The sequence below is a fragment of the Rhodococcus sp. NPDC056960 genome (genome assembly GCF_042674125.1).
Classification (GTDB): Bacteria; Actinomycetota; Actinomycetes; order Mycobacteriales; family Mycobacteriaceae; genus Rhodococcus_F.
In genome coordinates, this window is record NZ_JBHURF010000020.1 from 1 (window position 1) to 56,731 (window position 56,731).

Consider the following 56,731-nt stretch of genomic DNA (forward strand, 5'->3'; position numbering starts at 1 on the left):
GCGCTGCCCTGCGGCTTATCACGCCCTACACGGGCAATACGGCTCCTGTTCCGGGATCACGGATTCCGGAAATTAGGGATTTGCTTCTTCATCCGCGCGCGGCCGGCAACCCGGGCCTCCGCGCCTTTGAAGCTGACCGACTGACCGAGAGCCTCCCGGTCGATCGCCTGCTGAAAAGAAGACTCCGTGGACACGTTGACGAGGCTCTTCATCATCGCCAACGCCGACGTCGGCCCGTCGGCCAGAGTCTGAGCCCACTCCTCGACGAACCGGTCGAGTTCGCCGGAGGGAACCGCGCGATTGGCGATTCCCATCTCCGCGGCCTCTTTGCCCGTCAGCTGCCGGCCGAAGAACAGGATCTCCTTCGTCTTCGCCACACCGATGAGTCGAGGGAGGGACCAGGATGCACCGCCGTCGGCCGAAATTCCCAAGTTGGCGAACGTCTCCCCGAAAACGGCATCCTCGGCAGCGACCACGAGGTCGCAACACAGCGCGAAGTTGCATCCGAACCCGACGGCGGGCCCCTCGACCTTCGCGATGGTGGGCCGTGGCAGGTCGTGGAGAAGAGTGCACAACTGGCCCACTCGGCGCATGAATGTCAGCTCGTCCGGTTCCAACGGGGCGCCGAGGTCCATACCCGAGCAGAATGCGCCGCCGGCTCCGGTGATCACGACGGCACGGTCGTCGGGAGTGCGGGCGATCTCCTCCAGTGCGGAGATCGCCGCCTCCACGAGTTCACCGGTCAGCGCGTTCTTGCGGTGCGGCCGGTTGAGCGTAACCGTCACGACACCCTCCGAGCGGGTGGTCAGGACCTCAGACACGCCGTTCCCCCAACCCGGACAGTTGCGCTACCCGTTCGCGGTGCTCGCTGGCGGTTCCGAGGTACAGTTCGCCGAATTTCGCGCGGCGATAGAACAGGTGCGCGTCGTGCTCCCAGGTGAACCCGATCCCGCCGAAAACGTGCAATGTTTCCTCGGCGATGTGCATGAAGGCATCGGCGCACATCGATTTGGAAACGCTCGCGGCGATCGCCAGCGCGGTCGCGGTCCCCGGATCGGGGTTACGCAGCCACTTCTCCGCCGCCGCCGCGGCGGCGTCAGCGGCGGACCGCGCCAATTCCAGTTCGAGCAGCACGTCCACGAGGGTGTGCTTGATCGCTTGGAAGCTGCCGATCTTGCGGTCGAACTGCACCCGCTGCTTCACGTAGGCGACAGCCTCGTCGAGGCACTGTTGCCCCGCTCCGACCAACTCGGCCGAGAGCAGCGTGACGGCCAGATCGAGGCCACTGGCCACGGCCGCCGACGCGGCCTCTCCGGTCGCCAGCAGCGTGGCCGGGGTAGCCGCGAATTCGACGGTACCGAGAGGACGCACGAGGTCGAGTGAGTCGAGCATTCGTGTCTGGAGTCCCGCCGCGCCGGCTTCCACGGCAAACAGTCCCGCACCGTGGGGAGTGGACGCGGTGACGAGCACGATGTCGGCGGCAGCGGCATCGACGACGAAGCCCTTCGCCCCGTCGACATGCCATCGTCCGTCCGTCTCGGTGGCAGCAGTCGACGTCGGAGGAAGAAACCAGCCGGACTCGGCCTCGTGGAACGCCGCCGTCGCGACAACCGCGCCCTCCGCGATCTTCTGCAGCAGGCGCCGGGCCCCGGGTGCGTCACCGCACCCCAGGAGAATCGCCGAGGCCAGGCCCACCGTCGAGAAGAGCGGTACCGGCGACAATGCGCGACCGGTCTCTTCGAACACCGCGGCAGCGTCGGCCACCTGCGCGCCGGCGCCCCCGAGGTCTTCGGCGACGAGCAGTCCGGCGACACCGACCTCTTCCGCCAGTGTCCGCCACAACCTCAGGTCGCAGTCGTCACCGGTGTCGACCGTGGACTCCAGCCACGCCCGAACATCACCGTGCCGTGTGATGACGCTGCGAACCGCCGATCGCAGCTGCTCACGCTCCTCGACCATGACGTCAGACATGGGAGCGGATGCTTTCGGCTGCGCGGGCACGGATCGCCACGGGCGACTGCGGCGCCCCGCAGCTCGGCAATGCCACGACGGCGGTTCCGGGCATCACGTTGTCGCCGCGTTGGTTTCGCGCATACGTTTCGAGTTCCACGACGTGCTCGCCATCCTCGTCGACCCGCTTGCCGGTCACGGTTCCGCCGAGCTCGATGACGTCGCCGAGGTACACGAATCCCCGGTATTCCGCTGTCACGTGCTTGACCCAGGCGTTGTCCCCGCACCAGTGCGTCAACGCGAGGATCTGCCAGCACTGACGCTGGAATCCGACGTCGTACTGGTAGGCGACACCCATCGCGTTCGCCGCCGCCTGGTTGTAATGCACCGAATAGATCGGCTCACGTGCCTTCGTTACCGGATCACGGAACGCCCAGGCGGGGTGGGCGGCGTAGTCGAGCGCGGCGGACGCGTTCGCCTTGAGCCGGGGAATGGGGGCACCACCGCCGGCCACGAAGGCCACCTCGTCGGTCAGCCCGATCGGGCCCTTCGTCAGGGTCGAGGCCGCATCGCCGACGGCAACATCTTCCCACCACAGAGGATTCTCGCCGCGCGGCTTCTCGGCCAGGACCTTCCGCTCGACCTCCTCGATCTCCTCGACGGTCCACCGGTGCGGAACCTGAATTTCCCGCTTATTGCTCTTGCTCTTGCTCTTTGCGGCACCACGCTCGTAGTTGACTACCTGCCAACGGATTTCGGCGACGTCCTGGCCCAACTGGTTCACGTAGGTGTTGGTGAACGTGTCGGTGACCATCTTGCCGGCGAAGTTGCTGGGCCGCGGTCCGGTGAATCCGTCGTAGCGGCATCCCGAGGTGATCTTGTCGTTCCAATAGATCGGAGCGAGGAGATCCATCTGGGTTGCACAGTGGAAGGCACCGAGTCCGGGCCAGCCGAACTGGATTCCGGAGAAGCAGCCGATCGAGAACGAGGGCGGGGCGACGGGCGCACCGTAGTCGGAACGCCTGCCGTGGTCGGCGTCGGTCCACAGCGAGTTGATGTCACCGATTCCGCCCGCGAACTTGGCCACCGCAATTCGGGTGGCCTCTTCGTTGTTGACCGAGTGATCGATCCGCAACTGGGCGCCGACCTTCGACTCCATCGAGGCGATCATCGCGTCGTCGATGACCGCTTCGGGCATCCGAGCCTCCTCCGTTTCCGGTGCGGACTGGATGGCGCCGGCGGTCACTTCTTGCCTGCGTTCGGGTTCGCGGTCCACTTCTGGCCGGCCGGGATACCGGCGTCCTGGACTGCCTTCGCCAGGTCGGACACCGTCCAGCGTCCCTCGGTCTGCAGCTTCCACTCGGGATCCTTCTCCCACGGCTTGATCCGCTGCACCCGGCTGCCCCCGACGAGGAAGACCTCTCCGGTGAGTTCGGATTCGGGTGAGGCCAGGAAGACGACGAACGGGGACACGTTCGCCGGGTCCCACCGATCGAACTTGCCTTCGTCGGACGACAGCGCGTCACCGAAGGCACTGACGGTCAGGCGCGTACGCGCCTGCGGGAGAATGGCATTGACGCGCACGCCGTATCGTTCGAGTTCCTTCGCGCTGACCTGGGTCAGCGATGCGATCGCGGCCTTGGCCGCGGCGTAGTTCGCCTGGCCGGGGTTGCCGAAGACTCCGGATTCGCTCGAGGTGTTCACGACCGAGGCGTTGACCGGCCGTCCCGCCTTGCTCTCCTCGCGCCAGTATCGCGCCGCCGCGCGGGTGACCAGGAAGGTGCCCCGCATGTTGACGCGGACCACGAGGTCCCAATCCTCGTCCTCGATGTTGACGAGAACACGGTCGCGCAGAATGCCTGCGTTGTTGATGACGACGTCGAGGCGTCCGAACGTGTCGATGGCGGTGTCGACGATGCGCTGGGCGCCGGCCGAATCCGCGACATCGTCACCGTTGGCCACGGCCTCTCCACCGTTGGCGCGGATCTCGGCTGCGACCTCCTCCGCGGGACTCGACGCAGCGCCGGTGCCGTCCTGACCACCACCGAGGTCGTTGACGACGACCTTGGCTCCCTCCGCTGCCAGCAGCAGAGCGTGTTCACGGCCGATTCCCCGGCCTGCACCTGTCACGATTGCGACAGCGTTGTCCAAGCTTCCCATGCGAAACTCCTACTCAGGTGTGAATGCTGCGGTCCGCCAGGGCGAACCACGCGTCGATCGGGCTGTTCAGCCCTCGGTCGATGTGCGAGAAGATGAGATGACCGGGTCCTTCGGCAGACCCAGTACTCTCTCGGAAATGATGTTGCGCTGGATCTCGTCGGTCCCGCCTCCGAGCCGGAATCCCGGCACCCCGAGCACGAACTCGGACCAGGAATAGGTACCCCACTCCCCGGTGTCCGCGAGCAACTTGGGACCCAGCGTCTGACTTACCAGGTGTGCGAGGGCGGCCAGGTTTCGGGTCAGCGCCAACTTCGACAGCGACATCTCCGGTCCGGGGAGGTGTCCCGCTTTGGCAGCTGCCTCGGCGCGCGCTCGCATCGCCTTCGCCGCGGCAACGCCCGCATACACCTTGGCGTATTCCTGGCGAATCGACGGATCGAACTGCGCGCCCAGTTGGACGAGCATTCCCGCCAGCCGATTCATGTCGAACAGACCGCTTCCGCCGCCTGCCGATCCTCCGATCGCACCACGTTCGTGCATGAGCGTCGCGAGTGCGACCTGCCAGCCTTCGTCGACTTCACCGAGCCGGTATTCGTCCTCGACGCGAACATCCTCGAGGAAGACCTCGTTGAAGTCGGCGCCGCCGGTCATCTGCCGGAGGGGACGCACCTCGACGCCGGGTGCATGCATGTCGATCACGAATGCGGTGAGGTTCTTGTGGCGGGGAGAGGCAGACGTCCTGGCGAGAAGAAGTCCCACGTCGGAGTAGTGCGCACCGGAGGTCCACACCTTCTGTCCGCTGATCACCCAGTGGTCCTCGACCCGGGTCGCCTTGGTCTTGACGGCGGCCAGGTCCGAACCCGCGGCGGGTTCGCTGAAGAGCTGGCATCCCACGACGTCGCCACGGTAGAGCGCCTTGAGCCAACGCTTTTTCGCGATGTCGGATCCGAACTGGTCGAGGGTCGGCCCCACCATTCCGAGACTGACCCCGAGCGGCGAACGGGAGGGCGTCTCGTAGTTTCGCTCGATCTGAAGGTAGGCCTTCTCGTACCTCGAAGGCAGTCCGCGGCCGCCCCATTCGCGGGGACCTCGGATCCATCCGAAGCCGGCGTCGAAGACCGTCCGCCGCCAATCGCATGCGACCTTCGCGTCCTCCGCGGTTGCACCGCGGAAGAGACTGAAGGTGTCGTCGCCCTCCCCCCACGATTCCGCGGTTCGCGGTCGCCGCGGCTCAGCGGTGCGGTCGAGAAACTCTTTCGCTGCCGCACGGAACTCGTCGAGGGTCGGGATCGTGGTGTCGGCGTCCGCGGTGCCGTTCGGCTGGATCGTCTGCATCGCGCTCACATCAATTCCTCTACGCTGTGTACAATTTTCGCCACCGTCGGGTAGCCGGAGAGCGCGGACGAGAAGGGTACGGGCGAGTAGTCGCTACCCACGCGCTGCACCGGTGCGATCAGCTCGTTGAAGAGTTCCTCGTGGATGCGGGAGCTGATTTCGGCTCCCGGCCCACAGAACTGGGTGGCCTCGTGGACGATGACCGCACGTCGCGTCCGTTCGACCGACGAAAGAACGGTGTCGAAGTCGAGGGGGACGAGGGTGCGGAGGTCGATCACCTCCGCCTCTATTCCCTTCGCGGCCAGTTCCTCCGCTGCCTGCTCGACGACGGGGACCTGGGGTCCGTAGGTAATGAGTGTCACGTCTCGCCCGGGGCGCAGTACGTTCGCCTGTCCCAGCGGGATGCTGTAGTGCCCCGTCGGCACTTCTTCCTTCTTGCTGTAGGCAAGCGAGATGTGCTCGATGTACAGGCAGGGATCCTCCGACTCGAGACACGCGGCGAGGAGGCCTTTCGCGTCTGCGGGCGACGACGGCATCACCACGTTGATTCCGGGCGTGTGCATGAACCACGCCTCGAGCGACTGCGCGTGCTGAGCGCCGAATCGGCTGCTCCCCACGACGGTCCGGACGGTGATCGGTGTCGGGGTGGCGCCGCCGGTCATGTACCGGAACTTCGCGGCATGGTTGACCACCTGGTCCATGCACACCGCGATGAAGTCGAAAAACATGATCTCGGCGACGGCGCGGTAGCCGCCGAGTGCGAGTCCGACCGCGGTTCCCACGATCGCCTGCTCCGCGATGGGAGTCGAGCGCACTCGTTCGACGCCGTACTTCGTCGAGAGCCCCTTGCTGACCTTGAACACTCCGCCGGTGGGTTCGGCGATGTCCTCGCCGAGGAGGATGATCTTGTCGTCGGCGGCCATCGCCACGTCGAGGGCGGAGTTCATCGCCGCCGCCGACGTCATGACGGCGGTATCTGTTCTGCGTTCGGTGGTAGTCACTTCACACTCCGTACCCAGGTGTCGTCGGCGAATACATCGGAGAACAACTCGTCCGCGTCGGGCAGCGGGCTGTTCTCCGCGAACTGGAACGCGTCGAGGACGTAGGCTTCCGCCTCGCGGTCCAGCGCCTCCATGCGCTCGGCGGTCGTGAGCCCTCGGTCGATCAGCAGGGTTCGGAAGGTCGGCGCGGGATCGCGCTGCATGGCAGCCTCCAGTTCGTCACGGGGAACGTACGAGAAGTCGGCCGTACCACTGTGACCTGTCAGTCGGTAGGTCACGCATTCGAGGAAGGTGGGGCCCTCGTTTCGTCGGGCTCGGTCCACGGCGGTCTCGATGGCGTGCAGTGTCGCGAGTGCGTCGAATCCGTCGACGCGCTCGGCGTGGATCGAATACGCCGATGCACGTTTCGCCAGCTCGACGGACGGCGCGTACTCGGCGATCGGGGTGTGCTCGCCCCACTGGTTGTTCTGGCAGATGAACACGATCGGGAGCTTCCACAGCGCGGCGAAGTTCATGGCCTCGTGGTAGGCACCGATTGAGGTAGCGGCGTCGCCGAATGTGACGACGGTGGCCGCGCCACCTCCGTCGAGCTGGTTCGCGAGGGCCAGACCTACCGCGATCGGTAGTCCGGAACCGACGATGCCTGTGGTCGCCATGAAGCCGACCGCCGTGTCGTGGAGGTGCATCGGCCCTCCCTTGCCCTTCGATGTGCCGTCGATCCGGCCGTACAGCTCAGCCATGATCGACCGCAACGTGACGCCCTTGGCGAGTGCGTCACCGAGATTTCGGTACGTCGAGACCATGCGGTCCTGGGGAGTGAGCACTGCGCCGAGCGCCGCGCACACCGCCTCCATTCCGCGTACGGGGTAGAAGGCGGCCTGGAGCCTGCCCGCCTTCGCCTCCTGGGTCGAACGCTCATCGGCCAAGGTCGTGGTGACCATCAACCGATACATCTGTTCGAGCACATCGATGTCCGGGATCGATCCGGCGTCTGTGGTCGTCGTGTGCGACAGCGTCTGTTCTGACATGTCGACCTCTCCGTCGTGTGTGATCACGCCTACCTACCGATCCGCTTGCGGTACAGGTCGTAGAAGTGTCGGATCTTGGTTTCCTGGTACGCGCCGAACGTCACTCCCGGTTTGTTCTCCACGAGAGTGTGCAGGCCCTTCTGGACCCATCCGACGTTGTATTCGTCCTGGAAGAAGACCCTCGCCAGCGTCCCCAACTCGTCTGCGTCGACGAAGGTCTCGTCCAATCCCATCCGGCGGACCTTGGCCGGCGCCGGACGCTCTCCCTGGAAGGGCGACAGAACCAGGCACTCCATGATGCAGGTCTCGGGGTCGTCACCGTGGGGTTTGAAGCGGTAACACGTCCGGTTGTATGCACCCCACGGGTGGAAGTTCGGGAACACCGTGTAGAAGAACGTGTCGACGCATTCGGTGTCCGACAGACTCTGCGCCTGGTCGCCGAGCATGTCACCCATCGCCTTGCGGGTGGCGTCGGCGATGACGGTGCGGGCGCGGACGTCGTCGGGGAGTGTCTTGATCGGTGCGTCCTCGAGGCCGAGGCCCATCATCGAGTCGAAGATCTCCTGCTCCGTCGGTTGCACGGTGAGGTGCGGACTCGGTGTGCCTCGGGGCGTGATCGCGCGACTGACGTTGTTCCAGTAGTCGTATTGGGAGTTCGCGTCGCCGATGCCCTGCAGCAGCTGCGGGTGTGTGGTGACGACGTGAAACGACTCCATGAAGGCTTCCTGCGCCACCTTCCAGTTGCACGGGAGAACCTTCTCGACATGCGCCTGCGTGTAGCGATTCTCGAAGTCCCAGCGCTCGAACTGCGCCGGTAGCTCACCGAGGTAGTCCAAGAGCGGTTCGGCGTCCGGATCCATGTTGATGAACACGAATCCGCCCCACGTGTCCACCCGGACCTCGGGGAGTCCGAATTTCTCCGGCTCGATCTGCGGAAAATCCCACTGCGCGGGGACGTGCGCGAGCGAGCCGTCCAGTGCCCAGCAAAACCCGTGGAACTGGCAGCGGAGTTCGCGGACGGTGCCGGGCTCCTCGCGAAGTTGCCGTCCCCGATGGAGGCAGGCGTTGTAGTATCCCTTGATCTCGTGGGGACCGGTGCGCACCAGGAGAATCGAGATTCCTGCAATATCGTAGATCTCGGTGTCTCCGACGTGGGGAATGAGCTCCTCACGGCAGGCGAACTGCCACGTCTTGCGCCAGATCTTCTCCTTCTCCAGTTCGTGAATCTCCGGTGAGAAGTAGAAGTACGCCGGAATGTCCGCAGTCCCCAGATCGTGCGGGGACTCCATCTTCAGGAAGTCGGGAACACACTGGGTGTCCGCGGCGAGGAGGTCATGGTAGCTCACGCCGGGCGAGCGGTCTGTGCGGGTGCGCGGTTCGAGATCGGTCATTGTCTTTGATCACACCTTTTCTGCAGGCGGGGTCGGGGTAGATGCATGGCTTCTCCCGAAACCCGAAGCGTGTCGGGACACCACCGCCTTCTCATGGGTGCCGACCCATCGGCACATCTCCGGATCCGCGGTTCGGATCTCGCCGGAGATCCAGACGCCGTAGCGGTCGAAAACACCTGTCTTACCGCCCTTGTCCACCTCGACTCGTGCGTCGGGCAGTGCGGAGTAGACGTGACCGTTGAGCGGGTGCCGAAGTCTGAAAACCATAGTTACACCACCTTGCGGAAGATCAGCGGAAGGGCCTGCAGTCCTACGCGTGACTACTTTCGCTCGAGATTACTCTAACGATAGAACATTGACAAGACGAGTGTTTGCGATGGCGCCGGCGCTCAGCCGCTATCTTTTCCGCCGCCCGACGCCCCTAGCTGTTAACCTAGATACTCTAAGGGTCGAATTTATCTGATCTGATCATTAGTGCGCACCCTGGTCGGTTGCGAAGAATGGAGAACGACGGTGGCACAAAAAGTTGCAAGGAAGCCTGCACGCAATGCCGAACTGACGGAGGCCGAGAAGCTCGATCCCATGCAGTGGATCAAGTTCTACTGGCAGCAGCAGGTCGACGACGACCCGTATCCGTTCCTGGCGATGAGTTCAGTCCTGCGTCTCCACCAACTCATGACGTCGGTACTGGAACAGGAGCTGAAAAAGGGCTTCGAGATGAGCCTGACGGACTACCTCATGCTCAAGACTCTGCAGCTCAGCGACACCGGCACCCGCCTTCTCAGCCGGGTGGCCTGGCACCTCTTGGTTCATGCGACGACCGTGACGATCGCGACGGACCGCTTGGAGGCACGCGGGCTCCTGACCAGGCAGGCGCACCCCAAGGACCGTCGCGCCACCCTTGTGACCATCACGAACGAGGGCCGCGCCCTGGTGGATGAGGCCACCGCCGCGCTGAGCAAGGCGGATTTCGGTCTTCCCGGACTGACTTCGGACCAGGCGGAGGCACTGGTGGCGATCGTGGCTCCGATCCGGAAGGCCGCCGGTGACCTCGACCGCGCCCACTGACGCCCGCTGCTGCGACACCGGAGCAGCGGCCGAGCCGCTCCGGCCGAGCTCTGGTGGCTCGACCGGACCCGGCGGGCCCGACCTCGGGACTCAGCGCCCGATGGGGGCGGATTCGTTGTCTCGGTTCCAGTACGGTGCACGCAGCGCGCGCTTGTTGATCTTTCCCACCGCGCTGCGGTGCAGCGTCTCGACGAACTCGACAGATCGAGGGCATTTGTAGTGGGAGAGCCGCTCGCGGCAGTAGGCGAGGATGTCGGCCTCGGTGACGGAAGGATCGCGTCGGACGACAAGCGCGAGAAGTTGCTCCCCCATCTGCTCGTCCGGGATTCCGATGCACGCTACTTCGACGATCCCGGGTTGTGTTGCCAGCACTTGCTCGGATTCCGCGGGATAGATGTTCACACCGCCCGAGACCACCATGTCCGAGAAGCGGTCCGTGATGTAGACGTACCCGTCCGCGTCCTGATGGCCGATCTCTCCCAGCGTGAACAGCCCCGGCTCGAGATGCGCGTCCGCATTCGATGCGTTGTGGTAGACGACCCCGCGACCTGTGGCATCGCGAAAGTACAGCCGCCCGGTAACCCCGGCGGGCACCGGCTTTCCGTCGGCGTCGACGACAACCGCTTCGAACGGTGAGACGGGCCTTCCGACGGATCCCCGGTGCTCCAGCCATTCGCCGGCACTGATGCGGCACACGGTCCCGACCTCGCTGGCACCGTAGCTTTCCCACACGACCGGACCCCACCAGTCGATGATCGCCGCCTTGATATCAGTAGGGCATTTCGCCCCGACCTGCTGGACGAAGCGCAGTGAATCCAGGTCGTACTCGGTCCGCACGTCCTCCGGAAGCGCGAGAATTCGCTGGAAGTGCGTCGGCACCATGATCGAGGAACCGATCCGGTCCCTCTCGATCGCCTCGAGCACGCTCTCCGGGTCGAATTTGGCCAGTACCGTCACCGGCACGCCGGCCAGGAACAATCTGGTTCCGACCAAAGGGCCGCTGTGATAGAGCGGACCGACAACCAGGTGACGCCCCTGCTCTACCAGTGAGTTCTCGCGGAGACGGTCGAGGTGTTCGGTGATATCGGCCCCACCGGCGAAAGCCGTCGGCGGCAGTTCGGTCCCCTTCGGCCGGCCGGTCGTGCCCGAGGTGTACACGAGGGAGGGCAGGGGCGCCAGGTCGGTCCTCGGCTGGGTGTCCGATGCGGCGTCGAGCCAGTCGTCCCATCGATGGACCGCCGGGTCGGCCGATTCCTCGGCGTCGCCCCACACGACAATCGTCGATACTCCGGATGCCGCGGCCGCGGCACGACCACGATCGAGTGTGTTGGCGTCGACGAACGCAACGGAGGCGCCCGAGTCCTCGAAGATGTAGGCCGCTTCGTCGGCGGTCAGATGGAAATTGACCGGCACGGCGGAGGCACCGGCGAGGGTAATTCCTCCGTACGCCAGAACCGCTTCGGTGGAGTTCCCGCCGAAGACCGCCACCCGCCGCAGTGCGCCGAGATCGAGTGCGTTCAGACCGTTCGCGATCCGCCGTAGAACCGCATCGGCCTCCTCCCACGTCACCTCGGTGCCGTCGCAGCGCAGAGCCGCCTGCGCCCCACCATCCTCCGCATTGCGCGAAGCAAACGTCATCAGCGCACTCCTTTTGCAAACCGTTGGGAACGGCGCCACGCCGGGAACAGACACCGGCGCGGGGCCGACACTTACTCTAATAAACAACTATCGAGGAAGCAACGTAGTAGGCTACGATCAAGTCGCACCGAGTCCGAGTGCACACGACACGTCATCGACGTCACGGCTCGCGCAGTTCCCGCGTGAGAGGTCACCGATGACCGAATCCTCGTCGAGTCGAAAGGCTGAAATGACGGACTACAAAACTGTGAAACTGTCGAGAGACGGTCACGTGGGCGAACTGCAACTGTGCCGTCCCGACGTACTCAATCGCTTCGACGGCGCCCTGCTCGACGAACTGGGCGAGGCGCTGAGCGAACTCGGCCGGGATCGCGACGTCCGCGCCGTGGTTCTCACGTCGACCGGACGACACTTCTCCGCCGGGGGCGACACCGAGGCGATGCTCGCCGCGAACGACGACCTACGGGTTCTGATGGAGCAGGTCGACGACGGCCGCCAACTGTTCCGGACTTTCGCCGATTTCCCGAAGCCATTGGTCGTCGCCCTGCACGGGCACGTGTTCGGTGTGGCAACCAGCTTGGTCCTGACCGCCGACGCCATCGTCTCCACCCCGTCGGTTCAGCTGTCGGATCCCCACGTCCACCTCGGGCTCGTACCGGGAGACGGGGGCTGCGTGACCTGGCCGGCCAACCTGCCCATGGTCCGCGCGAAGCGGCATCTGCTCTGGGGCGAACCGCTCCTCGCCGAGGACGCGTACAAGCTGGGCATGGTCACCGAACTCGTCGACGATCCCGAGGAGGTGGCCCCGCTGGCGCGATCGCTCGCCGCAAAGGTCGCCGAACTTCCCCCGGCTGCAGTTCAACTCACGAAGCGGGCCCTCAACAAGGGTATGCACGCGCGCATCGACGAGGTTTTCGACACCGCCTTCTACCTCGAAGCCATCAGCGCGTCCACCGAAGATCTACGTGAAGCAGTGAGCGCCTTCAAGGAAAAGAGGCCAGGATCATGGCAGGGACGATGACGGGACTCGACAGCACCGAGCGCACATCGCTCGAGCAGGTGTGGGGCACCGACGTGCACCCCTCCGAGTACGCGGGCCACCCCGGACTGCTCTACGAGCCGCATCCGCGGTCGTTCGCGGAACTTCTACTCAGCACAGAGCGGTGGAACGACCGGACATACCTGGTACAGGGCGAACGCCGCATCACCTTCGAACGATTTTCCCGATCGATACCACTGGCCTGTGAATACTTTCACGACTGCGGAATCCGCGAAGGCGATCGCGTCATGCTCCTCGCCTACAACAGCCCCGACTGGGTCCTCGCATTGTGGTCGCTGTGGATGATCGGCGCTGTCCCGGTGCTCGGCAACCGGTGGTGGAGCCCCCATGAGATCGAGAACGCCGTCGATGTGGCGACCCCGAGGTGTGTCGTCACCGACATGCCGCGGCTGCCGGAATCGGTCACCATCCCCACGGTATCCGTGAACGATCTGAGTCGATTCTTCGACACCGACCTTCCCGAACCGGCTGCCCGCCGTCAGGACGATGCGCCTCCGCAGGGAGACGAGGACGCAGCGGCTCTCATCCTCTTCACGTCCGGCAGTTCGGGTATGCCCAAGGCCGTCGAACTGTCACTGCGCTCCGTCGTCGCCAACCAGCACAACCTGCTGCTGCGCTCCCGGCGCCTGCCCCAGCAGGTCCCCGCCGACGCACCGCAGGCATCAACGCTCGTCTGCACTCCCCTGTTTCACATCGGCGGGATATCCAACCTGGTCACACAGTTGATCAACGGTGGGAAGATCGTCCTCAACGAGGGCAAGTTCGACCCACAGCAGGTGCTCACACTGATCGAACAGGAGAAGGTCCAGAGCTGGGGCGGTGTTCCGACGATGGCGAGCCGCGTCCTCGAGCACCCCGACTTCGATTCGTTCGATCTGTCGAGCTTGCGGTCCTGGCCGCTGGGCGGCGCCCCGGTCACTCCCGGACTCCTCGAGCGGATGCAGCGAAAGCTCCCCCAGCTTCGCGAGCGCGGGCTCGGAAACACCTGGGGCATGACCGAATCGGGCGGATTCCTCACCGTCGCAGGGAACCGCGATCTCGAACGGTACCCCGGGACCGTCGGGCGCCCCTATTCCGTCGTGGAACTGCAGATTCTCGGGCCCGACGAGCGGGGAATCGGCGAGATTCTCGTCCGCTCGCCCACGGTGATGCTCGGCTACATCGGAATCGACGACGACACAGTCGATTCCGAGGGCTGGCTCCATACCGGCGATCTCGGGCACATCAACGAGAAGGGCTACCTCTTCCTCGACGGGCGAAGCAAGGACATCATCATCCGCGGCGGCGAGAACATCGCCTGCGCCCATGTCGAGGCCGCGCTGGCCGCCCACCCCGATGTCACCGAAGTCGCGGCGATCGGACTCCCGCACGCCGATCTCGGTGAAGAGCTGGCCGCCGTCGTCGTCTTCCGGGCGGGTAGTACCCCGCCCACCCCCGGCGAACTGCGCGAATTCCTCACGGGCACGCTGGCGTACTTCGCGATTCCGACGCGCTGGCAGTTCCGAGACGTCCCCCTTCCCACGCTGGCCGGCGAGAAAGTCGACAAGAAGACCCTCGTCGCCCAGTTCCCGACCGACAACGACGAGCGAGGCTGAATCACCGTGGTCCGTCTGACACCGCCCGACGAATACTTCAACCATCAGGTCTCCTACCCCCATGCGATGGTGGGCTCCAGCGACCCGAGCTGGCGCGAACGGTACTGGATCAGCATCCAGGATGTCGAGAACAAGGACGTCGTTCTCAGCCTCGGAATCGGGCAGTACCCGAACCAGGACGTCCAAGAGGCATTCGTGGCTCTGTCCTGCAAGGGCAAGCAGCACAATCTCCGGCTGTCGAGGGCGCTTGCCCCCGACAGTCACATCATGAAGGTGGGCCCGCTGACCATCGAGGTGGTCGAGCCGCTCGAGGAGCTGCGGCTCACGCTGGAGCCGAATCCGTCCGGCATCGAGTTCGACATCACGTGGTCCGGACGTATGGAACCCACGCTCGAAGGCCGGCACTTTCAGGTCAGCCGGTCGAAGGTCACATACGACGCCGTCCGCTACGTGCAGGTGGGCCGCGCCGCCGGCACCCTGACCGCACCGGACTACGCGGCCACCCTGACACCGGAAACATGGTGGGGTGAGCGCGACCATTCGTGGGGAACACGGCCGCTTCCCCGTGCGCAGGGTGCGCCTCCCGGAGAACGCCCCGAGTGGAAGATGCTGATGTTCTGCCCACTCCAGCTACCCGACTTCGGTCTCCACTTCTACTACTACGAGGCGGAACCAGGACGGCCCGTGCATCTTTCGGCCGCATTCTCCAAGCCGATCGGCGCGCCGGAAGGCGAGTCGGAGGACCTGATCGTCGGTGTCGACCACGATCTGCACTGGGTGGACGGAGCACCCGCTGCCACCCTCGCCGGCGGTCGCATCACCCTCACCCTGGACAGCGGTGAGAAGCTCGACTTCGATCTGACGGCACATCCCGGCCGGGCACATCTCCGCGGCGGCGGGTACGAAGGCTGGAACGGTTGGTACCAGGGCCACTGGAAGGGTGAGAACAGCCTCGAACACGACGTCTGGGACCTGAACGACAAAGACAATTTCTACCGCTACGCGAAGGCGGGCAGCGACCATCTCGTGGAGGTCCGGCACAACGGCCAGGTCGGATACGGGGTCATGGAGTACATGGTGCTCCCCGGCTATGCGCGCTATCCGGAGGCCATCCCCCCGAAGCCCGCGAACACGAAGGCACGCGATGAGTAGCGCAGTGTCCACCCGGGAGCTGACGACGGCCGAGCTCACCAACGCGTTGCGCGCGTTCCTCGGCAGAAATCTGCCTCCCGGCGCGGAACCCGAGATCGAAGCACTGTACCGGGCCGGGACCGGCAGCTCACGCGAAAACTGGCCGTTCGACGCGACGTGGCTCGAATCCGGTGAACGATCGACGCACCGGCTCCTGATGCGGCGGGATCCGCAAAGCGCGGTGGTCGACACAGCCCGAAGCGCGGAGTTCCACCTACTCCAGGCCCTCGAAGCGACATCGATTCCCGCGCCGCGGGTTCGCTGGCTCGACGACGAGGGCACCGACCTGGCGCGACCGACCATGATCGGCGACCGCTATGACGGCACCGCACACCGCGCAGTCCTGCGCGACAAGAATCCCCTGCGACTGACGTCCGAGCAGCGGCTCGCGCTCGCCCACGACATGTGCGACGTGCTGGCGCGACTCCACTCGGTGGATATCGACGCGCTGGGGTTGCGGGACATCCTGCCGGTACCGGACTGCTCACCGGCAGAGCACGAACTCGAACGATGGATCGGTGAACTCACCGGCAACGAACTCGAACCACAGCCGGGTCTGCGCCTGTGCGCCGAATGGCTGAGGGACAACATTCCCGCGTCCCCGGACCGGCTCGTTCTCGTACACGGCGACTTCCGGCCGGCGAACGTTCTGGTGGACGACGGCACGTTCGGAGTTCTACTCGACTGGGAGCTCGCCCGTCTCGGGGATCCGTTGGACGATCTCGGGTGGTACACGACGCCGTTGTACCGAGGTGAGCACTTCGTTCCCGGGCAGTGGACCCAGGAGGACTTCCTCGCTCGATATGCCGCCGCCACCGGTCGCGAGATCGCACCGGAGGCCCTCACCTTCTGGCAGGTACTGTCCACATTCCGGCTCGCGGTCATCGCCCTCAACGGAGTCCGCAATTTCTGCGAGTTGGGATCGGACCGACCGTCGGCCCCCGTCGATTCACTGATCGCGAAGGTCGTCGACCAGGTACTCGCTGCGGAGAAAGGCTGACATGATGCGCCCCACCCCACAGGAGATCATCTCCGGAATCTCACGGATCCTGAAAGAGACGATCGAACCCCAACTGACCGACGAGCACGCACTCAATCGGCTTCGAGAAATCAGATCTGTTCTTGCACAGGCCGATTGGAACGACACGGCGATCAAGCTGGGACGTGACACCGACGCAGTGGCCGCGTTGCTCCAGGACTGGAGCGCGTGGTCCGATGCCGACGAGACCCGCTCGGCCGCCTTCGCCGCGCAGCGGACACAGATCGCCGAGCTCCTCGCCTCGTCGTATGAATCGTTGCGTCACGAGCCCTTCGCCGAACTGGAGGCCCGGCACGCACAGTACGAACGATTGGTCGTCGACGTGTCGAGTGCCACGTCCCAATGGTCCCGCGACGGCAACCACGGGGACGCGTCCGCACCCATCCTGCAGCGCCTGCGCGAGCATTACTCCAGTCAGCGCGGCTGATGTCGCCGGTCGATGCAAGTCGGCACGACTATGCGGTAGAGGACGCCGCCACTCTCGCCGAGGTGTTCCGTGGCACCGTGGAGACATGCGCGCAGCAGGTCGCGTTGAAGTGCGCCGCCAGCGGGCGGACCATCACCTGGGCGGAGTACGGGCATGAGGTCGCCGCCCTCGCCGACGGGTTCACGTCGATGGGTGTCCGCGCCGGTGACCACGTCGTCTTGATGCTGAGCAACCGGGCCGAGTTCTACCTGGTCGACACCGCGCTGATGCTGATACGGGGTATCCCGGTGTCGGTATACAACTCCCCCTCGATCGATCGACTCAGCTATATCTGGAAGCACTGCGGTCCGGTAGCGGTCATCGTCGAGGACGACGTGCAGCTCGAACGTGCGCGAGCGGCCGCAGCGGAGAGTGGTCACCACCCGCGTCTGGTCGCGGTCGAGGAGGTGCCGCCCGGCGACGACCTCGTCATGCTCGCCGACCTGGCGGCGACGTCGCCCACCGACCTCGCCGAATTGGCCGGGCACGCGTGCCCGGGCGACACCGCCACCATGCTCTATACCTCTGGTACGACCGGCGACCCGAAGGGCGTACCGCTGACCCACCGGAATCTACTGTTCGCCGCTCGGACGCTGACGAAGAGGATGGGCATCAGCCTGCGCGGCCGCCGCCAGCTCTCGTACCTGCCGATGGCTCATATCGGAGAGCGGCTGGCTACGCACTACGTGCACATGCTCGAAGGGAGCGAGGTCACGTGCTGTGCACGACTCGAATCCTTCCCTGATGTGCTGGCGGAAACCGAGCCCCACATGCTGTTCGGCGCACCGCGAATGTGGGAGAAGCTCTACACCCGGGTTCAGGACCTCGTTGCCACGGCGCCCGACCGACGCCTGCACCGTCACCTCGAGACGATCGGCCTCGGACACATCGACATTGCGATCGTGGGCTCGGCGCCACTCCCCCGACACATCCAGGAGTTCTGGCGTTCCGCCGGGATACCCCTCGCCGATTGCTACGGTCAGAGCGAAACATGCGGCGTCGGAACCTGGGATCCGCACGATCTCGTTCTCGGGACCTGCGGCAAGCCATTCGACGGGGTGGAGGTCGCGATCTCCGACCTCGGCGAGATCCTGGTTCGGAGCGAGGCCGTGTTCGCCGGCTACTACCGCGATCCAGCCCGGACCCGGACGGTCCTCGACTTCGACGGCTGGTTTCACACGAGCGACCTGGGGTCGCTCGACCCGAACGACAATCTCACTGTGCGGGGCCGCGTGGACGACCTGCTGGTGCCGACCTCCGGGCACAATGTCAGTCCCGCTCCGATCGAGGCCCGGTTGCTGCAGATCCCGGTGGTGAGCCACGCGGTGCTCTGCGGCAGCGGCAAACCGTTCATCACCGCCCTGCTCGTCCTCGATTCGGAGGCGGTCGCCAAGTGGGCAGCCGACCGTGGGTGGGCGGAACGCTCTCCGGAAACCCTGGCGACGGATCCGGCATTGCGATCGGCGATCAGCTGTCATATCGACGACATCAACACCTCCCTGCCCGGGGCGGAGAGGATCAAATCCTTCGCGTTACTTCCCGGCGGGGAGACCGAATGGATGCCGGATACGGCTCTGATGACCGCGACCGGAAAAATCCGTCGCGCCCACGTCCTGCGGCGGTATGCCGAAACCATCGAATCGATGTATCCATAACGGAATTGAGCAGCTTCTCCCCTACGGCGTTCCGCACGTAGGGGAGAAGCTTTGCGCCACCCGGCCAATGGTCGAAACCGGGCCCCACCCAGAGGGCGGGTATCGTGGAGGATCGCCCCACGACTCTCAGGAGCGGCGCCGACGGCTTCCGCACGCCGGCGCCGCCATATCTAGCCGACGGGTTCAGCCGCCGCTTCGCGGCGTGCCCGCCACACCGACATGTCGCAGTAGTCGCGGACCACGGCGATGGAACCGTCGACGTCCAGTTCGACGACACCGATGCACTCGATGGGCACCTCACGTCCCGAAAACCAGAACCGGTCCACTCGCTCGAGCCACACGCGGCGACCATCGACGGTGACGGTCACGATGTCCCACTGCACCTTGTCGGAGGCACCGAGGATCTTCGCGAAAGTGTCCGCGATGGCCGCGCGACCGCGCGCGGGTTCCTGGGGAACCGCGAAGTGGTATTCACCGTCCGGCGTGAAGCACTCGGCGGCAGCGGTGGCATCTCGTTGGTGCACTGCGTCGAGGAAGGCCTGCACCGCGCCTGGCAGAGTCATGATCCGGCTCCGGACCGGGCCGCGTGCGCGGCCTCTTCGCCGGCGATTCGGCCGAATCCGCACGCGTTCGCCAGCGAATTGCCACTGCCCATATATGTTTCGCCGAGAATCCCGCCGGTGCATTCACCGGCGGCGAACAGCCCGTCGATGGCCGCACCATCGTGTCGCAGTACCCGGGCCTTCTCATCGATCCGGAGGCCGCACGAGGTCACGTTGACGGTAGCCGGACGCACCTCGACGGCGTAGAAGGGCGGCGTACTCAGTGGCAGCAGGAACTTTCCTGCCTTGCCGAAGTCGGTGTCCTCCCCGTGCGCGGCAAGGGTGTTGTACCGCTGCACTTCGCCTTCGAGGGTTTCGGCGGGCACCCCGATTGCCTCCGCGAGGGCGGGCAGGTCGCGTGCCGACTTCGCCTTACCTGTCGCGACGTTCTCTTCGACGAGGTCTGCCGTGTAGTTCTTGGGACGGAACGGCGGATGGTTCGGCCACACCTGCTTGTAGCAATCCCGGTAACGGTCTGCCGACTCTGCCGGCGGGCGCAGGGCCGCGTCATCGAAAACGACGAACGCGCGGTTGCCCCTCGCCCGAACCAAAGTGTCGAGAATTCCGTACGGCGCGGTCTCGTCGCAGAACCGGCGGCCCGACGGATCCAGAAGGACCGTCCATCCGGGCAGAAATGCCTCGTTGAGCTTGGCGAAGTGCGGGTCGAGTGTGCGGAGCCCCCGGTCGAAGCCGGTGAGCTGGGCGCCGAGTTGGTCGGCGAAGCCGATCGCATCACCACGTGACCCGTCGGCACCGATGTACCACGTCCAGTCGGCCGTCCACGAGGACGGAAAATACTTCTGCAGCAACTCCGGGTTGGCACCGAAACCGCCCGTCGCGATGACGACGGCGTCCGCGGTGATCGCCTCACCTTCGGCAATCACTCCCGTCACCTTGTCGCCGTCCGTGAGCAGTTGGTCGACCCGGTGCCCCAGCGCGATATCGACTCCCGCGCCCCGGCATGCCGCCGATAGTGCATTGACGAGCGACTGCCCTCCGCCGTCGACGCAGTGCGAGCGCGGTTTGCGTTCGTCGCCGCCGAAGATCAGGCGATCGAAGAACGTTACACCCCTCTCTGCCAGCCAGTCGATCGTCTCGCCGCTCCGCGCGGTCAGTCGCTTGACCGGGCCTGCTGCCACATCCCAGTGGTTGAGGGACATGTACTCCTTGAACAGATCCGACGGGTCGTCGTCGATGCCCGCCTTCTGCTGGAGTCGACTACCGCTTCCCATGACGACGCCGCCGGCCAGCCGCGACGAGCCACCGACTACCCCTGTCGCCTCGCTGATCAACACCCGTGTGCATCCCTGCTCGACCGCTGAAAGCGCTGCGGCGAGACCCGCCGCGCCGGCGCCGATGACGACGACGTCGAAATCCGATTCGGACACTGTCATGCTCCCTGCGCTCGAACTGCACGTATACCGAGGTCGACCCCCCGCAGGTGCGGGGTTTCGTTCAAACTGACGAGGGTGCGCCGAGTACGGCCGGCTCGAATTCGCGCGAATCCGGTGTATCCCGGTTCGTGGATCGTCAGACTGCCTGCACCGATGAGCCCACCGACAAAGGCGTTTGCGACACCGCCGTGCGACACGACGAGAACCTGCTCGCCCGGGTGGGCCTCGATGATCCGATCGAACTCCGCGGTGACCCGTTTCCTGAAACTGGGGACATCGGTTCCCCATGCGGTGAGATCGTCGCGGAGAAACGCCTCGTACCGGGGATCGTTGTTGACACGAAGATCTTCGAAATGCAGATACTCGGCGGCGTCGCGATCGAACTCGGCGAGGTCCGACCTCACAACCGGCGTCAGGCCCACCGCCCTTCCGATGACGGCCGCCGTCTCGGTCGCACGGAGGAGCGGGGATGTATAGATCGCGGCGACATCTTCTGTGGCGAGATAGTCGGCGACCCGGGTTGCCTGTTCACGCCCTCGATCGCTCAGCCCCGGGTTCGCCCGCGCCGGCCCCTCCGCCTTCCGATCCGGTTCGGCGTGGCGGACGAGTACCAACTCCACCGCATTCTCCCTCTCGACGTTGTGTAGAAGTATGACCGAGCGCTTGCCCGGCAACCTCAGGACACCGATTATCCATCTATAGATGTTCTATCATTAGAGTAATGGATCCACTCAGGGGTGTCCACCGCCCGGAAAGACTTCGCCCTCGTCACCCGGCAAGAATTCGAAGACTTCGTCGAGAACCCGGGTTCCTACACACAGACCATCCGACACCGTCGAGCACGAATGGACACGATGGTGCCCCCGCCACCAACACGTGGAACGGCGCGATTCGCGCGAGCGAGACGTCGACACCGACGGCACCGTGCTGCAGGGCGTGTCTGCCTGCGCGGACACGGCAACCGGGCCCGTCCGGGGTCATCCACGATCCAGACCAGGCCGATGAGCTGGAACCCTGCGAGATCCTCGTCGCCCCCGGCACCGATCCGTCGTGGACCCCGCTGTGCGTTTCGTCGGCAGCCGTCGTCGTGGATGTCGGCGCGCCGATGAGTCACGCCGCGATCGTCAGTCGTGAGCTGGGGATCTCGTGCGTGGTGTCCTGCACCTACGCCCTCCGGCGCATCACGAACGGAACGGTGATCACGGTGGACGGAGCGGCAGGCGCCGTCACGATCGGACACTGATCGACCCCGGGCAGACCGGTGGTTCGTACAGCAGGCCCCGCCGACGATGCACGGACCACCTCGGCTCGATCTCAGTACATGACGAGACCGACCGTCATGGTTCGGCGAGCCCAGTCACGCTCGGCGCACTGGTCGGAACAGTACAGACAGCCAACCCTTCTCGCACAGAACAAGTCTCGACCACAGTAGCCGCAGAACAGTCTGCGCACAGCGCGCCTCGCACGTACCGCGGACCGGACGTCCGTGACGAGGCGACGAACTCCGACGCAAAGCGTGAGGCGCATCTCAGCTCTCCCGGGGGTGACGAACAACCGAACCCCTCTGATGTTTCATCGTCCGATACTCGAATACAAGAGTACTTTGATGAACAATCGGTGCCGCGCACGAGGAACTTCCCGACAGACCTGTCTATCCCCCGGTTTCCCCCGCATCCAGGGAAGAGGCACTCAGCGGTGGTTGGGCAGCACCGCGCGACCCGGTGCAGACAACCGGAGCGGGCGCAGGTGCGACGTCTCGTTCATGCTGACCAGCTCGCGGCGACCGGCCGAATCTGCCATCACCCGTGCGAAACCGGTGTGGGCCGGCTTGTGAATCGATAACCGGCCGGCACCGAGGATGGTTCCCAGGTAGCAGTTCGCCACGCCGCCGTGGGCGACCACCGCGACACGTTGTCCGCGGTGGTCGCCCACTATCCGATCGAACTCTTTTGTGATCCGCTGTCGAAAGGTCTCGAGATCCGTGCCCCAGGGGCTCAGGTCACCACGAGTGAACGCCGCGTATCGCGGATCCCCGTCCGCTGCCAGTTTCGTGAAATCGAGGTACTCGGGTGCGTCACGGTCGAACTCCGCGAGGTCGTCCCGAACGACCGGGGTGCGGCCCAGAACCGAGCCGATCGTCTCCGCGGTTTGCGCCGCCCTTCGCAACGGTGACGTGTACACCGCCGCAATGTCCTCGTCCACGAGATGAGCACCGAGCAGCCTGGCTTGCTCGACCCCGAGCGAGGTCAGCTCCGGGTCGTGGAGCATCGCAGACTCCAGCTGGGGTTCGCCGTGGCGAATGAGAACGATTTCCACCGCTTTACGGCCCTTCTAGCTCGTCACCGGGACCATGAACGCAGCACGCACCGACGTGCGGTCCATCTCCGGACTGACGCCCTGCGACTGATCCTTGGTCTGCTCCAACAGTTCGGCAATCGCTTCGACGTCTTCGACGGTCCCTGCTTCGATCTCGTACACGCAGGCGTAATCCTGCCCGGGCTCCGGGATGCCTTTGCTCAGGGGAACGCCCGAGGTCTTGAACCTACGGAACGACACCGCAGCGCCGCGCTGCACGATTTCCGGTGCATGCACCTCGTTGTACCAGCGGTTGAATTCAGCCTCGTCACCGCCTTCGACGGCGTTGCTGAGGACAAGAAGAATTCCCTTGGCCATGTTCGTTCGTCCTTCGTTTCGAGTGATCGGTCAGTAGTCGACGACATCGCGGATGGCAGCGGCGACGCCGTCGGCCGTCGGGTGGAAATCCAAGCCCGAGGGCGCGTACGGCGCCGGACTGAAACCGGCGCCGAGCCGGCGCACAGGAGCTTTCAGCTCACCGAACAGCTCGTTGGCGATCTGTGCTGCAATTTCGGCACCGGGACCGAGGAATGTATGTGCGTCATGCACGATGAGCGCACGTCCCGTTCGGGAAGTCGATGCCAGAACGGTATCCATGTCGAGGGGCAGGAGGGTGCGGAGATCGAGTATCTCGACCTCGATTCCCTCGCCGGCCAGCACTTCGGCGGCCGCGACAGCGGTGTGCACGGCCGGACCGTAGGTGATCACGGTGACATCACGACCGGCGCGGGTCACGGCGGCTTCACCCAACGGGGTGAAGTATTCACCGACCGGGACTTCGTCCTTCTGGCTGTAGGCCAGGGAAATGTTCTCGATGTAGAGGCACGGGTCGTCGTCGGCGATGCACGATGCCAGCAAACCCTTCGCGTCGATCGGGTTCGACGGCATCACGACCTTGATGCCAGGTGTGTGCATGAACCAGGTTTCGAGCGACTGCGTGTGCTGAGCGCCGAAGCGTTGCTCTCCGACCGTCGTTCGGATCGTCAGCGGAACCGACGAGTGACCACCCGACATGTAGCGAAGTTTCGCGGCGTGGTTGGTGATCTGGTCCAAACAGACCGTCACGAAGTCCATGAACATGATCTCCGCGACAGGCCGCATTCCCGCGAGTGCGGCACCGACCGCGGCGCCTATGATCGCGGTCTCGGATATCGGTGTCGCGCGGACGCGACCCGTGCCGTACTTCGTCGACAGGCCCTTCGTCACCTTGAAGACTCCACCGGCAGGGTCGGCGATGTCCTCTCCCAGGAGGATGACCGAATCATCACGGTCCATCGCAAGGTCGAGCGCGGAGTTCATCGCCACCGCCATGGTCATGCGCTTGGTCGACGAGGTGTCGACCACGGGTTCCACTGTCGCGGTCATGATTTCGGTACCTGCCTTTCGTCTGCGAACACATCTGTGTACCGCTCGCTCGCGTTGGGTTGTGGGGCGCTCTGCGCGAACTCGAAGGCGTCGTCCACTTCCGCCGCCACCTGCTGATCGATGTCGTCGAGTGTCGCCTCGTCCACGATCCCCGCATCCAGCAACCATTTGCGGAAGGCGGGTGCGGGGTCGCGTTCCGTTGCCGCCGCGAGTTGGTCCTTGGGCATGTAGGAATAGTCGGACGATCCGGAATGGCCGGTCAATCGATAGGTCACGACCTCGACGAACGACGGCCCCTCTCCACCACGCGCACGCGCAGTCGCCGCCGAGAGCACCTGAGCCGTTCGCACGGGGTCGAACCCGTCGACCTTGACGGTCGTCATTCCGTAGGCCCGAGCGCGCGACTCGAGGTCGGTGACCGCGGCGTACTCACTGATGGGGGTGTGCTCCGCCCACTGATTGTTCTGGCAGACGAACACGATGGGAAGCTTCCACAGCCCGGCCAGGTTCATCGCCTCGTGCCACGCGCCGATGGACGTCGAACCATCGCCGAATGTGGCAATCACAGCACGCTTCTCCTCGCGTACGGACGCGGCGAGGGCCAATCCGACAGCGATCGGCAGACCGGCTCCGACGACACCGGTGCTGGTGATGAAACCCGCCTCCTGGTCGTGAAGGTGCATCGCACCGCCCTTACCCTTGGACGTGCCTTCGGCCTTGCCGTAGATTTCTGCGATGATTCGGCGCAGAGACGATCTCTTCGCCAGGGCGTCCCCGAGACTGCGATACGTCGAGACGATCTGATCGTCGGGCTGCATCGCTGAACCAAGTGCAGCGCAGGAGCCTTCGAGCCCGCGGACGGGGTAGAACGCCGACTTCAGCCGACCCGCCTTGACCTCGACCACCGCACGCTCTCCGGTGACGGTGATGAGCCGCATCGTCCTGTACATCTCGCGTAAGTCGTCGATCGACAGATTGCCGACGTCGACCTGCTCCGTGGTGGGAGACTGCGTCATGACTCACTTCCCTTCTTCGATCGCGAGCTCAACCGCTCGGGTGTCGCATCGGCCGCGGCACCCGACTTGATGAGGTCGAGCAATCGGAACTTCTGAATCTTGCCGCCCGGGTTGGTCGGCATTCGATCGAGCACGTACCACAGTCTCGGGACCTTGGCACTCGCCAAATGCGCGCGTGCGTAGTCGACCCATTCCTGCGCCTGAGCGGCCTCGACTCCCGGGGCGAGTCGGACGACCGCGGCGACCTGTTCACCCCAGTAGTCATCGGGGACACCGATCACCGCCACCTCGCTGATGTCGGGATGCTTGTCGAGCGTGTCCTCGATCTCGCGGGGGTAAATATTCTCCCCACCCCGAATGATCATGTCCTTCAACCGGCCGACCACCTGGACATAACCTCGATCATCCATGAACCCGAGGTCACCGGTATGCAACCATCCGTCGGAATCGAGCGTCGCATTCGTTTCCTCGGGCATGCCGAAGTATTCCCGCATCGTGGTGTACCCACGGAGACAGAACTGCCCGACTTCACCGCACGGCACGATCTCGGCGGTCACGGGATCGATCACCTTGAGGTCGACCTGTTCGAGAGCCTGCCCCGCACGTCCCGACTTGTCCTCCGCGGAGTCCGAGCGGTGCGCCTGAGCGATGACGCCACTGGCTTCGGTCTGGCCGAAACACGGTACGAACGCGCAACCGAACTCGGCTTCGACGCGGCGGACGATCTCGGGAGACACCGTCGTGGAGCCGGCCATGATGACGTCGACCGACGAGAGATCGCGGCCGGCGAAACTGGGGTGCTCCATCATTGCGAGGACCATCGTCGGAACGAGCGGGACGAATGCCGGCTCCAATTCTTCAATGAGATCCAGCATGCCCGCCGGATCGAATGTGGTGACGATGTGCGCGGCTCGACTCCACATCGAACCGATTGCACCGAACGACGAACCGCCGATGTGGAACATCGGCATGCAGTTGAGCCACACCGACTGCTCGGGCAGTGCCAGCCTGCGTCCGAACAACCGCGAGTTGTTGCACAGCGAGCGGTGCGTCAAGACGACACCCTTCGGTTTCCCGGTAGTGCCCGACGTGTACTGCATCATCAGCGGATCGTCGGGACCCACGTCCGGAAGGTCGCCACGAGTCGTCGGAAACTGCCACAGCTGCGACGACGGGTCCGTCGTCAGCACTTCGCGCAGATGCGGTAGCTGATCCCGGATACCGTCGACGACTCCGACGAGATCGACTCCCCGGTGCTCTCGCGCGACTACGATTCCGGCGGCCTCGGACTGTGCGAGCACGTACTGCAGTTCGGCGGCTGTGTAGGCAGGATTGACCGCCACGATCACCAGGCCCGCCATCGCGGCGCCGAATTGCACCATTTCCCACTCGGGCATGTTCGGGGCCCATACCGCCAACCGCTCCCCCGGCCGGTACCGGGACCCGAGAACCGCAGCGACTCCTTCGGCCACCTCGAGAAACTGACTGTAGGTCCACGTGCGCCTGTGCTCGGCGCCGAGAGTGCCGTCCACGAGTGCAATGCTGTCGGGTACTGCCGCGGCGGCGTCTCGCAGAACCTGGCCGGCGGTCACGTCGAGGATCTCGACCGACGGGTCCCTCTCCCACCAGGAATGAGTGAGACGGGGACGTGCGGGCGCGTTCATGCAGGATTCCTTGTCTCGAGGGGGGATGTCAGGACCCCGAAAGGGTCGTAGTCGTATCCCATGGCGGTGCGGAATGTTCCCCACACCTCGGCGCTGGTCGCATCGAGGACGAAGGCGTCGATCATGGCGTCCATGCAGTTCTCCCCCCGCGCCGCGGTGTCGCGGATGACGCGGAGTGCCTCGTGCAGCGCCGGAACGTTTCGTGTTTCTTTTCGGGCGGTGAACGATGCGATGTGACCGGCGATGTTCTTGGTGTCGAAGGTGAAGCGCGGTGGCCTCGAGCCGCTGTCGTTCGAGAAAGCATTGACGCCCACGACAACTCGACGATGCTCGGCCATTTCTCGCTCGATACGCTCGTTGTTCTCGTCCATCAGGGACTCGAGCCAGCCCGACTCGGCCGCTTCGAGCAGCCCCTTCTGTTCGATCTCCTCGAGCAACTGCAACGCCTCGTTCTCGACTCGGTTGGTCAGATCTTCGACGTACCAGCTACCACCGAGCGGGTCGGCGGTTCGTGCCGCACCGACCTCGTGAGCGAGTATCTGCTGTGTGCGGATCGCGAGTTCCCGCGCTTCGTGCGTCGGGATCGAGATGGGTTCGTCGTAGGTACATGTTTCGACCGACTGCACACCACCGAGGATCGCGGCCAGTGTCTGAATGGTTGCACGCGGTACGTTGTTGTAGGGCTGCTGGAAGGTCAGCGATCGCCCGGACGTGTGGCATGCGATGCGCAACCGAAGGCTGCGAGAATCTTTCGCGCCGAAACGACCAGATAGAGTTCGCGCCCAGATACGCCGCAACGCACGATATTTGGCGACCTCCTCGAAGAGGTCGATGTCGGACGTGGACACCCAGGCCAGGCATGGTGCGACATCGTCGGCAGATACACCTCGCTCGGCCAGATCCGACAGTGTCCGGTTGACGATGGCCATGCCCACCGCGATTTCACCGGCCGGCGTCAGGCCGCGCTCGCGCATGTTGTATGCCTGCGGGAATCCGCAGGCCCACCGCGGGCTGTGCCGTGACACGTATTCGAGACAGTCGACCGTCGCTCGTTGAGCGAGCCGGGCGGGCATGATGCGCTCGCCGTATCCGGTGAGATTGAGTTGCAGGTGATCCGGCATGTGCGAACCCTGCAACTTCTGCAGCGGGATACCTCGACGTCGGGCGTAAGCGGCGAGCATGGGGTACAGCAGTACCGTCATGTGCCACGCGATGTCGGTCTCGGTGACGTCGATGTCCTTCAGGAGCTCCTCGAGATCCGACACGCAGGCAATGGTGCACCCCTCCATCCCCACCTCGAAGCGAAAGGACGGGTGGTCCGGATCGATGGCTTCCTGGCTGAGTGTGTCCACGACGACGTCGATTCCCGGCGATCCCGCTGCTCGCGCCTTCTCTATCCCGTCACGGGTGTCGGCCGGAGTTCCGTAGCCGACGATGTTGCGCAATGTCCACATGCGGCTGCGATACATCGCCGGGTAGGCGCCACGCGCATACGGGAAGGTTCCCGGGTCGCCGAGATCCGATTCGTACTCGTCCGAGGGTTCCGCGGGACCGTAGCTGGCTTCTGTCTCGAGCCCTCCCCACGTCGCCGTGCGGGACAGCTTGACCGATGCTTGGTCGGCGGTGAAATCGTCGGCACCCGTGTCCGTCATGACCGGGAGCTTTCGAGAAACTGGACAATCGCGTCGATCGTCGATCCGGGTCCGAAGATCGCGGCCACACCCAACTCCTTCAGCGCGGTTTCGTCATCCGGATGGATCAACCCGCCGACCATCACCGGAACATCCGCAACATCGACTCGGTCCATCTCTGCCATCAGCGCCGTGATCTGATGAACGTAGGTACTCGTGCTGAAGCTCAGCCCGAGCACGTCGGGGTCTTCTGCGATCACCGCTTGTACGAGACCCGCCGCCGTATTGTGTTCGCCGAGGTAGATGACCTCGACGCCACGATCCCGGAGCAGACGGGCCAAAGTTCGGAGCCCCTTGGAATGCACGTCCACCCCGAGCATGGCCAGCATGCATCGAACGCCGGGGTCGTCCGTGGCTTTCGCACCCACTCGAGTCACTCGCGTGCCTTCCTACGGTTCATGAGCGTTCAAAATTAGTCGCACGATAGACATTACATCGTTCGACTATTGCCTGTCTAGGTCCACCGCTCGGTTGCGCACACCTTAGGATCGGTTCTCACTTTCTGCAGGTCAAGACCGAAAACAATCACACACGGTAGGGCGCGGTCGTCGCGAGCGCACCGCTGCGGGTTCGACGGGTGTTGCAACTTCGATGCCACAAGTACTTTATCTCTAGACAATACAGAGATAGACTTATTTGATGGTAGACGCGCATATTTCGGGGGCTTGCAGCGAGGCAGCTTCGGCCCAGGGTCATGTCGTACGAGTGCTTCCGGTCGACGACGATATAGCGGTGAGGCCCGGCGAGTCCTTGATGGCTGCGGCACAACGCAGCGGGTACAAGTGGCCGACAATCTGCGGGGGCCAGGGAACGTGCCGCACGTGCTATGTCGAGCTTCGCGAAGGCGTCGACCAGTGTGCGCCCATCGGATCCCTCGAACAGGAGGGAATACAGGCACTGAAGAAGCCTGTCGACGGGTGGACCCGGCTTGCGTGTCAGCTGCGTATATCAGGTGACGGCGTGGTCGTCGTGAAGCGCGGTGTGCGCGCGAGGAAGCTCTGATGCCGGCCAGCGAGCGTTCGCTGAGGACGTTCGAATCCGCGGAAATCGACGCAATGGTCGGACGACTCCACTACGGTGACCGACGCAACTTGGCTCGTGTTCTGTCTCTGATCGACGCAGGCTCCACCGAAGCACGTCGACGCGTTGCCGCCGGTGCCTTGCGGCCCGAGGGAGCTGCACATATTCTCGGCGTGACTGGGCCGCCCGGTGCCGGGAAATCGTCGCTCATCGGCACTCTCTGCGCGCGCTTTCGCGAGGTCGGCAAGACGGTGGCCGTACTCGCGATCGATCCGTCGTCCCCGTTCTCCGGTGGGGCGGTGCTGGGCGACAGCTTGCGGATGCAACAGCAGTTCTCCGACCCCGGGGTCTTCATCAGGTCAATGGCGGCACGTAAACAGCTGGGCGGATTGTCTGCTGTTGCGGGACAAGCGATTCACGTTCTGGACGCTGCAGGATTCGATATCGTCGTCATCGAGACCGCCGGCGTCGGCCAGAGCGAGGTCGAAATCGCGACGACGGCGGATACCACCCTGGTCGTGATGGCGCCCGGAATGGGAGACAGCGTTCAAGCGACCAAGGCCGGAATACTCGAGATCGCCGACATCTTCGTCGTCAACAAATCCGACCAGCCCGGCGCCGGGAGGCTGGTCTCCGAACTTCGCTCGATCTCGACGATGGCCGACGACCCAGACGCTTGGGTTACCGGAATCGTCACCACCAACTCGTCCAACGGTGAGGGGTCCGAACGCCTCGCCGCCGACATCGAACGCCATCGCGTTCACCTCGCGCACACCGGTGCGATCGCCGCCCGCCGCACATCGCGGATCGCCGGGACGGTGCGCGAGATAGCACTCGCCGAACTCCGTCGCCGATATTCGAGCGCCTCGACCGAGAGCCAGGCGCTGGCCGAGCTGGCTCGCGCGGTCGCCGAAGGGCGACTCGACCCGTACGCAGCCGCCGACGAGCTCGTCGGGACCAAGATTTCCCCCTACCCGCTCACCGCACTCGAACCAGGACAAGGAACCCGACCATGAAGCAGTGGATCACTGATACCCCCTCGAGCACACGCTTTCCGCTGTACACCCGGGCGAACGCCGACGAGGTGGGGCCCACCCCCTTCCCGCCGCTGACCTGGACACTGGCGTGGGAACAAGGTGCGATTCCCGGCACGGTCGATGCCTGGGTCCACCTCGGAGGGTTCCGCCGTGAAGAGTTTCGCGACCCTGTTGCCGAGGTGTACGGCTGCTGGGGCGGCTACTTCTACAACCAGGTCAGCGTCGGACGAGTGTTCGGCGTCCGAGCACCGGGCGCGCAGCCCGACGACATCGACCGTACCTACTTCGGCTCGGACCCCGATGTGCCCCGGTACGTGGCCGACCCGCGGGACACCGACGACGATCGAACCGAGGCGCTCGCTGCCACCATGAACGCAGCGCTCACCCAGGATCGAATCACGTACGCAGAGGATTTCTCGAATGAGGCACGGGGATGGCGGTCGGCGCGGCCACAGCTCCATGACCTGTCGGACCTCGAACTTCTCGCGCATGCGCGACAGGCGTGTGCCATCTATCTGCGCCGCGCGTGGGACATCTACATACAGGTCACGATCAGCGCGTCGGTCGGGCCCGGTGTCACTCACGCGATCGCTACGGCTCTGGGCCGTCCGGATGCCGCGGTCGCCGCCTTCACGTCACTAGGGGACGTAGAGTCGGCCGAGACGAATCGGCGTGTCTGGGAACTGTCACGGATGGTGTCTCGATCCCCTTCACTCACTGCAGCTTTCGATGCGGGTCCGGCGGATCTGCCCAAGCGCATGGCGACCGACTCCGATCCCGATCTCGATGCGTTCCGAATCTCGTTCGACGATTTCCTGACCGACTACGGTCATCGCAGTCCCAACGAGTACGACCTCGCTTCCCAGTCCTGGGACATGCGGCCGGAAACCGTACTCGAGATGATCGATCGCATCCGCCATCAGGACGACGCGCAATCACCGGAGTCGAGGTCCTCGGGTGGCAGCAGTACGCGTGAGCAGGCGGTTGCCGAGTTGACGCAGCTGGCGGCCTCCGATGCGGACACGGTTGCAACCCTCTCCGCAGCGATCTCGTCCGGTCAGCGCTTCTTCCGGATGCGCGAATCCATCAAGGACGCACTCGTCCGCGCTGTTCACGAAGTGCGTCTCCCGCTCGTCGAGTTGGGCGAGCGCCTGGCGACCCGGCACGCACTGTCTTCGCCTCTCGACATCTTCTACGCACTCGACACCGAGTTGGACCGAATTGTCACCGGCGAAGCGGACCTTTCCGCCGAGTTGCGCTATCGGGTCGCCCAATTCGACGACCTTCGTCGACGCGTACCACCTCCCATCGTCATGAACGGCACACCGATCCCCCCGATCGACACCTGGCCGCTACGAGCCGACGTCTCGACGTCCACCGGTTCGGCACCCGGCACGGTGCTGCCGGGGATCGGAGCGGCTCCCGGTGTCGCCGAGGGCCCAGCGCGTGTCGTCGTCGATCTGGCCGAGGTCGACGATCTCGATCCCGGGGAGATTCTGGTATGCGCGGTCACCGATCCGTCGTGGACACCGCTGTTGATGGTCGCCGGCGCGGTGGTGTGTCAGGTCGGCGCCGAGGGCAGCCACGCCGCGGTGATCAGTCGCGAACTCGGTATTCCGTGCGTCATGTCGGTGCGCAATGTGTTGCAGAAGATCGCTACCGGGCAACAGATTCGAGTCAATGGAGCGACGGGAACGGTCGAGGTTCTGACATAGCCCATCCGCCGATCTCATATTCCCGGCACTGTTCACCCGATGGTCGCTTGACTAATAGTCTAAGAAGCGAGTAATTTTGATCACACGCCCAGCAGCACAAGTACGCCCAGAGGAGAACACGTGACCGCAGTAGCCGGCGCCCCGCGCTCGGAGGGTCCCAGCGCTCAGGACTATCTGGACCGGGACAGCAAGCCCGTCCCCGCATCGTTGCGCTACAACCGCAACGATCAGCTCGATTCCACCGACCTTCCCATCGAGCGCTACATTTCCCCCGAGTTCGCTCGCGTGGAGATGGAGAAGATGTGGTACCGCGTATGGCAGATGGCATGCGTGGAAGGGGACATTCCCGAGGTCGGCGACCATATCGTCTACGAGATCGGTGACCGTTCCTACATCGTCATTCGAACGGAAACCGGCATCCGCGCATACGTCAACGCGTGCCTTCACCGGGCCCGGTTGATCCGCGAGCGCGGGGGCAACGTACCGGAACTTCGTTGCACGTTCCACGGTTTCACCTGGAATCTGGACGGCACGATGAAGACGCTGCCGTGTGCATGGGATTTTCCGCATGTCGACCCGGCAGATCTGACGCTTCCAGAAGCGAAGGTCGACACCTGGCGTGGGTTCGTGTTCATCAATCCCGACCCGGATGCCGAGTCGTTGAGCGATTTCCTGGGCAACTTCGTCGACCAGTGGATTTGGCCCATCGAAACACGATACAAGGCCGTCCACGTGGCGAAAAAGCTGCCTCTCAACTGGAAGGCCGCCCAGGAAGCATTCATGGAGACATACCATGTGATTGCTACGCATCCACAGATTCTCACCTGGACCGGCGATTCGAACTCGCAATACGACGCCACCAGCGACCAGCCGCACTGGAACCGCATGATCAACGTGCAGGGTGTACCCAGTCCGCACGTGGCCGACTTCGTCGACGAGCAGGATGTCCTCGAGTCCTTCTACGCTGCAAGGACGTTCTATTCCGCGGACACCGGCCGTGATCTTCAGTCGGACGGTGATCTACCCGAGATTCCGGAGGGCTCGACCGCCCGTGCGGTCCTCGCGGAGGAGATGCGCAAGCAGCTCACCAAGGTGTCCGGGCGTGACTATTCTCAGTACTCGGACAGCGAATTGCTCGATACCGTTCAGCACACCGTCTTTCCCAATTTTCACCCGTGGGGCGGTTTCAAGAGCAACATCGTCTACCGGTGGCGGCCGAACGGTTTCGATCCGGACTCGTGCATCTTCGAGACGCTCATCATGGCCGACCCTCCTCAGGGACAGCCGGTGCCCCCGTCTGCACCGGTTCGGTGGGTATCCGATGACGAGCAGTTCACCGATGTGGCAGAGCTGGGGCTGCTCGGGCCGGTGTTCGATCAGGATATCGACAACATGGTGTGGGTGCAGCGGGGCATGAAGGCCACGCTGAAGAAGGGGCTCACCCTTGCCCAGTACCAGGAGAGCCGCATTCGTCAGATGCATCAGACGCTGTCCACCTACATCGAGGAATGAGCGAGAGCGTGATCGAAATGAACCAACCGGAGCAGACGCCGACATCGGAACCGAAGAAGGAGAAGAAGCTCGTCGACCCGATGACTCACCAGGTATATACCGCGACCGACGACGGTCTGGTGAAGGTCCACGACCCGGAAACAGGTCGAGAGGGCATCTTCTCCGAATCTGGTGAGTGGCACTCCGGTGAACTGCGTTACGCCAATCGCCAGTTACTGGGCTGGATGGGGCGAATGTCGTCCCGACAGGCCCGCAAGGCCTGACCGATCTCTCTGTGCCAGCTGGATCCTGTGTCCATGGGACGCCGGATCGACTCCGGCGCCCATTGCCGGGAAAGTAGGAATGCCATGAACTCGAGCTCGCCATCTATTCCCGCCGGATGCCCCGCTCACGCATCGTCGGTCGATTCGGCTGTCGCCGAACTGATGACGCTGGATCCGGACCGCGTACGGTGCCCGTATCCGGTGTACGAGCAGTTGCGGCAGGAAGCTCCCGTCTACTGGTCCGAGCGCCTGCAGTCGTACGTCGTCAGCCGCTACGCCGACATCGCAGCGATCCTGACCAAACCGAAGCTGTTCTCCTCGATTCGTCAGAGTGGCCCATCGTCGGTGACCGCGCTCGCGCAGCGCCTCATCGAGGACCCGGACACGCCCGAACTACTGAAGAGACAGGCCGCCCGACGGTTGGAAGTCAGCGGAAAGCCGACGTTGATCAATGCAGACCCGCCGGTGCACGTTCGTCAGCGCAAGTTGGTCAGCCAGGGATTCAGCCCTCGGCGAGTGGCATTGATGGAACCGGAGGTGCGCCAGATCGCGAGCGATCTTTTCGACAAGTTCGAGGCTCGCGGATCGATGGACTTCGTCGCCGACTTCGCACTGCCGCTGCCGATGACGGTCATTGCGAACGTGCTCGGCGTCCCGCCCTCTCGGATGGCGGACTTCAAGCGGTGGTCGGACGCGTTCACACGGGGCGTCGGAGCGTTGGACCTGTCCATCGACCAGATCCAGCAAATCTTCGGCGCGGTGGACGAGTTCTACGACTACTTCACCGAACAGATCGAGGAGCGGCGGACCGAGCCGCGCGACGACCTCCTCACCGACATCGTGGCCGCGCGACTCGATGGCGAACAGCCACTGCTGTTGAACGAGATGCTGCACATGCTGTCGGTGTTCCTCGTCGGTGGCAACGAGACCACGACCAACCTCCTGACGGCGATCACGTTGCGTCTGCTCACGGACGACGAACTGATGACCCGAATTCGTAACGACGCATCGCTGATCCCCAAGCTCGTGGAGGAAGTGGTACGCCTCGAATCCCCGGTACAGGGTTTGTTCCGCACCGCCACCGAGGACACCGAACTGAACGGGACGCCCATTCCCGAGGGGTCGATGCTCTGGATAGTCTTCGCATCCGGCAACCGGGACCCCGAAGCGATCACCACCCCCGACGACATCGAACTCGACGGCCCCAATGGCCTGAACCACCTTGCCTTCGGCAAAGGCGAACACGTCTGCATGGGCGCTTCGGTCGCACGACTCGAAGCGCGCATCGGAATCGAGATGATGCTGGAGCGGTTCCCGAACCTACGACTGGCTTCGGACGAACTGCCTCCGGTCCACAACAGCTTCATTCTGCATGGACTACAGCGACTGGACGTCGTCAACACACCACGATGAGTAAGCGTTGGCTGATCACCGGCAGTGGGCGTGGTCTCGGCCGCGCGTTCGCGGAGGCTGCCCTCGAACGTGGAGACCGCGTGGCCGCTTCCGCGCGCCGGGCGAACGATCTGAAAATGCTGAAGGACAGCCACGGTGATCAGTTCATACCGCTCGAGTTCGATGTAACCGATCGGTGTGCGGTCGGTGCCGGCGTGCGCATCGCCCACGAGCAGCTCGGCGGCATCGACATCGTGGTCAACAACGCCGGATACGGGCATATAGGGGCATTCGAGGAGGTCACCGACGACGAACTGCGGCGTCAGCTCGACGTGAACCTGTTCGGAGCGCTCCGCGTCACCCAGGCTGTGCTTCCGATCATGCGTGACCAAGGATCGGGACACATCATCCAGATTTCGAGCATCGGCGGCGTCGTTTCATTCCCGAACCTCTCGGCCTATCACGCGTCGAAATGGGCACTGGAGGGAATGAGCGAATCGCTCGCGGTCGAGGTACGACCGTTCGGGATCTCGGTCACCCTGGTCGAACCAGGAGCATTCGATACCGACTCCGAAGGGTCCTCCTCGACACGTTCCGAGCCCATCTCCGCCTACGATTCTCTCCGTGCGGCCAGATCCGCACCCTACGGCGGGCAAACTCCGGAAGACCCGCGCCTTGCCGGGCAGGCGATGTTGCGCATCGTCGATTCCGAGAAGCCGCCATTGCGCGTACTGCTCGGGCCGATCGCAACCGATCTTGCGCTGCGCATGCACGCACGCCGATTCACGACCTGGAACGATTGGGTTTCGCTGTCCCGCTTAGAGTTCTGAATTCATTCCCACCACGGCGGCACCCCGTCGTCAGAAAGCGAGTTCCTCATGACACAGCCAGAATTGCCGGTCGCCGTTGTCACCGGCGCCGGGCGTGGGATCGGTGCAGCGATCTCACGACGCCTGGCACGAACCGGATTCGACGTCGTGGCCGTCGACCTCGACGGTGAGTCGGCCTCGCGCATCGCCGACGAGATCGGCGGCAGGTGTGCGGCTCTGGACATCACCGATGCCGAGGCTGTGCGTTCCTTCGCAGCCACGCTCCCCCGCGTCGACGCGCTCGTGAACAATGCCGGAATCTTTCCGCCGGCGGCGATTGCAACAGTCGATCCCGACCAGTTCCGCAAAGTAATGGACGTCAACGTTCTCGGTACGTTGATCATGACGCAAGCAGTGCTGCCGCAATTGACCGAATCGAACCAGGCAGCCATCGTCAACATTGCGTCGATCGCCGCCAAAGTCGTGACACCGGGCACCGCCGCCTACTCTCCGTCGAAAGCAGCGGTCGTGTCCCTGACGAAACTGCTTGCAGTCGAACTCGCAGACAGAGACATTCGCGTGAATGCGGTCGCGCCGGGCGGCGTCGCAACGGAGGCAACCGCATCGTTCAGTGCCGACGCGGACCGCGAAGCGCGATTCAACTCCTTGATTCCTGCCGGGCGCCGCGCCACGCCGGAAGACATCGCGGACACCGTTCCCTTCTTCCTGGGAAGCGATGCGCGCTACGTCACCGGCCAGGTCGTATATGTCGACGGTGGACTGACCGAATCCACCGTCAGCTTCCTGCGTGCCGCCCAAAGCAGTAACTGACACCCTCCTCGCTGATCCGCAGAACGAATTCAGGTGGCTCCCGCAATGCGGGAGCCACCTGAATTCATTCGTTCACAATGATTCTCAGGCAGAGGTAGCTTCGCGATCGGTCGCACGCTCGAGCACCTTGACCACACCTGCCCCGCCGTCGACGAGAATACGGTCTCCTTCGCGCAGGACGCGGGTGCCGTTCCCGGTTCCGATGACGAACGGGATGCCGAGTTCACGCGCGACGACCGCACCGTGGCTCGCGGACGTTCCGATATCGATCACGAGAGCGTCGGCAAGTGCCATCAGCGGCGCCCAGCCAGGATCGGTGAACCGGCAGACGAGAATGTCACCGGGATCGAGGTCGATGTCGTCATCGGCCTCCACGACGATTCGAGCTCGACCCTCCACGATGCCGCCGCCACTCGCTGAGCCGGTCACCTCCAGAATGTCGGCAGAGGACCAGTCGGACTTCGGTGTCAACGTCGGCATTCCCACGAAAGACAGTGGCATTTCCATGTTCTTGTATTCGATCCGAGTCGCCCGTCGTGCACGTACGATCTCACGGGCATTCGGAAGTTCTCCCGCGGCCAATTGCTGACACTCCTCGACCGTCAAGAAGAACGCGTCGTCCGGTTCGTCGAACTGGCCGAGCTGAACCTTCTCGGCACCGAAAGCTTTCACAGCCGCGCGAGCTTCGTCGAGCGCCATCAGATACCCCGCCTTGCCGATCTGCAGAGTGCGGATGGTGTTCTGCATTCGCCTCAAGAGCCACCGGATCGCCGGCCGCTGAAGTGCGGGCGTCCCGGCGAGGAGTCGACGCTCTGCCTCCTTGGCAGCGTCCTGCGCGCGCGCTGCTCGGTCATTGGGCCGTTCCCGCGCCGCCGAAGCGGCGGCCAGATAGCGAATCGGAGTGGGGTCCTCACGCCACGACGTCGTGTACGGATTCCCTTCGTTCGGGCCGTGGTAGCCCCACTTCCGTAGGAACTCGTCCTCGGAGATCTCGTGGTGGCCCAACCGCCACAGTTCGTCGGTCATGGTCGTCTCGAGAACACCACCGACCCCCGCGAGCAGATCGGCAGCGAGAGCCGCGTCGCCCGCCTTCTCCGCCGCAGCAGCGAGTCCACTCTGTCCGCCCTGAAACAGAAACCGCACGACGCAGTGCACCGAGAAAACGTCGACAAAGTCCTGCCGCGCCTCGAGTAGCCGCTCGATCGCGGGACGGTCCTGTGCCGCCAGATCAGGTTCGTACACGACCTTCAGCCACTTCGCATACATCCGGTCGTGGAGCTTGCGGATCCGCTTACCGGTACGCATCGCCGTGCCCGGTGCCTTGGCCAGCACGATCGGTAGCCGACGATTCGAACTTTCGACTTTCTTGGCGTCGGGCCGCACGCTGCCCATGAGGTCACGTTCGAAATCGTCCGGACTGACACCAGGCAGCGACGCCATGGTCTCTTTGATCGCGTCGACATTGAATGCCTGCCGCCCGTAGAAGCACGAGAGGCCGCGGTCGTTCACGTCGGGAGAAACCACGACCGCTTTCTTCGGGATGACCCCGAACGCATACATCGAGTAGAGCCATGACCACTCCGCCGACTCTCCCCAGATGCTCCAGCACATCGGCGACATGACGTCGGGGCACGCTTCACCGAGGTTCGTGCTCGTCCAATACCGATCTGGCTCCGACGTCCCGCGAATCGGGTCGGAAACTGTAGCAGACAACTAAATCGCTCCTCGCTCGCTCGAGCCACTGCGCTCAGCGCAGTCGCCTGATAGTCACTTACGTTTGCTGTGACGGGCAACACATACAGCAAACTCTACTACATGACTATTTGGCAATAGATAGGTGAGCATGCGACGAAAATTGTCTGGCGCCATCCGGACATGATCCACACCTTCCTGCCGGGATCACCGCACGACGCCCGGCAGGAACGCGGAACTCAGTCCCCGATTCGATCCCCCGTCTCCGGGTGGAACAGGTGCACCGCCCCGTCGCGCTTGCGCAATGACACGGTGTCGGCGAGTCTCGCCGGGGTGCGGGTCAGCGATCGGGCGACGAGTTGGGTGCCGTCACCGGCGATGTGGGTGTGCACGTAGGACTCACTGCCGAGTTCTTCGACGAGGTCGACGATCACCTCGATGCCGCCCTCCCCGGTCGTCGACAACTCCAGCTGCTCGGGGCGCACACCGACCGTCACGGTCTCCAGACCGGCGGCGCTCAGTGCCGACAGCTGGTCGCGTTCGAGTGGGAGGGTCGAGTTCCCGAGCCGCACGCCGTCGCTGACGATCGGCATGGTCAGCAGATTCATGGCGGGCGAGCCGATGAATCCGGCCACGAACGCGTTGGTCGGCTTGTCGTACAGCTCGGTGGGTGCCGAGAACTGCTGCAGTTTGCCGTTCTTGAGGACGGCGACCCGGTCACCCATGGTCATGGCCTCGACCTGGTCGTGGGTGACGTAGACGGTGGTGGTGCCGAGCCGCCGTTGTAGCGCCGCGATCTGCGTGCGGGTCTGGACGCGGAGTTTCGCGTCGAGGTTCGACAGCGGCTCGTCCATGCAGAACACCTGCGGCTCGCGCACGATCGCGCGGCCCATCGCCACGCGCTGACGCTGACCGCCGGACAGCTTGCCGGGTTTGCGGTCGAGGTAGTCGGTGAGGTCGAGCAGTTTCGCGGCCTCGGCGACCTTCCGCTTGCGTTCCTCCACACCGACTCCGCGCATTTTCAGCGCGAAACCCATGTTCTCGCCCACAGTCTTGTTCGGGTAGAGGGCGTAGTTCTGGAACACCATCGCGATGTCGCGATCCTTCGACGGCACACCCACCATGTCCTTGCCGTTGATGGTGATGGTGCCCTCGTCGATGTCCTCGAGGCCGGCGAGCATCCGCAGGGCGGTGCTCTTACCGGAACCCGACGGTCCGACGAGGACGATGAACTCGCCGTCCTCGATCTGCAGGTCGAGCGAATCGACCGCCAGCGTGTCGGCGTTCTCGTAGATGCAGGATGCGCCCTTGTACGCGATGTCAGCCATGATTGCTCCTCTGGTGGATGCCGAAGTCGGGGGAAGTGATTGCCGGGGTGATCATTTGATCGCGCCGAAGGACAGGCCGCGGACCAGCTTGTTCTGTGCGACCCAGCCGGCCAGGATGACCGGGAGTGCCGCCAGCGTGGCGGCGGCGGACAGCCGAGCCCAGTACAGCCCCTCACCGGTGATGAATCCGACGAGGAACACCGGAACCGTCTGCGCCTGCACGGCGGTGAGGTTGACCGCGAAGAAGAACTCGTTCCACGAGAAGATCACGCAGATCAACGCGGTAGCAGCGATGCCGGGTGAGACGAGCGGGAGGATCACCTCACGCACCGACGTCCACAGGCTCGCGCCGTCCATGCTCGCGGCCTCGAGCAACTCGCCCGGCACCTCGAGGAAGAACGACCGCATCATCCATACGGCGATGGGGACGTTCATCGCCGTGTACAGGATGACCAGCGCCCAGATGTTGTCGAGCAGACCGATGTCGTTGACGATCACGTACAGCGGGATGATCGCGGCCACGATCGGGAGCATCTTCGTGCTGATGAAGAAGAACAGGGCGTCCTTCGTCTTCCGGACCGGACGCAGCGACAGCGCGAACGCCGCCGGCACACCGAGCACCAACACGAGGATGGTCGACATGGCGGTCGCGAACGCCGAATTCAGCAGCGCCGTGCCGACTCCGCTGTCGAGGACGGCCTTGAACTGGTCGAGAGTCGGGGTGAAGAACAGTTTCGGCGGACTCGTGTAGGCGTCGCCCTCTTGCTTGAACGCGGTGAGCACCATCCAGGCCACCGGGAAGAAGAACCCGAGCGCCACGATCCAGGCCACCACACTCCACGGGCTGAACTTGCGGTGTTTGCGTGCCCGCTTCGTCTCCGGGACGGCGGGGGTGGACTCCACCGGGGCCGCCGCAGTGTCGGTAGTCATCACGCTGCCTCCTCGTTACCGGTAAAGCTCTTGAAGATCAGTCGCAACGCCAGGGTCGCGACGATCATCGTCGCGATCACCACGATGACGCCCATCGCGGCGGCCTGGCCGATGTCGAAACCGAGGAATGCGCGCTGGTAGATGTAGAAGGGAAGGTTGGCACTGGCGGTGCCGGGCCCGCCCTGGGTCATCATGTAGATGGCGTCGAACGTGTTGATCAGGTAGATCGCGCCCAGCACCGCACCGAGTTCGATGAACCGGCGCAGATGCGGAAGCGTCAGTTCCCGGAACATCGCAAACGGCTTGGCGCCGTCCACCCGCGCCGCCTCGAGGATGTCGCGCGGCATCGACTGCAGGCCGGCCAGGATCAGCAGCATCATGAACGGCGTCCACTGCCACACCAGGTTCACCATGACCGCGGGGAGCGGGAACTTGCTGACCCAGTCGACCTGCCCCACCCCGAACGGGGAGAGCACGAAGTTGACGATGCCGAACACCGGGTCGAACATCGTCGTCTTCCAGAGCAGCGCACCGGCGACGGGCGTCACGAGGAACGGGGTGATGAGGAGAGTACGGACGATTCCGCGGCCCAGGAAGGCGCGGTCGAGCAGCAGCGCGAGCAGCAGGCCCAGCACCACCGAGATCAGCACGGTTCCGACGATCAGGATCACGGTGTTGACCGCGACCTCACGGAACTGACTGTCCTTGAACACATCCACGTAGTTCTGCAGTCCGACGAAGGCCTGCGAACCCGGCCGCACCAGGTTCCAGGACTGCGTCGAGTAGTACAGCGTGAACAGGAACGGGATCTGGGTCACCACGATCATGAAGATCAGGGCGGGCAGCAACGGCCCCCGGCGACGCCATCCCTCCGCGCGGGAGACGCTGTCGCCCTTGGCCTCCCGCAGTTGCCGCACCCGGTCGGCAGTGCCGCCCGCGGTGGGTTTCTCGGCGATGGTTGTCATTTTTCCTCCCTGTAGGTCGCGCCGACCACCTCGGCGTACTGCTGAGCCTGGGCGAGCGCCTCGGGCACGGTCTGCTGTCCAGCGATCGCCGCGCTGATCTGCTGGCTGACGCGGGTTCCGAGGTCCTGGAACTCCGGGATCGCCAGGAACTGCACGCCGGTGTACGGAACCGGTTGCACGGTGGGCGCATCCGGGGTCGCGTTCTCGATCGCCTCGAGCGTGAGCGGTCCGTAGGCGGCGGAGGCTTCCTTGTACTCGGGAATCTCATACGTCGACAACCGGCTGCCCGGAGGCACCCGCTCCCAGCCCAGGTCCTCGCCGACCGTGCGTATGTATTGCTTGTCGGTCATCCACGAGATGAACTTCCACGCCGCATCGGGGTTCTCGCTGCTCTCGGGGATTCCGAGCGACCAGCTGTACAGCCAGCCGGAGTTGTCCTTCACCTCGATCGGGGCGGGCGCGTAGCCGATCTTGCCGACCACGGCGCTCGACGTCGGATCCTCCAGCGTGGACACGGCGGACGTCGAGTCGTACCACATGGCGACATGGCCCTGGGACAACTGCGTGGCGCATTCACCGAACCCGCTCGTCGCGGCACCGGGTTCACCGTGCTCGCGCACGAGGTCGACGTAGAACTGCACGGCCCGTTCCACCTCGGGACTGGTGAGCTGGGCGTTCCAGTTCTCGTCGTACCACCGGCCGCCGAATGTGTTGATGACGGTGTCCAGCGGGGCGAGGAGTTCACCCCAGCCCGGCTTGCCGCGGAGGCAGATTCCCGCCATGTCGTCGCTGTCGAGCTGCTTCGCCGCAGCGGCGACCTCGGCCCAGGTCGGCTTCTCCGACAGGGTGATTCCGGCCTGCTCGAACAGGTCCTTGCGGTACATCAGGAACGAGGACTCACCGTAGAACGGCACCGAGTACATGTTCCCCTCGTACGACAGGGACTCCCGCAGGCTCGGAATGAAGTCGGCCTCGTCGTAACCCTCGGTGGCCTGCGCATACTGCGACAAATTCTTCAGCCAGCCGTATTTGGCCCACTGCGGGGTCTCGTAGTTGCTGATCATCACGACGTCGAATTCGCCGCCACCGGTAGCGGTGGACGCGGTGATCTTCGCGCGAGCCTCGTTCTCGGACAACGTGACGAACTTCAGGTCGATGTCCGGGTTCTCCTCCTCGAACTGCGAGGCGAGCTTGCGGGCGTCCTGCATCTGCGAATTGGAGACCATCGCGATGGTGATGGTCTGATCCGACGCTCCCAGCGATCCGGCGCCTGCGCATCCGCTGAGCGTGAGGCAGAGCGCTCCCGCGCCCGCCACCAGCATCGTTGCCGGTTTCCTGTGTATCTTCACCGATCTTCACCTCTCTTGCGTGGTGCTACTGATCGAGCAGCCAACGCGCGCATTCGATGTCGCAGACCAGCATCTTGGCCAGTCCGCCGTGGAGGGCACCCAGTGCCGCATGGTGTTTGGCGACGCCACCGGTGACGAGGATCGATCCCTCGCACGCGCGGATGTCGTCGAGCGGAACGGACATGGCCCGTTCGTCGAGTGGGCCGGCGACCTCGGTGCCGTCGAGCCGATAGAAGCGGCCACCGACCTCGCCGACCGCGCCGAGGTCGGTGAGCACGGACAGCATGTCCGTGTCGATGAAGCTGCCCTCGAACAGGGTGGTCGACGTGGAGACGGCGCCCGTGCCGAACATCATCATCTCGGCTGTCCGGCCGGCCTCGAGGGCCTTGGAGATGACGGAGTCGCCCCGCATGGATACCACGGTCGACGCGTCGGCGTACAGCGGGACGGGGAGACGAACAGTGTTGGCCTGCAGTTGTTCTGCGCACCTCCCGAGGACGTACTCGGTTCCGGTCTGGTAGTTGATGGCACTTACCGAGCCGTCGAGTTGGACGACGGACGCGCACGTGGCCGCCCCGGACGGCAACCCCTGGGCGACGGCGACCGTTTCGGGCCCCCACGTGAAGCCGAGGGTGTCGCCCTCGCGGATCCGGCGGACCAGCAGGGAGGCTGCGGCACGTCCGACCCCGGCGAAGCTGTTGTGGTCGTCGATCGATCCCGCGGCGTCGACGGAGTCGGCGACCACCACCGCCTCGACGAGCCCGTACTTCTCCTCGAGGGCACGCTCCTCGTCCGAGCGCAGCGCGTCGCGCAGATGCGCGGGGGCCTGCACCTCGATGCGCACCAGGCCCTGGGCGCGGGCGCGTGCCACCAGCCTGCCCGCCGTCGGGCGGGAGACACCGAGACGCGTGGCGACCTCGGCCTGGGTCATTCCGTCCAGGTAATACAGCGTTGCCGCGCGCAACGCGAGGCGCAGATCCTCCGTCGTGGACGGCGGTGGCGCCGCGATGAGGGACGGCGTCGGGGCCGTCGGATTGGGGGACGTCACTGGTTCTCCTCGCCATGATCCCGAGCCCGTCGGTTGTCTTCCGGAGCCTCGGGAAACCGTGAGCAAATGATCACTATGCGTTCATCTGCTCAATACGCTAGCATCGAAGTGTGACCCACACAACACTCCCTTCGGATATCCCCAGGACGATGCGTGCCAGCGTGCTCGTCGAACCGGGTGCGATCGAGATCAGGGAACGCCCCGTCCCCACCCCCGGACCCGGGGACGTCCTGATCCGGGTGGCGTCGGTGGGCGTCTGCGGATCGGACACGCACTACTACCGCGAGGGCCGGATCGGGGACTTCGTGGTCGATCAGCCGATCGTGCTGGGCCACGAGGCGTCGGGCACCGTCGTCGGCGTCGGCCCCGGAATCGATGCGCAGCGAATCGGGCAGCGCGTCTCCATCGAACCGCAGCGTCCCGACCCGGACTCCGACGAATCGCGTCGGGGCCTCTACAACCTGTGCCCGCACATGCAGTTCTATGCCACCCCGCCGATCGACGGGGCGCTCGCCGAGTACGTGACCATCGGCTCGGCGTTCGCCCACCCGATCCCGGACGAGATGTCCGAGGACGCGGCCGCGCTGTGCGAACCGCTGTCCGTCGCGATCGCCACCACCCGCAAGGCCGGCGTGACGGCCGGTTCCCGCGTCCTGATCGCCGGCGCGGGACCGATCGGAATCGCGACGGTGCAGACCGCGCTCGCGTTCGGTGCCACCGAGGTCTTCGTTTCGGACCTCGATCCGCGGCGGCGCGACGTCGCAACGAAATTCGGGGCCACCGCGGTGCTCGACCCGCGTGAGCAGGACGTCGCGGGACTTCACGTGGACGCGTTCGTCGACGCGTCCGGCGCTCCCGCCGCCGTCCTGGCCGGGATCCGGGCCGTCCGGCCCGCGGGATCCGTGGTGCTCGTGGGTATGGGCGCCGCCGAGATGACCCTCCCCGTCCAGACCATCCAGAACCGAGAGTTGTTGCTGACCGGGGTGTTCCGCTACGCCAACACCTGGCCGACTGCCATAGCGCTCGCACGGTCGGGGCGGGTCGACCTCGATGCGATGGTCACCGGAAGATTTCCGCTCGCCGAGGCGGAGCACGCACTGAACGCAGACCGGACGCCGGGCAGCCTCAAGGCCGTCGTGCGCGTCCAGGAATGAGGAGAGACCGATGCAACTGAGCGCGCAGGCACTGCAGCAGTTCGACGACACCGTGCAGGTGCCGAATTACGATCGACGCGACATCACCGTCGGGATAGTGCATTTCGGTGTCGGCGGATTTCACCGCGCGCATCAGGCGATGTACGTCGACCGGCTGTTGCGACGCGGGGAGGCCCGCGACTGGGGGATCTGCGGTGTCGGGGTCCTGCCCGGGGACCGGCGCATGAAGGACGTCCTGGACGCGCAGGACGGCCTGTACACCCTTGCGCTGCGGCATTCCGACGGCACCTGGGACGTCAGCGTCATCGGGTCGATCGTCGACTATCTCTTCGCCCCCGACGACCCAGAAGCGGTCATCGAGAAGATCGCCGCGGAGACCACGAAGATCGTCTCGCTGACCATCACCGAGGGCGGCTACAACTTCACCCACGACACGGGCGAGTTCGACGCCGAGAACCCGGACGTCGTGCACGATCTCGCCGACGGCGCCTCTCCGCGGACCACGTTCGGACTCGTCGTCGAGGCCCTGGCCCGGCGCCGGGCACGCGGGTTACCGTCGCCGACGATCATGTCCTGCGACAACATTCAGGGCAACGGCGACGTGGCGCAGCGGATGTTCCTGGCGTACGCGGAGTTGAAGGACCCGGAGCTCGCCGCGTGGATGCGCGCCGAGACGTCGTTCCCCAACTCGATGGTCGACCGCATCACACCCGTCACCACACCCGAGGTGACGGACGCGCTGTCGTCGCGGTTCGGCATCGACGACCGGTGGCCCGTCGCCGCCGAACCGTTCACCTCGTGGGTGCTCGAGGACGCGTTCCCGCTCGGCCGTCCCGCGTTCGAGGAGGTGGGCGTCCAGGTGGTCGACGACGTCGCACCGTACGAGCTGATGAAACTGCGCCTGCTCAACGCGAGCCACCAGGGCCTCTGCTACTTCGGCTACCTGTCGGGATACCGGCTCGTGCACGACGTCGCGCAAGACCCGCTGTTCGCCGACTTCCTGCTGGCGTACATGGACGACGAGGCCACCCCCACGTTGCGGCCGGTGCCGGGCGTCGACCTCGACGACTACAAGCGCACCCTCATCGAACGCTTCTCCAACCCCGAGATCCGCGACACCGTCGCCCGCCTGTGCGCCGAATCGTCCGACCGCATCCCGAAATGGCTGCTGCCGGTGATCCGCGAGAACCTGATCGCCGACCGGCCCATCCGGCTGTCGGCCGCGATCGTGGCCAGCTGGGCCCGGTATGCCGAGGGAGTCGACGAGGACGGCGAGCCCATCGACGTCGTCGACCAGTTGAAGGATTCGCTCGTGCCGATCGCACGCAGCCAGCGCGAGAACCGCACCGCATTCATCGAGAACCGGTCGGTCTTCGGCGATCTGGCCGAGAACCCCCGCTTCGTCACCGCGTATCTCTGGGCGCTCGACTCGCTGCACGGCGTCGGCGCACGGAAGACACTCGAGGCTCTGCGTGAGAAGGTGCAGTCATGAGTCTGGTCATCGGTGAAGCCCTCATCGACATCGTCACGGCGAGCGGCGGCGCCACCACCGAATACGTCGGCGGTAGTCCCCTCAACGTCGCGGTCGGTCTCGGTCGGCTCGGCCGCCCGGTCGAGTTCGTCACCCGGATCGGCGACGACACGCGGGGCAGGTCGATCCTCCGGCACCTCGAGGAGTCCGGAGTGAGCCTCGCATCCGGCAGCGTCACCGCCGAGCGGACGGCGACGGCCCACGCCACCCTCGATTCCGCGGGCGCCGCCACCTACGAGTTCGACATCGAATGGGATCTTCCCTCCCCCAGCGGCGCGTCGTCCCCGACGCTGGTCCACACCGGTTCCATTGCTGCCGTGATGGAACCGGGATGTGACGTGGTCGCCGACATGCTCGACCGCCGTCGATCCTCGGCGACCCTCAGCTACGACCCCAACGTGCGACCCGTCCTGATCACGGACCGGGAACGCGCCCGGCGGCGGATCGAACACCTGGTGGCGATGTCGGACATCGTCAAGGTCAGCGACGAGGACCTCCGCTGGTACGACGGCGACCGGGATCCCGTCGACATCGCCCGCGACTGGCTGTCCCGTGGACCGGCGATGGTCGCGGTGACGCGGGGCGCCGAGGGCGCGTTCGCGGTCTGCGCCGCCGGACTCGTCGAGGTCGCGGCCCGGCCGGTCGAGGTGGTCGACACCGTCGGCGCGGGTGACGCATTCATGGCCGGACTCCTCGACGGGTTCTGGGCGCACGGCTTCCTCGGCGCCGAGAGCCGGGCGGCGCTGCACGCGATCGAACCGGACGAGCTACGGAACGTACTCGACAACGCCGTGCTCACGTCGGGACTCACGGTCGCACGGGCCGGCGCCGACCTCCCCACCCGCGACGTGCTCGACCGCGCAGCCGGGGTCCGGCAATGACTCTCGTCGCCGGCATCGACTCGTCGACCCAGGCGTGCAAGGTGATCGTCTGCGACGCCGACACCGGCGAACTCGTCCGCGAGGGCCGGGCGTCGCACCCGGACGGCACCGAGGTCGACCCACAGGCGTGGGCAACCGCCCTCGACGGCGCCGTCGCCGCGGCCGGCGGCCTGGACGACGTCGCGGCGGTGTCGGTGGGGGCGCAGCAGCACGGCATGGTCTGCCTCGACGACACCGGGTCCGTGGTGCGTCCGGCGTTGTTGTGGAACGACACTCGCTCCGCCGACGCGGCCGCGCAGTTGGTCGACGACCTCGGCGGTCCGGACTCGTGGGCGGACGCCGTGGGTGTGGTCCCCCTGGCCGCGATCACCGTCAGCAAGCTGCGCTGGCTGGCCGATGCCGAACCGGCGAACGCCGACCGGACCTCCGCAGTGTGCCTGCCCCACGACTGGCTCGGCCGGCAACTCACCGGCAGCACCGATCTCGACGCACTGGTCACCGACCGCGGCGACGCCAGCGGCACCGGATACTATTCCGCCGCAACCGATACCTACCGTCCCGACCTGCTGTCGCTGGCGCTGCGCGGGCGCGCCCCCGCCGTGCCGCGCGTCGCCGCGCCGGCCGAGCGGATCGGCGAAACCCGGTGGGGCGCGGTCGTCGGTCCCGGAACCGGCGACAATGCCGCTGCCGCACTGGCACTCGACGCGCAGGAAGGCGATGTCGTCGTCTCCGTGGGAACGTCGGGGGTCGTGTCCGCGGTGTCCATGACACCGGCGAACGACCCGGGCGGATTCGTCGCCGGCTTCGCCGACGCCACCGGCCGCCAGCTGCCCCTCGTGTGCACGCTCAACGCGGCCCGGGTACTCGACGCGACCGCCTCACTGCTGGGCGTCGATCACGACGAGTTGTCGCGGCTGGCGCTGTCCGCGCCGTCCGGCAGCGACGGCCTGGTGATGGTGCCGTACCTGGAAGGCGAGCGCACCCCCAACCGCCCGAACGCCACCGGCACCATCGCCGGACTGCGGCTGGCCAATTCGACCCCTGCCCACCTCGCCCGGGCTGCGGTCGAGGGGCTGCTGTGCGGTCTGGCCGACGGCATCGACCACCTCGTCGCCCAGGGCGTGTCGGTGCGGCGCATACTCCTCGTCGGCGGCGGCGCCCGCTCCCGGGCCCTGTGCGAACTCGCGCCCGCGATCTTCGGCGCCCCGGTCCTCGTGCCGCAACCGGCGGAGTACGTCGCGATCGGCGCCTGCAGGCAGGCTGCGTGGACCCTGGCCGGCACCCCAGAACCGCCCCGGTGGAGTCAGACGTCCACCCGGCGTTTCGAGGCCGACCCCGCACCCGGCGTCCGGGAACGCTATGCGTCAGTGAGGCGCTGACGCGCCTGTGCGCCTTTGTGGTTGCTCCAGCTACCAAAAAGGCGCACAGGTGGCTACGCCACCTTCACCAGCATCTTGCCGACGTTGGCGCCGTGCATGAGTTGCAGGAACGCGTCGACCGAGTTCTCGATGCCGTCGACGACGGTCTCGTCGTGGACGACGTCGCCGGACGCGAGCCACGGTCCCATCTTGGCGGCGAATTCGGGGAACAGGTGGGTGTAGTTGCCGAGGGTGAAGCCCTGCAGGGTGAGCCCCCGGCTGATGATGTTCACCAGGTTGTCGGGGCCCGGCGTGCGCTCGGTGGCGTTGTACGCGGAGATGGCCCCGCACAGCGCGGCCCGGCCGCCGGTGCGCAGGACGTCGAGTGCCGCCTCGAGGTGGTCGCCGCCGACGTTGTCGAAGTAGACGTCGATGCCGTCGCCGGCAAGTCCGCGGAGTTGCTCGCGCACGGGTGCCTGCTTGTAGTCGAACGCGGCGTCGTATCCGTAACGGTCGGTCAGCAGCGCGACCTTCTCCGCGGACCCGGCGGATCCGATGACGCGGGAGGCTCCCTCGAGCCGGGCGATCTGCCCGGCAGCGGTGCCCACCGCACCCGCGGCGCCGGAGATGAAGACCGAGTCACCGGGCTTCAGGTGGGCGATGTGCAGCAGACCGACGTACGCCGTGAGCCCCGTCAGTCCGAGGATGCCCAGGTACGCCGAGATCGAGACGCCCGGGATCTCATCGACGACCCGGAACGCGGCGGCGTCACCCTGCGCGACGTCGCGCCACCCGAGGTCGTGGACCACGACCGAGCCGACCGGGTGGGTGGCGGCGGTGGATTCGACGACGCGACCGACTGCGCCACCGGTCATGGTCTCGCCCAGCACGAAAGGCGGGATGTACGACTTCACGTCGTTCATCCGACCGCGCATGTAGGGGTCGACGGACGTGAACTCGTTGGCCACGCGCACCTGATCGGGCCCGAGATCGGGCAATTCGACGGTGACGGTGCGGAAATCGTCCTGGGTGGGCCAGCCCACCGGGCGGTTGATCAGCTGGATCTGGGTGCTGGAGGTCACGGTGTTCCTTTCGATACTTCTGCGGTCACAGCGCCAGTCCGAGCGCGAGGAGGATGACGGTGAGCAGCGGCAGCGTCCCCTGGGTGATCGCCGCCCGGGCCTTGTCAGGCGAGGACAGCAGGAGGACCAGCGCGGCGAGCAGCATGGACCCCGCGCCGGCGAAGATCAGTGCCGCACCGACAGCGGTCGCGCCGATGATCACGGCCACGATGCCGACCGCGGTCACGATCGCCAGGAAGAGGTTGTAGAAGCCCTGGTTGAAGGCAAGTTCCTTGGTGGCGCCTGCCTCTTCGGCGCTCGTCCCGAACGTCGCGCGGGTGCGCGGAGCGGTCCAGAGGACGGACTCGAGCACGAAGATGTAGACGTGGAGCGCACTGGCGAGTGCGGCAAGAACAAGACCTGCGGCAACCATACGAAACTCCTCCTCGTTCTGAACTGACCATTTCAATATATACTGAAATGATCGTTTCACAACCATGAGTGAGGACCGTCATGCCGCGCACGCAGGATTTCGACACGGCCGAGGTGATCGGCCATGCCCGCGACCTGTTCTGGGACAAGGGCTTCGAAGCCACATCGATACGCGAACTCGAACGCGTCACGGGATTGAATCGGTCGAGTCTGTACCACGCGTTCACCAGCAAACGCGGACTGTACGACGCCGCCGTGCACGACTACCTCGACCACGTGGTGCGCCCCCGCCTCCGCGTCCTGACCGACGAACCCACCCGCCCCGACGCAGCCGAGCGCTACTACCGCAGCCTCGCGGACGCCCTCGCCGCCCTCCCCGACGACGCCCCCGGCCGCGGATGCCTCCTCCTCAACAGCGCCGCCGGCTTCGCGGCACACGACGACGCGCAACGGTCCGTGGTCGACGCGTACCAATGTGAACTGTCCGCGGCACTCACCCACGCACTCCGGGCCCACGACCCGGACGCCTCCGCCGCCACCCTCCAGCACCGGACCCGGCTTCTGACGTCACTGTCCGTCAGCGCGCTCCTGCTGTCGCGGGTCAACCGCGACGAGGCTGTCGCCGTCGCGAACACCGCCGTCGAGCAGCTCGAGGAATGGCGCCCCTGAGGTGAGTGGCAAAGCGTGCCCCGACACACTTTGCCACTCACGTGGCGGTGATCCAGTCGGCCATCACGTCGGCCAGGGCTTCGGCGCCGCGGTTGCAGTCGTCCGGTTCGGCGAACTCGTCGGGCGAGTGGGACACACCGGTGGGGTTGCGGACGAACATCATCGCGGTGGGCACCTTCGCCGACAGGATGCCGGCGTCGTGTCCGGCGGCGGTGGGGAGGACGGGGATGTCCCCGAGGTGGGCGAGGGAGCGGCGCAACCGTTCCCGGGTGTCGTGCGGGAACTCGACGATCGGTGTGACCGATTCGGCATCGACCTCGAGACCGACGCCGTCGGCGGCCGCGTAGGCCTGCGCCTCGGCGGTGATCTGCTGCACCAGCCTGGTCAGTGTGTCCTCGTCGGCGGCGCGGGCGTCGAGCCAGGCCCGCACTTCCGATGGAATCGCGTTGGCGCCGTTGGGAAGTACCCGCACCTTGCCGAACGTCGCGACCGCCTCGTGCAGCGTCGCGGCGGTCCGGGCGGTGTGCACGGACGACGCGAACGCGAGCATCGGGTCGCGGCGGTCGACGAGTCGGGTGGCGCCGGCATGGTTCGCCTCCCCGGAGAACACGAACTGCCATCGGCCGTGTGGCCAGATCGACGAGGCGACGGCGATGGGACTGTCGATGAGGTCGAGGGCCCGCCCCTGCTCGACGTGCAGTTCGACGTACACCCCGACGCGATCGACGAGGTCGGGGTCCTCGCCGAGATGCCCCGGGTCCCGGCCTACTGATATCAGAGCCTCGCCGAGGCTGATGCCGTCGTTGTCCCGCAGCGCCAGTGCCCGTGCGGGTGCCACCGCACCGGTCGAGAGTTGCGACCCGACGCAGGCGACGCCGAACCGGGCGCCCTCCTCATCGGAGAACGCGGCGACCGCCACCGGGCGCGTCGGCACGATCCCCCGCTCACGGACCAGGTCGACGGCGGCGAACGCGGACACCACCCCCAGCGGTCCGTCGTAGGCGCCGCCGTCGGGTACCGAATCGAGGTGCGAGCCGGTGACGAACGCGTCGCGGGGGTCACCGTCCCAGCCGTCGGGCATCCACCACGCCCACAGGTTGCCGTTGCGGTCTTCCTCGACGCTCATCCCCCGCTGCCGGGCGCAGTCGCCGAACCATTCGCGCAGCGTCATGTCGGCGTCGTTCCACGCGAATCGGCGGTATCCCCGTGTCGACTTGTGCTGTCCCACATCGAGGATGCTGGCCCACAGCGAATCGAAGGATGTCATGTTCTCGGTCCTCTATTCATAGTTCGGGCTGACAGGCGCTTCGCACCCGTGCGCCTTTCTGGTTGTTCCAGCTACCAAAAAGGCGCACGGGCGGCGGAGCCGCCTACAGGGCGCCCGGAATCCAGGTGGTTCCGGCGAGTGGCACGCGGGCCATGGCGGATGCCTCGACGGTGAGGGCGACGAGGTCCTCGGGTTCGAGGTTGCGCAGGTGTGACTTGCCGCAGGCGCGGGCGAGGGTCTGCGCCTCCATGGTGAGCACCCGCAGGTAGTTGGCGAGGCGCCGGCCGGCCTCGACGGGGTCGAGGTTCTTCGACAGCTCCGGGTCCTGCGTCGTGATGCCTGCGGGATCCTTGCCGGCCTGGAAGTCGTCGTAGAACCCGGCCGCGGAGCCGAGTTCCTCGTACTGCTTCGCGTAGCGGGGACTGTTGTCGCCCAACGCGATCAGGGCGGCGGTGCCGATCGCGACGGCGTCCGCCCCGAGGGCCATCGCCTTGGCGACGTCCGCGCCGCTGCGGATGCCACCCGACACGATGAGCTGCACCTTCCGGTGCACGCCCAGCTCCTGCAGCGCCTGGACCGCCTGCGGGATCGCGGCGAGGGTGGGGATGCCGACGTGCTCGATGAACACGTCCTGGGTGGCGGCGGTGCCACCCTGCATGCCGTCGACCACGACGACGTCGGCACCGGCCTTCACGGCGAGCTTGACGTCGTAGTAGGTGCGGGTGGCGCCGACCTTGATGTAGATCGGCTTCTCCCAGTTGGTGATCTCGCGCAGTTCGATGATCTTGATGGCGAGGTCGTCGGGTCCGGTCCAGTCGGGGTGCCTGCATGCGGACCGCTGGTCGACCCCCATCGGCAGGGTGCGCATTCCGGCGACGCGTTCGGTGATCTTCTGTCCCAGCAGCATTCCGCCGCCGCCGGGCTTGGCACCCTGGCCGAGGACGATCTCGATGGCGTCTGCCTTGCGGAGGTCGTCGGGGTTCATCCCGTACCGCGACGGAAGGTATTGGTAGACGAGGTTCTTCGACTGCCCGCGCTCCTCCGGGGTCATGCCGCCGTCACCGGTGGTGGTGGACGTGCCGACCTCGCTGGCGCCGCGGCCGAGGGCCTCCTTCGCCTGCCCGGACAGCGCCCCGAAACTCATTCCTGCGATGGTGATCGGGATGTCGAGGTGCAGCGGGAACTTGGCGTTCCGGTCACCGAGCACGACGTCGGTGTCGCACTTCTCGCGGTAGCCCTCGAGCGGGTACCGCGACATCGAGGCCCCGAGGAACAGCAGGTCGTCGAAGTGGGGCAGCTTGCGCTTGGCGCCCCACCCGCGAATGTCGTAGATGCCGGTCTCGGCGGCCCGCTGGATCTCGGAGATGACGCCGCGGTCGAACGTCGCCGATTCGCGCAGGGCCGGGTTCGGGGTGTTCATGACGGTTCTCCTAGTACGCGCTGGCGTTGTCGACGTGGAAGTTGTAGAGCTGGCGGGCGGAGCCGTAGCGGGTGAACTCGGACGGGTCGGCGTCGAAACCGGCGGCGTCGAGCAGTTCCCGCAGTTCGGTCAGGTGCTCCTCGCGCATGTCCTTCTTGATGCAGTCGGCGCCGAGGGAGGCGACGGTGCCGCGGACGTAGATCCGGGCCTCGTACAGCGAGTCGCCGAGAGCCTCACCGGCGTCACCGAGGACGACGAGACGTCCGGCCTGGCCCATGAACGCGGACATGTGCCCGATGTTGCCGCCGACGACGATGTCGACGCCCTTCATCGAGATCCCGCACCGGGCGGCGGCGTTGCCGTCGATGACGAGGAGTCCGCCGTGGGCGGTGGCACCGGCGGACTGGGACGCATCGCCCTTGACGTGCACCGTCCCCGACATCATGTTCTCGGCGACACCGACGCCGGCATTGCCGGTGACGGTCACCGTGGCCTGCTGGTTCATGCCGGCGCAGTAATAGCCGACGTGCCCCTCGATGGTGACGTCGACGTCGGAGTCGAGGCCGCAGGCGAGCGCGTGCGCACCCTGGGGACCGGTGACGGTGACCGTCTTCGGCGCCTCGGGCGAGGTGAGCCGCTCGTTGACGGCCCGGGTGCTCGACGTCGCGAGGTCCAGGACAGTTGCTTCGGTGGTGGCTACCGGTGCCATACGTACACCTCTTCCGGTTCGGGCTCGAAGATTCGGGCGTTGTCGACGCCGGGCAGGTTCGCCAGGGCGCGGTATTCGGAGGCCATCGCGACCCACTGGTCGGTCTCGGCGATGACGGCGGGCTTGCAGGAGATGGCGTCCCGGACCACGGCGAACGAGTCCGCGGTCGAGACGAGGAGGGTGTAGAAACCGTCGAACGTCTCGTTGAGCATCAGCAGCGCCTTCTCCAGGTCGACGCCCTCGGCGAGTTGCCTGGCGACGAACCGTGCCCCGACCTCGGTGTCGTTGGCGCTGTCGAACACGACGCCGTCGCGCTCGAGTTGGTGCTTGATGGTCATGTGGTTCGAGAACGACCCGTTGTGCACCAGGCACTGGTCGGGGCCGACGGAGAACGGGTGCGACCCCTCGGCGGTCACGGCGGACTCGGTGGCCATCCGGGTGTGGGCGACACCCTGCCAGCCGCTCGCCGACGGCAGACCGAACCGGTGTGCCAGGTCGATGGGGTTTCCGACGCCCTTGAGGACGGTCAGGTCGTCGCCGAATCCGATGACCCGCGCCGACGGCACCACGCTGCGGACGGCCGCGGCGAGGTCTGTGGCGCCGACGACGCCGTGCAGGATCGTCGTCGGAGAAAGATCGATGCCGGTGACGGTGGTGTCGAGCGACGCGGACAGCGTCGCGGCGAGTTCCGCTGCGGGAATGGGGCAGTCGAGCAGCGAGACCGTGGACTCGCCGACCGGGGACCACGTCGTGTCACCGTAGATTGCCATGCCTGCGGAATCGGGTCCGCGGTCGCACATCTGCCCGAGCATGTCGGTGAGCAGGGCGCCGAGTTGTGGGTAGAGGGACGGCTCACGCAGGTGAAGTCCGACGATTCCACACATGGATGTCTCCTTTCGGGAGGTCTGTCAGAACGCTGTCAGGTAGTGGTCGAGCTCCCAGGGGGAGACGGTGTTGTGCCAGGCGAAGAACTCCTCGCGCTTGAGTTTCGCGAAGTACTCGGCGACGCCGGGGCCCGCGACGTCGAGGGCGCCCGTCACGATGGGATCGGATTCCAGTGCGTCCATCGCGTGCAGCAGCGTCATCGGCAGCATGTCGCTGGGACTGTCACCGGATCCGGGGGTGCCGGGGTCCAGATTCCGGGCGATGCCGTCCAGCCCGGCGGCGATGGCGGTGGCCGCGGCGAGGTAGGGGTTGGCGGAGCCGTCTCCGCCGCGCAGTTCCACCCGGTTCTTGTCCGGCACCCGCAGATAGTGGGTGCGGTCGTTGCCACCGTAGGTGGCGTATCGCGGCGACCAGGTGGCGCCGCTGCTCGTCGAGGTGGCACCGGTTCGCTTGTAGGAGTTGACGGTCGGGGCGATGACACCCTGCAGCGCGCAGGCGTGCTCGAGGATTCCCGCGATGAACGCGTACGCGGTCGTCGACAGTCCCAGCCCCTTGGGGTCGTCGCCGTCCGGGAACACCGAACCGTCCTCGTTCCACAACGACAGGTGCAGGTGCATGCCCGACCCGGTGCGGTCGGAGAAGGGCTTGGGCATGAACGTGGCCTTCATCCCGCGCTTCTCGGCGATCACCGACAACAGGTACCGGGCAGTGATCACCCGGTCGGCGGTGGTCATCGCGTCGGCATAATCGAAGTTCTGCTCGAACTGCCCGTTGCCGTCCTCGTGGTCGTTGGCGTAGTTGCCCCACCC

At 65.4% G+C, this 56,731-nt stretch carries 54 protein-coding genes (1 of these 54 cut by a window edge); 21 read left to right on the top strand and 33 right to left on the bottom strand.

The features are described 5' to 3' along the window. Positions 1 to 56: 56 nt before the first annotated feature. The 9 genes from ACFTWF_RS28660 to ACFTWF_RS28700 form a co-directional block, all read right to left on the bottom strand. On the bottom strand, positions 57 to 821 hold the full coding sequence (locus tag ACFTWF_RS28660; RefSeq protein ID WP_378464512.1) for an enoyl-CoA hydratase/isomerase family protein: 765 nt from the start codon (positions 819 to 821) through the stop codon (positions 57 to 59). After that, entirely contained in the window at positions 814 to 1,971 is a 1,158-nt protein-coding gene (locus tag ACFTWF_RS28665; RefSeq protein WP_378464513.1) for an acyl-CoA dehydrogenase family protein, read from the bottom strand. The genes ACFTWF_RS28660 and ACFTWF_RS28665 overlap by 8 nt, the downstream gene beginning before the upstream one ends. Continuing rightward, complete coding sequence (locus ACFTWF_RS28670) at positions 1,964 to 3,148, bottom strand: MaoC family dehydratase N-terminal domain-containing protein (RefSeq protein WP_378464514.1); 1,185 nt, start codon at positions 3,146 to 3,148, stop codon at positions 1,964 to 1,966. Before ACFTWF_RS28670 ends, ACFTWF_RS28665 begins: the two co-directional genes overlap by 8 nt. Positions 3,149 to 3,192: 44 nt before the next feature. After that, complete coding sequence (locus ACFTWF_RS28675) at positions 3,193 to 4,110, bottom strand: SDR family oxidoreductase (RefSeq protein ID WP_378464515.1); 918 nt, start codon at positions 4,108 to 4,110, stop codon at positions 3,193 to 3,195. A gap of 66 nt (positions 4,111 to 4,176) precedes the next feature. Next, a complete protein-coding gene (locus tag ACFTWF_RS28680; RefSeq protein WP_378464671.1) occupies positions 4,177 to 5,445 on the bottom strand; it encodes an acyl-CoA dehydrogenase family protein in 1,269 nt (422 codons plus the stop codon). 5 nt (positions 5,446 to 5,450) lie between these two features. Beyond that, positions 5,451 to 6,446 (bottom strand): alpha-ketoacid dehydrogenase subunit beta, encoded by a 996-nt coding sequence (locus tag ACFTWF_RS28685; RefSeq protein WP_378464516.1) that lies wholly within the window; start codon positions 6,444 to 6,446, stop codon positions 5,451 to 5,453. Beyond that, positions 6,443 to 7,474: a thiamine pyrophosphate-dependent dehydrogenase E1 component subunit alpha gene (locus ACFTWF_RS28690; RefSeq protein WP_378464517.1), complete on the bottom strand. Its 1,032-nt coding sequence runs from the start codon at positions 7,472 to 7,474 to the stop codon at positions 6,443 to 6,445. Before ACFTWF_RS28690 ends, ACFTWF_RS28685 begins: the two co-directional genes overlap by 4 nt. A 29-nt stretch (positions 7,475 to 7,503) precedes the next feature. Then, on the bottom strand, positions 7,504 to 8,865 hold the full coding sequence (locus ACFTWF_RS28695; RefSeq protein ID WP_378464518.1) for an SRPBCC family protein: 1,362 nt from the start codon (positions 8,863 to 8,865) through the stop codon (positions 7,504 to 7,506). A gap of 9 nt (positions 8,866 to 8,874) precedes the next feature. Continuing rightward, on the bottom strand, positions 8,875 to 9,132 hold the full coding sequence (locus ACFTWF_RS28700; protein ID WP_378464519.1) for a hypothetical protein: 258 nt from the start codon (positions 9,130 to 9,132) through the stop codon (positions 8,875 to 8,877). 246 nt (positions 9,133 to 9,378) lie between these two features. Here ACFTWF_RS28700 and ACFTWF_RS28705 point away from each other — a divergent pair, with 246 nt between their 5' ends. Next, complete coding sequence (locus ACFTWF_RS28705; protein WP_378464672.1) at positions 9,379 to 9,933, top strand: MarR family winged helix-turn-helix transcriptional regulator; 555 nt, start codon at positions 9,379 to 9,381, stop codon at positions 9,931 to 9,933. Positions 9,934 to 10,023: 90 nt separating this feature from the next. Here the strand turns inward: ACFTWF_RS28705 and ACFTWF_RS28710 are convergent, their stop codons facing one another. Next, a complete protein-coding gene (locus ACFTWF_RS28710) occupies positions 10,024 to 11,571 on the bottom strand; it encodes an AMP-binding protein (protein ID WP_378464520.1) in 1,548 nt (515 codons plus the stop codon). A 247-nt stretch (positions 11,572 to 11,818) separates the two neighbouring features. Between ACFTWF_RS28710 and ACFTWF_RS28715 the strand changes: the two genes are divergently transcribed. The 6 genes from ACFTWF_RS28715 to ACFTWF_RS28740 are packed head-to-tail and all read left to right on the top strand — an operon-like array spanning position 11,819 to position 18,577. After that, positions 11,819 to 12,592 (top strand): enoyl-CoA hydratase/isomerase family protein, encoded by a 774-nt coding sequence (locus ACFTWF_RS28715; RefSeq protein ID WP_312033674.1) that lies wholly within the window; start codon positions 11,819 to 11,821, stop codon positions 12,590 to 12,592. Beyond that, entirely contained in the window at positions 12,577 to 14,226 is a 1,650-nt protein-coding gene (locus tag ACFTWF_RS28720) for a class I adenylate-forming enzyme family protein (RefSeq protein ID WP_378464521.1), read from the top strand. The genes ACFTWF_RS28715 and ACFTWF_RS28720 overlap by 16 nt, the downstream gene beginning before the upstream one ends. 6 nt (positions 14,227 to 14,232) lie before the next feature. Next, positions 14,233 to 15,378, top strand: coding sequence for a hypothetical protein (locus ACFTWF_RS28725; protein WP_378464522.1), 1,146 nt, complete (start codon positions 14,233 to 14,235; stop codon positions 15,376 to 15,378). Continuing rightward, a complete protein-coding gene (locus ACFTWF_RS28730) occupies positions 15,371 to 16,417 on the top strand; it encodes a phosphotransferase family protein (RefSeq protein ID WP_378464523.1) in 1,047 nt (348 codons plus the stop codon). The genes ACFTWF_RS28725 and ACFTWF_RS28730 overlap by 8 nt, the downstream gene beginning before the upstream one ends. A gap of 1 nt (position 16,418) precedes the next feature. Beyond that, positions 16,419 to 16,883, top strand: coding sequence for a hypothetical protein (locus ACFTWF_RS28735; protein ID WP_378464524.1), 465 nt, complete (start codon positions 16,419 to 16,421; stop codon positions 16,881 to 16,883). Continuing rightward, complete coding sequence (locus tag ACFTWF_RS28740; protein WP_378464525.1) at positions 16,883 to 18,577, top strand: AMP-dependent synthetase/ligase; 1,695 nt, start codon at positions 16,883 to 16,885, stop codon at positions 18,575 to 18,577. The genes ACFTWF_RS28735 and ACFTWF_RS28740 overlap by 1 nt, the downstream gene beginning before the upstream one ends. A gap of 170 nt (positions 18,578 to 18,747) precedes the next feature. Here ACFTWF_RS28740 and ACFTWF_RS28745 read toward each other — a convergent pair whose 3' ends face one another. Genes ACFTWF_RS28745 through ACFTWF_RS28755 form a run of 3 tightly spaced genes read right to left on the bottom strand, consistent with a single transcriptional unit; the run spans position 18,748 to position 21,193 of the window. Further along, a complete protein-coding gene (locus ACFTWF_RS28745) occupies positions 18,748 to 19,140 on the bottom strand; it encodes a nuclear transport factor 2 family protein (RefSeq protein WP_378464526.1) in 393 nt (130 codons plus the stop codon). Continuing rightward, entirely contained in the window at positions 19,137 to 20,573 is a 1,437-nt protein-coding gene (locus ACFTWF_RS28750) for an FAD-dependent oxidoreductase (RefSeq protein ID WP_378464527.1), read from the bottom strand. The genes ACFTWF_RS28745 and ACFTWF_RS28750 overlap by 4 nt, the downstream gene beginning before the upstream one ends. After that, entirely contained in the window at positions 20,570 to 21,193 is a 624-nt protein-coding gene (locus ACFTWF_RS28755; protein WP_378464528.1) for a histidine phosphatase family protein, read from the bottom strand. Before ACFTWF_RS28755 ends, ACFTWF_RS28750 begins: the two co-directional genes overlap by 4 nt. Before the next feature lie 101 nt (positions 21,194 to 21,294). Here ACFTWF_RS28755 and ACFTWF_RS28760 point away from each other — a divergent pair, with 101 nt between their 5' ends. Then, positions 21,295 to 21,816: a PEP-utilizing enzyme gene (locus ACFTWF_RS28760; RefSeq protein ID WP_378464529.1), complete on the top strand. Its 522-nt coding sequence runs from the start codon at positions 21,295 to 21,297 to the stop codon at positions 21,814 to 21,816. A 446-nt stretch (positions 21,817 to 22,262) separates the two neighbouring features. Here ACFTWF_RS28760 and ACFTWF_RS28765 read toward each other — a convergent pair whose 3' ends face one another. From ACFTWF_RS28765 to ACFTWF_RS28795, 7 genes are read right to left on the bottom strand one after another with little or no spacing between them, the layout of a single operon-like run. After that, complete coding sequence (locus ACFTWF_RS28765; protein WP_378464530.1) at positions 22,263 to 22,889, bottom strand: histidine phosphatase family protein; 627 nt, start codon at positions 22,887 to 22,889, stop codon at positions 22,263 to 22,265. A gap of 15 nt (positions 22,890 to 22,904) precedes the next feature. Continuing rightward, positions 22,905 to 23,246 carry a hypothetical protein gene (locus ACFTWF_RS28770; RefSeq protein ID WP_378464531.1) on the bottom strand — a complete coding sequence of 114 codons (342 nt, stop codon included), beginning with the start codon at positions 23,244 to 23,246 and terminating at the stop codon, positions 22,905 to 22,907. Positions 23,247 to 23,276: 30 nt separating this feature from the next. Beyond that, entirely contained in the window at positions 23,277 to 24,293 is a 1,017-nt protein-coding gene (locus ACFTWF_RS28775; RefSeq protein ID WP_378464532.1) for an alpha-ketoacid dehydrogenase subunit beta, read from the bottom strand. Then, positions 24,290 to 25,309, bottom strand: a complete 1,020-nt coding sequence (locus ACFTWF_RS28780) for a thiamine pyrophosphate-dependent dehydrogenase E1 component subunit alpha (protein WP_378464533.1) — start codon at positions 25,307 to 25,309, stop codon at positions 24,290 to 24,292. The genes ACFTWF_RS28775 and ACFTWF_RS28780 overlap by 4 nt, the downstream gene beginning before the upstream one ends. Beyond that, complete coding sequence (locus ACFTWF_RS28785; RefSeq protein ID WP_378464534.1) at positions 25,306 to 26,973, bottom strand: class I adenylate-forming enzyme family protein; 1,668 nt, start codon at positions 26,971 to 26,973, stop codon at positions 25,306 to 25,308. The genes ACFTWF_RS28780 and ACFTWF_RS28785 overlap by 4 nt, the downstream gene beginning before the upstream one ends. After that, the gene (locus ACFTWF_RS28790; RefSeq protein ID WP_378464535.1) at positions 26,970 to 28,625 is read right to left on the bottom strand and encodes an acyl-CoA mutase large subunit family protein; all 1,656 of its coding nucleotides are present in this window, start codon (positions 28,623 to 28,625) and stop codon (positions 26,970 to 26,972) included. Before ACFTWF_RS28790 ends, ACFTWF_RS28785 begins: the two co-directional genes overlap by 4 nt. Continuing rightward, positions 28,622 to 29,041 carry a cobalamin B12-binding domain-containing protein gene (locus ACFTWF_RS28795; protein WP_378464536.1) on the bottom strand — a complete coding sequence of 140 codons (420 nt, stop codon included), beginning with the start codon at positions 29,039 to 29,041 and terminating at the stop codon, positions 28,622 to 28,624. Before ACFTWF_RS28795 ends, ACFTWF_RS28790 begins: the two co-directional genes overlap by 4 nt. Positions 29,042 to 29,303: 262 nt before the next feature. Between ACFTWF_RS28795 and ACFTWF_RS28800 the strand changes: the two genes are divergently transcribed. The 8 genes from ACFTWF_RS28800 (at position 29,304) to ACFTWF_RS28835 (ending at position 37,243) form a co-directional block, all read left to right on the top strand. Next, positions 29,304 to 29,666 (top strand): 2Fe-2S iron-sulfur cluster-binding protein, encoded by a 363-nt coding sequence (locus ACFTWF_RS28800; protein WP_378464537.1) that lies wholly within the window; start codon positions 29,304 to 29,306, stop codon positions 29,664 to 29,666. Beyond that, on the top strand, positions 29,666 to 30,700 hold the full coding sequence (gene meaB, locus ACFTWF_RS28805; RefSeq protein WP_378464538.1) for a methylmalonyl Co-A mutase-associated GTPase MeaB: 1,035 nt from the start codon (positions 29,666 to 29,668) through the stop codon (positions 30,698 to 30,700). The genes ACFTWF_RS28800 and meaB overlap by 1 nt, the downstream gene beginning before the upstream one ends. Further along, entirely contained in the window at positions 30,697 to 32,436 is a 1,740-nt protein-coding gene (locus tag ACFTWF_RS28810) for a PEP-utilizing enzyme (RefSeq protein ID WP_378464539.1), read from the top strand. The genes meaB and ACFTWF_RS28810 overlap by 4 nt, the downstream gene beginning before the upstream one ends. Before the next feature lie 120 nt (positions 32,437 to 32,556). Then, positions 32,557 to 33,948, top strand: coding sequence for an SRPBCC family protein (locus ACFTWF_RS28815; protein ID WP_378464540.1), 1,392 nt, complete (start codon positions 32,557 to 32,559; stop codon positions 33,946 to 33,948). Between the two features lie 8 nt (positions 33,949 to 33,956). Further along, positions 33,957 to 34,211, top strand: coding sequence for a hypothetical protein (locus ACFTWF_RS28820; protein ID WP_378464541.1), 255 nt, complete (start codon positions 33,957 to 33,959; stop codon positions 34,209 to 34,211). An 84-nt stretch (positions 34,212 to 34,295) separates the two neighbouring features. Further along, positions 34,296 to 35,624, top strand: a complete 1,329-nt coding sequence (locus ACFTWF_RS28825) for a cytochrome P450 (RefSeq protein ID WP_378464542.1) — start codon at positions 34,296 to 34,298, stop codon at positions 35,622 to 35,624. After that, on the top strand, positions 35,621 to 36,433 hold the full coding sequence (locus ACFTWF_RS28830; protein ID WP_378464543.1) for an SDR family NAD(P)-dependent oxidoreductase: 813 nt from the start codon (positions 35,621 to 35,623) through the stop codon (positions 36,431 to 36,433). The genes ACFTWF_RS28825 and ACFTWF_RS28830 overlap by 4 nt, the downstream gene beginning before the upstream one ends. A 48-nt stretch (positions 36,434 to 36,481) precedes the next feature. Then, positions 36,482 to 37,243 (top strand): SDR family NAD(P)-dependent oxidoreductase, encoded by a 762-nt coding sequence (locus ACFTWF_RS28835; protein ID WP_378464544.1) that lies wholly within the window; start codon positions 36,482 to 36,484, stop codon positions 37,241 to 37,243. An 84-nt stretch (positions 37,244 to 37,327) separates the two neighbouring features. Here ACFTWF_RS28835 and ACFTWF_RS28840 read toward each other — a convergent pair whose 3' ends face one another. The 6 genes from ACFTWF_RS28840 to ACFTWF_RS28865 form a co-directional block, all read right to left on the bottom strand. Continuing rightward, positions 37,328 to 38,956 (bottom strand): PEP-utilizing enzyme, encoded by a 1,629-nt coding sequence (locus tag ACFTWF_RS28840; RefSeq protein WP_378464545.1) that lies wholly within the window; start codon positions 38,954 to 38,956, stop codon positions 37,328 to 37,330. A 218-nt stretch (positions 38,957 to 39,174) separates the two neighbouring features. Further along, a complete protein-coding gene (locus ACFTWF_RS28845; RefSeq protein WP_378464546.1) occupies positions 39,175 to 40,263 on the bottom strand; it encodes an ABC transporter ATP-binding protein in 1,089 nt (362 codons plus the stop codon). Positions 40,264 to 40,314: 51 nt separating this feature from the next. Beyond that, entirely contained in the window at positions 40,315 to 41,193 is an 879-nt protein-coding gene (locus ACFTWF_RS28850; protein ID WP_185726001.1) for a carbohydrate ABC transporter permease, read from the bottom strand. Further along, positions 41,193 to 42,158 carry a carbohydrate ABC transporter permease gene (locus tag ACFTWF_RS28855; protein WP_378464547.1) on the bottom strand — a complete coding sequence of 322 codons (966 nt, stop codon included), beginning with the start codon at positions 42,156 to 42,158 and terminating at the stop codon, positions 41,193 to 41,195. The genes ACFTWF_RS28850 and ACFTWF_RS28855 overlap by 1 nt, the downstream gene beginning before the upstream one ends. Beyond that, positions 42,155 to 43,480, bottom strand: a complete 1,326-nt coding sequence (locus ACFTWF_RS28860) for an ABC transporter substrate-binding protein (protein WP_378464673.1) — start codon at positions 43,478 to 43,480, stop codon at positions 42,155 to 42,157. The genes ACFTWF_RS28855 and ACFTWF_RS28860 overlap by 4 nt, the downstream gene beginning before the upstream one ends. A 52-nt stretch (positions 43,481 to 43,532) precedes the next feature. Next, the gene (locus ACFTWF_RS28865) at positions 43,533 to 44,555 is read right to left on the bottom strand and encodes a sugar-binding transcriptional regulator (RefSeq protein WP_378464548.1); all 1,023 of its coding nucleotides are present in this window, start codon (positions 44,553 to 44,555) and stop codon (positions 43,533 to 43,535) included. A 149-nt stretch (positions 44,556 to 44,704) separates the two neighbouring features. On the opposite strand from ACFTWF_RS28865, the gene ACFTWF_RS28870 reads away from it, so the two are divergent. The 4 genes from ACFTWF_RS28870 to ACFTWF_RS28885 are packed head-to-tail and all read left to right on the top strand — an operon-like array spanning position 44,705 to position 49,500. Then, positions 44,705 to 45,709, top strand: coding sequence for an NAD(P)-dependent alcohol dehydrogenase (locus tag ACFTWF_RS28870; protein ID WP_378464549.1), 1,005 nt, complete (start codon positions 44,705 to 44,707; stop codon positions 45,707 to 45,709). A gap of 10 nt (positions 45,710 to 45,719) precedes the next feature. Continuing rightward, a complete protein-coding gene (locus ACFTWF_RS28875; RefSeq protein WP_378464550.1) occupies positions 45,720 to 47,201 on the top strand; it encodes a mannitol dehydrogenase family protein in 1,482 nt (493 codons plus the stop codon). Further along, on the top strand, positions 47,198 to 48,121 hold the full coding sequence (locus ACFTWF_RS28880; RefSeq protein ID WP_378464551.1) for a carbohydrate kinase: 924 nt from the start codon (positions 47,198 to 47,200) through the stop codon (positions 48,119 to 48,121). Before ACFTWF_RS28875 ends, ACFTWF_RS28880 begins: the two co-directional genes overlap by 4 nt. Continuing rightward, entirely contained in the window at positions 48,118 to 49,500 is a 1,383-nt protein-coding gene (locus ACFTWF_RS28885; protein WP_378464552.1) for an FGGY-family carbohydrate kinase, read from the top strand. The genes ACFTWF_RS28880 and ACFTWF_RS28885 overlap by 4 nt, the downstream gene beginning before the upstream one ends. 53 nt (positions 49,501 to 49,553) lie before the next feature. Here the strand turns inward: ACFTWF_RS28885 and ACFTWF_RS28890 are convergent, their stop codons facing one another. Continuing rightward, positions 49,554 to 50,561: an NADP-dependent oxidoreductase gene (locus ACFTWF_RS28890; RefSeq protein ID WP_378464553.1), complete on the bottom strand. Its 1,008-nt coding sequence runs from the start codon at positions 50,559 to 50,561 to the stop codon at positions 49,554 to 49,556. A 25-nt stretch (positions 50,562 to 50,586) separates the two neighbouring features. Continuing rightward, complete coding sequence (locus tag ACFTWF_RS28895) at positions 50,587 to 50,973, bottom strand: DUF1304 domain-containing protein (protein ID WP_378464554.1); 387 nt, start codon at positions 50,971 to 50,973, stop codon at positions 50,587 to 50,589. A gap of 80 nt (positions 50,974 to 51,053) precedes the next feature. Between ACFTWF_RS28895 and ACFTWF_RS28900 the strand changes: the two genes are divergently transcribed. Beyond that, positions 51,054 to 51,641 carry a TetR/AcrR family transcriptional regulator gene (locus ACFTWF_RS28900; protein WP_378464555.1) on the top strand — a complete coding sequence of 196 codons (588 nt, stop codon included), beginning with the start codon at positions 51,054 to 51,056 and terminating at the stop codon, positions 51,639 to 51,641. 37 nt (positions 51,642 to 51,678) lie between these two features. Here ACFTWF_RS28900 and ACFTWF_RS28905 read toward each other — a convergent pair whose 3' ends face one another. The 5 genes from ACFTWF_RS28905 to glnT all read right to left on the bottom strand — a co-directional run. Next, on the bottom strand, positions 51,679 to 52,908 hold the full coding sequence (locus ACFTWF_RS28905; RefSeq protein WP_378464556.1) for an allantoate amidohydrolase: 1,230 nt from the start codon (positions 52,906 to 52,908) through the stop codon (positions 51,679 to 51,681). Positions 52,909 to 53,011: 103 nt separating this feature from the next. Further along, on the bottom strand, positions 53,012 to 54,328 hold the full coding sequence (locus ACFTWF_RS28910; RefSeq protein WP_206009017.1) for an FMN-binding glutamate synthase family protein: 1,317 nt from the start codon (positions 54,326 to 54,328) through the stop codon (positions 53,012 to 53,014). A 10-nt stretch (positions 54,329 to 54,338) separates the two neighbouring features. After that, the gene (locus ACFTWF_RS28915; RefSeq protein ID WP_378464557.1) at positions 54,339 to 55,037 is read right to left on the bottom strand and encodes a protein glxC; all 699 of its coding nucleotides are present in this window, start codon (positions 55,035 to 55,037) and stop codon (positions 54,339 to 54,341) included. Next, positions 55,025 to 55,921: a glutamine amidotransferase family protein gene (locus tag ACFTWF_RS28920; protein ID WP_378464558.1), complete on the bottom strand. Its 897-nt coding sequence runs from the start codon at positions 55,919 to 55,921 to the stop codon at positions 55,025 to 55,027. The genes ACFTWF_RS28915 and ACFTWF_RS28920 overlap by 13 nt, the downstream gene beginning before the upstream one ends. A 24-nt stretch (positions 55,922 to 55,945) precedes the next feature. Continuing rightward, positions 55,946 to 56,731, bottom strand: the 3' portion of a protein-coding gene (glnT, locus tag ACFTWF_RS28925; protein ID WP_378464559.1) for a type III glutamate--ammonia ligase. The gene runs 576 nt beyond the window's last position; only the last 786 of its 1,362 coding nucleotides appear in the window; its start codon lies beyond the right edge, outside the window; the stop codon is at positions 55,946 to 55,948.

What these genes read in the sequence shown, in the direction of transcription:
- ACFTWF_RS28720 (WP_378464521.1), top strand. Translation starts at nt 12,577, where the DNA reads ATGGCAGGGACGATGACGGGACTCGACAGCACCGAGCGCACATCGCTC.
- ACFTWF_RS28835 (WP_378464544.1), top strand. Translation starts at nt 36,482, where the DNA reads ATGACACAGCCAGAATTGCCGGTCGCCGTTGTCACCGGCGCCGGGCGT.
- ACFTWF_RS28885 (WP_378464552.1), top strand. Translation starts at nt 48,118, where the DNA reads ATGACTCTCGTCGCCGGCATCGACTCGTCGACCCAGGCGTGCAAGGTG.
- ACFTWF_RS28695 (WP_378464518.1), bottom strand. Translation starts at nt 8,865, where the DNA reads ATGACCGATCTCGAACCGCGCACCCGCACAGACCGCTCGCCCGGCGTG.
- meaB (WP_378464538.1), top strand. Translation starts at nt 29,666, where the DNA reads ATGCCGGCCAGCGAGCGTTCGCTGAGGACGTTCGAATCCGCGGAAATC.
- ACFTWF_RS28880 (WP_378464551.1), top strand. Translation starts at nt 47,198, where the DNA reads ATGAGTCTGGTCATCGGTGAAGCCCTCATCGACATCGTCACGGCGAGC.
- ACFTWF_RS28675 (WP_378464515.1), bottom strand. Translation starts at nt 4,110, where the DNA reads ATGGGAAGCTTGGACAACGCTGTCGCAATCGTGACAGGTGCAGGCCGG.
- ACFTWF_RS28875 (WP_378464550.1), top strand. Translation starts at nt 45,720, where the DNA reads ATGCAACTGAGCGCGCAGGCACTGCAGCAGTTCGACGACACCGTGCAG.
- ACFTWF_RS28825 (WP_378464542.1), top strand. Translation starts at nt 34,296, where the DNA reads ATGAACTCGAGCTCGCCATCTATTCCCGCCGGATGCCCCGCTCACGCA.
- ACFTWF_RS28750 (WP_378464527.1), bottom strand. Translation starts at nt 20,573, where the DNA reads ATGACAGTGTCCGAATCGGATTTCGACGTCGTCGTCATCGGCGCCGGC.
- ACFTWF_RS28920 (WP_378464558.1), bottom strand. Translation starts at nt 55,921, where the DNA reads ATGTGTGGAATCGTCGGACTTCACCTGCGTGAGCCGTCCCTCTACCCA.
- ACFTWF_RS28900 (WP_378464555.1), top strand. Translation starts at nt 51,054, where the DNA reads ATGCCGCGCACGCAGGATTTCGACACGGCCGAGGTGATCGGCCATGCC.
- ACFTWF_RS28860 (WP_378464673.1), bottom strand. Translation starts at nt 43,480, where the DNA reads ATGCTGGTGGCGGGCGCGGGAGCGCTCTGCCTCACGCTCAGCGGATGC.
- ACFTWF_RS28870 (WP_378464549.1), top strand. Translation starts at nt 44,705, where the DNA reads ATGCGTGCCAGCGTGCTCGTCGAACCGGGTGCGATCGAGATCAGGGAA.
- ACFTWF_RS28810 (WP_378464539.1), top strand. Translation starts at nt 30,697, where the DNA reads ATGAAGCAGTGGATCACTGATACCCCCTCGAGCACACGCTTTCCGCTG.
- ACFTWF_RS28800 (WP_378464537.1), top strand. Translation starts at nt 29,304, where the DNA reads ATGGTAGACGCGCATATTTCGGGGGCTTGCAGCGAGGCAGCTTCGGCC.
- ACFTWF_RS28690 (WP_378464517.1), bottom strand. Translation starts at nt 7,474, where the DNA reads ATGTCAGAACAGACGCTGTCGCACACGACGACCACAGACGCCGGATCG.
- ACFTWF_RS28855 (WP_378464547.1), bottom strand. Translation starts at nt 42,158, where the DNA reads ATGACAACCATCGCCGAGAAACCCACCGCGGGCGGCACTGCCGACCGG.
- ACFTWF_RS28710 (WP_378464520.1), bottom strand. Translation starts at nt 11,571, where the DNA reads ATGACGTTTGCTTCGCGCAATGCGGAGGATGGTGGGGCGCAGGCGGCT.
- ACFTWF_RS28790 (WP_378464535.1), bottom strand. Translation starts at nt 28,625, where the DNA reads ATGACGGACACGGGTGCCGACGATTTCACCGCCGACCAAGCATCGGTC.
- ACFTWF_RS28915 (WP_378464557.1), bottom strand. Translation starts at nt 55,037, where the DNA reads ATGGCACCGGTAGCCACCACCGAAGCAACTGTCCTGGACCTCGCGACG.
- ACFTWF_RS28770 (WP_378464531.1), bottom strand. Translation starts at nt 23,246, where the DNA reads ATGGCCAAGGGAATTCTTCTTGTCCTCAGCAACGCCGTCGAAGGCGGT.
- ACFTWF_RS28850 (WP_185726001.1), bottom strand. Translation starts at nt 41,193, where the DNA reads ATGACTACCGACACTGCGGCGGCCCCGGTGGAGTCCACCCCCGCCGTC.
- ACFTWF_RS28785 (WP_378464534.1), bottom strand. Translation starts at nt 26,973, where the DNA reads ATGAACGCGCCCGCACGTCCCCGTCTCACTCATTCCTGGTGGGAGAGG.
- ACFTWF_RS28740 (WP_378464525.1), top strand. Translation starts at nt 16,883, where the DNA reads ATGTCGCCGGTCGATGCAAGTCGGCACGACTATGCGGTAGAGGACGCC.
- ACFTWF_RS28845 (WP_378464546.1), bottom strand. Translation starts at nt 40,263, where the DNA reads ATGGCTGACATCGCGTACAAGGGCGCATCCTGCATCTACGAGAACGCC.
- ACFTWF_RS28680 (WP_378464671.1), bottom strand. Translation starts at nt 5,445, where the DNA reads ATGCAGACGATCCAGCCGAACGGCACCGCGGACGCCGACACCACGATC.
- ACFTWF_RS28910 (WP_206009017.1), bottom strand. Translation starts at nt 54,328, where the DNA reads ATGAACACCCCGAACCCGGCCCTGCGCGAATCGGCGACGTTCGACCGC.
- ACFTWF_RS28780 (WP_378464533.1), bottom strand. Translation starts at nt 25,309, where the DNA reads ATGACGCAGTCTCCCACCACGGAGCAGGTCGACGTCGGCAATCTGTCG.
- ACFTWF_RS28670 (WP_378464514.1), bottom strand. Translation starts at nt 3,148, where the DNA reads ATGCCCGAAGCGGTCATCGACGACGCGATGATCGCCTCGATGGAGTCG.
- ACFTWF_RS28775 (WP_378464532.1), bottom strand. Translation starts at nt 24,293, where the DNA reads ATGACCGCGACAGTGGAACCCGTGGTCGACACCTCGTCGACCAAGCGC.
- ACFTWF_RS28830 (WP_378464543.1), top strand. Translation starts at nt 35,621, where the DNA reads ATGAGTAAGCGTTGGCTGATCACCGGCAGTGGGCGTGGTCTCGGCCGC.
- ACFTWF_RS28735 (WP_378464524.1), top strand. Translation starts at nt 16,419, where the DNA reads ATGATGCGCCCCACCCCACAGGAGATCATCTCCGGAATCTCACGGATC.
- ACFTWF_RS28905 (WP_378464556.1), bottom strand. Translation starts at nt 52,908, where the DNA reads ATGACATCCTTCGATTCGCTGTGGGCCAGCATCCTCGATGTGGGACAG.
- ACFTWF_RS28730 (WP_378464523.1), top strand. Translation starts at nt 15,371, where the DNA reads ATGAGTAGCGCAGTGTCCACCCGGGAGCTGACGACGGCCGAGCTCACC.
- ACFTWF_RS28665 (WP_378464513.1), bottom strand. Translation starts at nt 1,971, where the DNA reads ATGTCTGACGTCATGGTCGAGGAGCGTGAGCAGCTGCGATCGGCGGTT.
- ACFTWF_RS28745 (WP_378464526.1), bottom strand. Translation starts at nt 19,140, where the DNA reads ATGACTCTGCCAGGCGCGGTGCAGGCCTTCCTCGACGCAGTGCACCAA.
- ACFTWF_RS28760 (WP_378464529.1), top strand. Translation starts at nt 21,295, where the DNA reads ATGGATCCACTCAGGGGTGTCCACCGCCCGGAAAGACTTCGCCCTCGT.
- ACFTWF_RS28895 (WP_378464554.1), bottom strand. Translation starts at nt 50,973, where the DNA reads ATGGTTGCCGCAGGTCTTGTTCTTGCCGCACTCGCCAGTGCGCTCCAC.
- ACFTWF_RS28700 (WP_378464519.1), bottom strand. Translation starts at nt 9,132, where the DNA reads ATGGTTTTCAGACTTCGGCACCCGCTCAACGGTCACGTCTACTCCGCA.